At 43.6% G+C, this 57,671-nt stretch carries 49 protein-coding genes and 1 riboswitch (1 of these 50 only partly in view); of the genes, 9 read left to right on the forward strand and 40 right to left on the reverse strand.

Features of this window, described 5'->3' with window-relative positions:
- The 3 genes in view from NSB28_RS20865 to NSB28_RS20875 are tightly spaced (at most 30 nt apart) and all read right to left on the reverse strand, a layout consistent with a single transcriptional unit that may run on beyond the window.
- On the reverse strand, window positions 1-182 hold the 5' end (the start) of the coding sequence (locus NSB28_RS20865; RefSeq protein WP_109625900.1) for a family 43 glycosylhydrolase. The gene continues 1,657 nt to the left of window position 1, outside the view; only the first 182 of its 1,839 coding nucleotides appear in the window; its start codon is at window positions 180-182; its stop codon lies beyond the left edge, outside the window.
- Between the two features lie 30 nt (window positions 183-212).
- The gene (locus NSB28_RS20870; RefSeq protein ID WP_109625901.1) at window positions 213-1,535 is read right to left on the reverse strand and encodes a glycoside hydrolase family 1 protein; all 1,323 of its coding nucleotides are present in this window, start codon (window positions 1,533-1,535) and stop codon (window positions 213-215) included.
- Window positions 1,528-2,397: a sugar phosphate isomerase/epimerase family protein gene (locus tag NSB28_RS20875; protein WP_109625902.1), complete on the reverse strand. Its 870-nt coding sequence runs from the start codon at window positions 2,395-2,397 to the stop codon at window positions 1,528-1,530. Before NSB28_RS20875 ends, NSB28_RS20870 begins: the two co-directional genes overlap by 8 nt.
- Window positions 2,398-3,064: 667 nt before the next feature.
- Between NSB28_RS20875 and NSB28_RS20880 the strand changes: the two genes are divergently transcribed.
- The 3 genes from NSB28_RS20880 to NSB28_RS20890 all read left to right on the forward strand — a co-directional run bounded on the left by NSB28_RS20880 (window position 3,065) and on the right by NSB28_RS20890 (window position 8,151).
- Window positions 3,065-4,276, forward strand: coding sequence for a helix-turn-helix transcriptional regulator (locus NSB28_RS20880; protein WP_257497759.1), 1,212 nt, complete (start codon window positions 3,065-3,067; stop codon window positions 4,274-4,276).
- Between the two features lie 191 nt (window positions 4,277-4,467).
- Complete coding sequence (locus NSB28_RS20885) at window positions 4,468-5,946, forward strand: MFS transporter (protein WP_109625904.1); 1,479 nt, start codon at window positions 4,468-4,470, stop codon at window positions 5,944-5,946.
- Window positions 5,947-5,952: 6 nt separating this feature from the next.
- Complete coding sequence (locus tag NSB28_RS20890) at window positions 5,953-8,151, forward strand: glycoside hydrolase family 2 protein (protein ID WP_109625905.1); 2,199 nt, start codon at window positions 5,953-5,955, stop codon at window positions 8,149-8,151.
- A gap of 160 nt (window positions 8,152-8,311) precedes the next feature.
- Here the strand turns inward: NSB28_RS20890 and NSB28_RS20895 are convergent, their stop codons facing one another.
- The 15 genes from NSB28_RS20895 to NSB28_RS20965 form a co-directional block, all read right to left on the reverse strand.
- Window positions 8,312-9,181, reverse strand: a complete 870-nt coding sequence (locus NSB28_RS20895; RefSeq protein WP_109625906.1) for a hypothetical protein — start codon at window positions 9,179-9,181, stop codon at window positions 8,312-8,314.
- A gap of 518 nt (window positions 9,182-9,699) precedes the next feature.
- Window positions 9,700-10,686, reverse strand: coding sequence for a Gfo/Idh/MocA family protein (locus tag NSB28_RS20900; protein WP_109625907.1), 987 nt, complete (start codon window positions 10,684-10,686; stop codon window positions 9,700-9,702).
- Entirely contained in the window at window positions 10,676-11,761 is a 1,086-nt protein-coding gene (locus NSB28_RS20905; RefSeq protein ID WP_109625908.1) for a Gfo/Idh/MocA family oxidoreductase, read from the reverse strand. The genes NSB28_RS20900 and NSB28_RS20905 overlap by 11 nt, the downstream gene beginning before the upstream one ends.
- 15 nt (window positions 11,762-11,776) lie before the next feature.
- Window positions 11,777-12,712, reverse strand: a complete 936-nt coding sequence (locus tag NSB28_RS20910) for an aldo/keto reductase (protein WP_109625909.1) — start codon at window positions 12,710-12,712, stop codon at window positions 11,777-11,779.
- Between the two features lie 9 nt (window positions 12,713-12,721).
- Window positions 12,722-13,555 (reverse strand): aldo/keto reductase, encoded by an 834-nt coding sequence (locus NSB28_RS20915; RefSeq protein WP_257497760.1) that lies wholly within the window; start codon window positions 13,553-13,555, stop codon window positions 12,722-12,724.
- A 63-nt stretch (window positions 13,556-13,618) separates the two neighbouring features.
- Window positions 13,619-14,509: a carbohydrate ABC transporter permease gene (locus NSB28_RS20920; protein ID WP_109625911.1), complete on the reverse strand. Its 891-nt coding sequence runs from the start codon at window positions 14,507-14,509 to the stop codon at window positions 13,619-13,621.
- Window positions 14,510-14,523: 14 nt separating this feature from the next.
- A complete protein-coding gene (locus NSB28_RS20925; protein ID WP_109625912.1) occupies window positions 14,524-15,459 on the reverse strand; it encodes an ABC transporter permease in 936 nt (311 codons plus the stop codon).
- 75 nt (window positions 15,460-15,534) lie between these two features.
- The gene (locus tag NSB28_RS20930; protein ID WP_109625913.1) at window positions 15,535-17,031 is read right to left on the reverse strand and encodes an ABC transporter substrate-binding protein; all 1,497 of its coding nucleotides are present in this window, start codon (window positions 17,029-17,031) and stop codon (window positions 15,535-15,537) included.
- Window positions 17,032-17,187: 156 nt separating this feature from the next.
- On the reverse strand, window positions 17,188-18,810 hold the full coding sequence (locus NSB28_RS20935; protein WP_109625914.1) for a response regulator transcription factor: 1,623 nt from the start codon (window positions 18,808-18,810) through the stop codon (window positions 17,188-17,190).
- 2 nt (window positions 18,811-18,812) lie between these two features.
- Entirely contained in the window at window positions 18,813-20,519 is a 1,707-nt protein-coding gene (locus NSB28_RS20940) for a sensor histidine kinase (protein WP_257497761.1), read from the reverse strand.
- A 227-nt stretch (window positions 20,520-20,746) separates the two neighbouring features.
- A complete protein-coding gene (locus NSB28_RS20945) occupies window positions 20,747-22,405 on the reverse strand; it encodes a M56 family metallopeptidase (RefSeq protein ID WP_109625916.1) in 1,659 nt (552 codons plus the stop codon).
- Window positions 22,405-22,773: a BlaI/MecI/CopY family transcriptional regulator gene (locus NSB28_RS20950; protein WP_109625917.1), complete on the reverse strand. Its 369-nt coding sequence runs from the start codon at window positions 22,771-22,773 to the stop codon at window positions 22,405-22,407. The genes NSB28_RS20945 and NSB28_RS20950 overlap by 1 nt, the downstream gene beginning before the upstream one ends.
- Window positions 22,774-22,933: 160 nt before the next feature.
- Entirely contained in the window at window positions 22,934-23,944 is a 1,011-nt protein-coding gene (locus NSB28_RS20955) for an ABC transporter ATP-binding protein (protein ID WP_109625918.1), read from the reverse strand.
- Entirely contained in the window at window positions 23,898-24,809 is a 912-nt protein-coding gene (locus NSB28_RS20960) for an ABC-2 family transporter protein (RefSeq protein ID WP_109625919.1), read from the reverse strand. The genes NSB28_RS20955 and NSB28_RS20960 overlap by 47 nt, the downstream gene beginning before the upstream one ends.
- Complete coding sequence (locus NSB28_RS20965) at window positions 24,799-25,599, reverse strand: ABC-2 family transporter protein (RefSeq protein WP_109625920.1); 801 nt, start codon at window positions 25,597-25,599, stop codon at window positions 24,799-24,801. The genes NSB28_RS20960 and NSB28_RS20965 overlap by 11 nt, the downstream gene beginning before the upstream one ends.
- Before the next feature lie 575 nt (window positions 25,600-26,174).
- Between NSB28_RS20965 and NSB28_RS20970 the strand changes: the two genes are divergently transcribed.
- Both NSB28_RS20970 and NSB28_RS20975 read left to right on the forward strand, forming a co-directional pair.
- Window positions 26,175-27,086, forward strand: a complete 912-nt coding sequence (locus tag NSB28_RS20970) for a DHH family phosphoesterase (RefSeq protein WP_109626032.1) — start codon at window positions 26,175-26,177, stop codon at window positions 27,084-27,086.
- 424 nt (window positions 27,087-27,510) lie between these two features.
- Window positions 27,511-29,913 (forward strand): GH116 family glycosyl hydrolase, encoded by a 2,403-nt coding sequence (locus NSB28_RS20975; RefSeq protein WP_109625921.1) that lies wholly within the window; start codon window positions 27,511-27,513, stop codon window positions 29,911-29,913.
- 53 nt (window positions 29,914-29,966) lie between these two features.
- Here the strand turns inward: NSB28_RS20975 and NSB28_RS20980 are convergent, their stop codons facing one another.
- Window positions 29,967-32,057: an alpha-L-rhamnosidase-related protein gene (locus tag NSB28_RS20980; protein WP_109625922.1), complete on the reverse strand. Its 2,091-nt coding sequence runs from the start codon at window positions 32,055-32,057 to the stop codon at window positions 29,967-29,969.
- A gap of 180 nt (window positions 32,058-32,237) precedes the next feature.
- On the opposite strand from NSB28_RS20980, the gene NSB28_RS20985 reads away from it, so the two are divergent.
- Window positions 32,238-33,263 carry an AraC family transcriptional regulator gene (locus tag NSB28_RS20985; protein ID WP_109625923.1) on the forward strand — a complete coding sequence of 342 codons (1,026 nt, stop codon included), beginning with the start codon at window positions 32,238-32,240 and terminating at the stop codon, window positions 33,261-33,263.
- Window positions 33,264-33,377: 114 nt separating this feature from the next.
- On the opposite strand, the gene NSB28_RS20990 is transcribed toward NSB28_RS20985, so the two are convergent.
- The 5 genes from NSB28_RS20990 to NSB28_RS21010 form a co-directional block, all read right to left on the reverse strand.
- Entirely contained in the window at window positions 33,378-34,889 is a 1,512-nt protein-coding gene (locus tag NSB28_RS20990; RefSeq protein WP_109625924.1) for a glycoside hydrolase family 32 protein, read from the reverse strand.
- Between the two features lie 26 nt (window positions 34,890-34,915).
- Entirely contained in the window at window positions 34,916-37,090 is a 2,175-nt protein-coding gene (locus tag NSB28_RS20995; protein WP_109625925.1) for a glycoside hydrolase family 52 protein, read from the reverse strand.
- A gap of 25 nt (window positions 37,091-37,115) precedes the next feature.
- Entirely contained in the window at window positions 37,116-38,294 is a 1,179-nt protein-coding gene (locus tag NSB28_RS21000) for a carbohydrate ABC transporter permease (RefSeq protein ID WP_257497762.1), read from the reverse strand.
- Window positions 38,295-38,398: 104 nt separating this feature from the next.
- A complete protein-coding gene (locus tag NSB28_RS21005; protein ID WP_109625926.1) occupies window positions 38,399-39,430 on the reverse strand; it encodes a carbohydrate ABC transporter permease in 1,032 nt (343 codons plus the stop codon).
- A 129-nt stretch (window positions 39,431-39,559) separates the two neighbouring features.
- The gene (locus NSB28_RS21010; protein WP_109625927.1) at window positions 39,560-40,861 is read right to left on the reverse strand and encodes an ABC transporter substrate-binding protein; all 1,302 of its coding nucleotides are present in this window, start codon (window positions 40,859-40,861) and stop codon (window positions 39,560-39,562) included.
- A gap of 492 nt (window positions 40,862-41,353) precedes the next feature.
- On the opposite strand from NSB28_RS21010, the gene NSB28_RS21015 reads away from it, so the two are divergent.
- Window positions 41,354-42,319 carry a LacI family DNA-binding transcriptional regulator gene (locus NSB28_RS21015; protein ID WP_109625928.1) on the forward strand — a complete coding sequence of 322 codons (966 nt, stop codon included), beginning with the start codon at window positions 41,354-41,356 and terminating at the stop codon, window positions 42,317-42,319.
- A 146-nt stretch (window positions 42,320-42,465) separates the two neighbouring features.
- Here the strand turns inward: NSB28_RS21015 and NSB28_RS21020 are convergent, their stop codons facing one another.
- The 4 genes from NSB28_RS21020 to NSB28_RS21035 form a co-directional block, all read right to left on the reverse strand.
- Window positions 42,466-44,151, reverse strand: a complete 1,686-nt coding sequence (locus tag NSB28_RS21020) for a glycosyl hydrolase family 18 protein (RefSeq protein WP_109625929.1) — start codon at window positions 44,149-44,151, stop codon at window positions 42,466-42,468.
- Between the two features lie 214 nt (window positions 44,152-44,365).
- Window positions 44,366-44,656 (reverse strand): hypothetical protein, encoded by a 291-nt coding sequence (locus NSB28_RS21025; protein ID WP_257497763.1) that lies wholly within the window; start codon window positions 44,654-44,656, stop codon window positions 44,366-44,368.
- Between the two features lie 380 nt (window positions 44,657-45,036).
- The gene (locus NSB28_RS21030; protein ID WP_109625930.1) at window positions 45,037-45,720 is read right to left on the reverse strand and encodes a putative ABC transporter permease; all 684 of its coding nucleotides are present in this window, start codon (window positions 45,718-45,720) and stop codon (window positions 45,037-45,039) included.
- Window positions 45,717-46,634, reverse strand: coding sequence for a DUF975 family protein (locus NSB28_RS21035; RefSeq protein ID WP_109625931.1), 918 nt, complete (start codon window positions 46,632-46,634; stop codon window positions 45,717-45,719). The genes NSB28_RS21030 and NSB28_RS21035 overlap by 4 nt, the downstream gene beginning before the upstream one ends.
- A 374-nt stretch (window positions 46,635-47,008) precedes the next feature.
- Here NSB28_RS21035 and NSB28_RS21040 point away from each other — a divergent pair, with 374 nt between their 5' ends.
- On the forward strand, window positions 47,009-47,947 hold the full coding sequence (locus tag NSB28_RS21040; protein ID WP_109625932.1) for a putative ABC transporter permease: 939 nt from the start codon (window positions 47,009-47,011) through the stop codon (window positions 47,945-47,947).
- Between the two features lie 56 nt (window positions 47,948-48,003).
- Here NSB28_RS21040 and rpsR read toward each other — a convergent pair whose 3' ends face one another.
- From rpsR to rpsF, 3 genes are all read right to left on the reverse strand, one after another.
- Window positions 48,004-48,267: a 30S ribosomal protein S18 gene (gene rpsR / locus NSB28_RS21045; protein WP_022119136.1), complete on the reverse strand. Its 264-nt coding sequence runs from the start codon at window positions 48,265-48,267 to the stop codon at window positions 48,004-48,006.
- Window positions 48,268-48,329: 62 nt separating this feature from the next.
- Window positions 48,330-48,779: a single-stranded DNA-binding protein gene (locus NSB28_RS21050; protein ID WP_109625933.1), complete on the reverse strand. Its 450-nt coding sequence runs from the start codon at window positions 48,777-48,779 to the stop codon at window positions 48,330-48,332.
- Between the two features lie 19 nt (window positions 48,780-48,798).
- A complete protein-coding gene (gene rpsF, locus NSB28_RS21055) occupies window positions 48,799-49,086 on the reverse strand; it encodes a 30S ribosomal protein S6 (protein ID WP_109625934.1) in 288 nt (95 codons plus the stop codon).
- A gap of 289 nt (window positions 49,087-49,375) precedes the next feature.
- Between rpsF and NSB28_RS21060 the strand changes: the two genes are divergently transcribed.
- Window positions 49,376-49,711 (forward strand): double zinc ribbon domain-containing protein, encoded by a 336-nt coding sequence (locus tag NSB28_RS21060; RefSeq protein WP_109625935.1) that lies wholly within the window; start codon window positions 49,376-49,378, stop codon window positions 49,709-49,711.
- On the opposite strand, the gene NSB28_RS21065 is transcribed toward NSB28_RS21060, so the two are convergent.
- The 9 genes from NSB28_RS21065 to vanR all read right to left on the reverse strand — a co-directional run bounded on the left by NSB28_RS21065 (window position 49,708) and on the right by vanR (window position 57,623).
- Entirely contained in the window at window positions 49,708-50,046 is a 339-nt protein-coding gene (locus NSB28_RS21065) for a CGGC domain-containing protein (RefSeq protein WP_109625936.1), read from the reverse strand. The genes NSB28_RS21060 and NSB28_RS21065 overlap by 4 nt on opposite strands.
- Window positions 50,047-50,068: 22 nt before the next feature.
- A complete protein-coding gene (locus tag NSB28_RS21070) occupies window positions 50,069-50,842 on the reverse strand; it encodes an ABC transporter ATP-binding protein (protein ID WP_330665416.1) in 774 nt (257 codons plus the stop codon).
- Window positions 50,839-51,888: a FecCD family ABC transporter permease gene (locus NSB28_RS21075; protein WP_109625937.1), complete on the reverse strand. Its 1,050-nt coding sequence runs from the start codon at window positions 51,886-51,888 to the stop codon at window positions 50,839-50,841. The genes NSB28_RS21070 and NSB28_RS21075 overlap by 4 nt, the downstream gene beginning before the upstream one ends.
- 3 nt (window positions 51,889-51,891) lie before the next feature.
- The gene (locus NSB28_RS21080) at window positions 51,892-52,959 is read right to left on the reverse strand and encodes an ABC transporter substrate-binding protein (protein WP_109625938.1); all 1,068 of its coding nucleotides are present in this window, start codon (window positions 52,957-52,959) and stop codon (window positions 51,892-51,894) included.
- Between the two features lie 235 nt (window positions 52,960-53,194).
- Window positions 53,195-53,378: riboswitch (cobalamin riboswitch) on the reverse strand.
- Between the two features lie 115 nt (window positions 53,379-53,493).
- Complete coding sequence (locus NSB28_RS21085; protein ID WP_109625939.1) at window positions 53,494-53,688, reverse strand: DUF951 domain-containing protein; 195 nt, start codon at window positions 53,686-53,688, stop codon at window positions 53,494-53,496.
- Window positions 53,689-53,740: 52 nt separating this feature from the next.
- Window positions 53,741-54,454, reverse strand: a complete 714-nt coding sequence (locus NSB28_RS21090) for an NAD-dependent protein deacylase (RefSeq protein ID WP_109625940.1) — start codon at window positions 54,452-54,454, stop codon at window positions 53,741-53,743.
- Window positions 54,455-54,501: 47 nt separating this feature from the next.
- A complete protein-coding gene (srtB, locus tag NSB28_RS21095; protein WP_109625941.1) occupies window positions 54,502-55,749 on the reverse strand; it encodes a class B sortase in 1,248 nt (415 codons plus the stop codon).
- The gene (locus NSB28_RS21100; RefSeq protein WP_187374430.1) at window positions 55,727-56,938 is read right to left on the reverse strand and encodes a sensor histidine kinase; all 1,212 of its coding nucleotides are present in this window, start codon (window positions 56,936-56,938) and stop codon (window positions 55,727-55,729) included. The genes srtB and NSB28_RS21100 overlap by 23 nt, the downstream gene beginning before the upstream one ends.
- A complete protein-coding gene (gene vanR, locus NSB28_RS21105) occupies window positions 56,928-57,623 on the reverse strand; it encodes a VanR-ABDEGLN family response regulator transcription factor (RefSeq protein ID WP_109625942.1) in 696 nt (231 codons plus the stop codon). The genes NSB28_RS21100 and vanR overlap by 11 nt, the downstream gene beginning before the upstream one ends.
- Between the last annotated feature and the right edge of the window lie 48 nt (window positions 57,624-57,671).

Consider the following 57,671-nt stretch of genomic DNA (forward strand, 5'->3'; position numbering starts at 1 on the left):
ACCATATCTTCAGATACCCAGACACTCAGATTCATGGATGCAAATATATAATATTTTCCCTGAAACAGAATCATAGAAGGATCAGCCGCTTCCCTGTCAATCTGCAGCTTCCCGTGAGCACGCGGATCCATATTAAACTGATAGCGATAAGGGACATTGATGGGATTGCAATAATATTTCATATACATACTCCTTTTCCCGAAATTTACTTCCTATAAACATCCTAAATAGGCAAGGCTCGGCTTTGGGTTTCTTTTCTGTGTGTCCCGGTCCACTGCCGCCAGGCCGAAAGTCATAGAATAACCCTTCTGCCACTCAAAATTATCCAGCAGTGACCAGTAAAAATACCCTTTCACGGGAATCCCATCTGCGATGCATTGTGCGACTCCATCAGTGGCAGAGGCAATGAAATCAACTCGTTTCCTGTCATCTTCCACAGCAATTCCATTTTCTGTCACAATAACAGGTATCTGAAGCTCCTCATATACCCTTCGGATACATCTTTCCAGGGCCTGGGGATATATCTCGTAATCCATCTGTGTCAGCTCGGCTTCTGCGGGGGCAGCACATATTCCATCAGAGTCATATACCGAACGGGTGTAATTCTGAAGGCCAAAGAAATCATCATCCCGGATAAAAGGCGTATAATGCAGGAACTCTTCCTCCCACTCCAGGGCTGCCTTTTCTTCCCCGCCTTTTTTTGCCTGAATATCATGCAAAGATAAGGTAATTCCCACCTGAAGCTGGGGATTTACTTCTTTTATTGCTTTTTTGGCCGCCTGATGCGCTTTCATAATAAGCATATCGCCTTTTTGTGTTCTGGCACTCACAAACACCTGTGGTTCCGGGGTTTTAAACACTTCTATATTTTCCTCTCTCTGCTTATTCATGTTTTCCATCATTTTCTGCATATTCAAGCCCACCTGCACGGCTCCCTCTGCATCTTTTGCAGTCTCTTTTGCCGTCGCTTCCACTGCTTTACCTGCGCCGGTGTTCTTCATTTTCGCCATCATCTGTGCCTGATACCTGGCAGAGATGGCTGCAATCTGCAGCCCCATATTGGCTTCATTGATCGTGCAGACATAATGCATAAAGGAACCTAACTGTTCCACCACATATCTGCAGTAGCGTGCAAACAGCTCCACTGTTTCTTCCTGCTCCCAGCCGCCCTTTTCAATCAGCCATTTGGGCGATGTAAAGTGGTGCAGGGTCACAACAGGTTCTATGCCATACTTTTGGCAGCACTCTAATACTTTCCTGTAATGTTCAATTTCTCTATCATCAAATTTCCCCTGCTCCGGCTCTATCCTGGCCCATTCCACGGAAAAACGGTAGGCATTTAGCCCGGCCTCTGCCATCATTTTGATATCTTCCTCATACCGGTGATAATGGTCAACGGCATCCAGCGACGGTTCAGTAAAAGATGAATATTTCATATGCTCCATTGCCCAATAATCACTGTTTATATTGTTTCCCTCTACCTGATGAGCCGCAGTTGCTGCTCCTTTTAAAAAACCTTTTGGAAATTTACTCATGGTTCTCCTCCTGTCTTATCTGCTGATTTAGAAATTCTGCACTTACCTGCAGTGACTTTACCGGGGATGCATCCACCCAGTTTTTATGACTTTCCAATATGACCGCTTCTGTCCTTACACTGAGAGCCTGACGGATCAGCTCCTCCAGATCCATATTGCCATACCCCAGTTCCATGCTGTCTGATTTTAATATGGGTGTCATTGACGGGCCTGTTATTCTGCTTCCCCGGTCATTGATATGATATAACCTCATCCTTTCTCCCAGCTTTTTCATGAGGGCAATGGCAGAAACTCCTGCCTCCGCCGGCCAGTAGGAATCCAGTTCAAAATTCACACAGGATGGGTCCGTCTCCCCTATGATCAGGTCATATGCCGTTTTTCCAGGTTCTATTTTCCTGAATTCACAATTATGATTGTGGTATAACAGCTGGATTCCTGCCTCCTTAAGTATTCCTCCGGCGTGGTTTAAATCCTTTGTCAGTTTTTCCACAGCTTTCCTGTCCGAATAATCAAACCGGTACATCCCGGTAATGACCACTTTATCTGTTCCAAACTTCTCAGCTTCTCTGATAACAGTCTCAGGTTCCCTTTCAATAGTTCCCAGATCCTCGTGTATACTGACACATTCCAGTTTTGACCGCTGCATCAATTCTTTCCATTCAAAATTTCCCCCTTTTCCCACCGGCATGCCCGCTGCTTTTGTCAGAATACGTACCATAAAAGAGGAAGGACGAATCATAAACCCGTTCAGTTCAATTCCGTCATATCCTGCTTCTTTTATCTTTTTTAATGTTTCCAATGCCTGTTTCTCATTTTTAGTAACGGTCCCAAGCATAATCTGCTGAACTGCTTTCTTTGTCATCTGCTTTATTCCTCTTTTCCTCATCTTACATGGCAACTGTCCGTTGTCTTCGCTTCTGCATACATAAAATAATTTTTGATAGTTTTATATTAAAACTGAATAGACTTTTTTGTGTTTTTCTATTCATTTTTATGTTCATTTATTCATGTTATTTCATGCGATACTTAAATAATAAATATTATCTTTAATATTCTAACATGGTAATTATCCCCTCTGTGCTAAACTGTTACCGTTAAGCGCCTGCACAGTTATATATAAAAATACAATCCAAAGAAAGGTGATATCATTATGCATTTAAAAGAAAATTGCTGCCTTGAAAACTTTCTGATCAGAGTAAAAGAATGTCAGTCCAAGGTTACCTTTGAAACTCCAGAGGGAGATGTCCTGGCTATAAAAAGCACATTAAGCCAATACATTTTCGTATCTCTGCAATTCCAGCCTGCACTGCTAAGCAGCGGCATCATCAGATGTGAAGATATAAAAGATTATGAATTGCTGAAAGATTTTTTGTGCTGATATGTATTACAATTTTTCAAGATATGCGCTATAGTAAATATACGCAACTGCTCAGTACCTTCACAGTTACTACAGTGAATGCACCGACTTGCCCAATAGTTACGAATATACTAACATATTTGCTGGTTTTACGCGCTGGAGGATTATTAATATGAATGTATCTGAAAAATTATCTGTTTATCTTGAACTCATTAATTGTAATTATGATCTATATGTATGGGAGTACAATGACAAACTGCAGTTTCTTCATACAAACTGGACACAGAGCATTTTCTCCGGAAATTTTCTATCTTATACGGGTCTTGCTCCTCTGGTGGACGAACATATTTCTTCCGGTTTAAGAACCCCCCTTATTTTAGAAGCTCCGGCCAACCTGCTGTGGATTGCAGGTTTTTATTATGAAGGTCCCCTCCTGGTAAAATGTTATTTTATAGGACCTATCTACAGCGGCCGGGATTCCCATCTGCTGCTTCGTAAACATATGGATTCCTATGAATTATCAGTGAAACTGCGCTCTATGATCACCAAAATATTTGAACAGATTCCTACTATTCCCGGGAATATACTGAGTCAGTATGCTGTTATGCTGCATTACTGTCTGACTGGTGAAAAAATCAGCTCCAATGATCTGACTTATCAGAGTACTGTTCCCACAGCCAGGAAAACTTTTCCCCAGTCTGCATCCCTGGAACATGCCGGAATCTGGTATTCAGAACAACAGCTTTGCAAAATGCTGGCCGACGGTGACCCACGCTATAAAGAAGCACTTGCAAAATCCGCCTCCCTGAGTTCTGGTTTGCATGCGGAAACCGGCGATTCCCTGCGCCAGCACAAAAATAACTCTCTTGTACTTCTGACACTCTGCTCCAGGGCGTGTATCCAAGGCGGTCTGACCCCTTCCATATCCTATGACTTAAATGACTACTACGCAGCGCGGCTGGAGGAGTGCACTTCTCTCACAGAAGTCCAGAAATTGTCGGAAACCATGCTGGCCGACTATGTGTACCGGGTACAGCAGGCTAAAAAAGATTCCCACATATCCAGCCAGGTACAAAATACCTGTGCATATATAAAAGCCAATATAACTACCCCTCTGTCTATAAAAACTCTTGCTGAAAAATATGGATACTCGGAATATTATTTTTCACATAAATTCAAAAAAGAACTGGGTATCAGCATCAATGATTTTATATTAAACGAAAAAATCGAACAGGCCAAGCTTCTTCTGTCCGGCACCAATGACAATATCCAGACAATCAGTGATAACCTTTTATTCGGAAACAGAAGCTACTTTTATGCATGTTTCCAGAAACAAACCGGTATGTCTCCCAGTGAATACCGAGCCCAAAATACAAAATTATAAATGTTATTATTTTCATTTTTATGTTCATAAATTTTGTTTGTATTTGATTTTACATGAATTTCAAAACTCATTCACGAATTTACGCACTATATAGATACAGATTCTCCGCTATAGTATGGATAAAGACACATCTGCCTGTAGATCAAGAAAACAGAGTAAGAGAAAACGTGAAAAACGGAGGATTTCTAATTATGGGAAAAGAAAAGAAACTATCACAGAGTGAAATTGACGGCGTACAATACCGCCGTGCAAAGCTTTGGCAGATCATTTTGGTTGCATGTAATGCATTCGTGGGTATGAGTATCTATACTCTCATTGGTCTGGCCAGTTACAGTGCCAGCCTTGGCTTCGGTATCGCTACTGCAGCAGTCGGAGTCATCCTCACCTGGTCCCGGATACTTGACGGTATTACAGATCCCCTTATTGCATTTATCTATGACAAGATCAATACACGGTTTGGAAAAATCCGTATTTTAATTATCATTGGATTTGCAATTGAGGCTCTGGCCCTGATGACCATGTTCAGCTGGGGCTCCGGAAAAGGATTTGGAATAGTAGTATTTACTTTATGCTACATTGTATACATAATCGGTTACACAATCGCCAATATGACTGCCCTTACCATCAATCCATTGATCAGTAATGATCCCCGGCAGCGTCCTGCCATCAGTGTTTGGTCAACCGCTTTAAACTATATGCTTCCCATGGTACTGAGCATTGTTCTGAATGTTGTGCTGCTGCCCAGATTCGGCGGTACATATAATCTGGAATTCTTATCTGCTGCCTGCAAGCTGTGTCTGTGTATTGCGGCGCTTGGTGTGATTCTTGTCTGCATCGGTGTGTCCGAGTTTGATAAACCGGAAAACTTTAAAGGGCTGACAAAAGAAAAGACAAATTTAAAAGTCAGGGATATGGCTGAAATCGTAAAGCACAACCGTCCCCTTCAATGCTACATTATATCTGCCGCCTCCGATAAAATCGCTCAGCAGACTACTTCACAGGCTGTCATTACCACCATGCTGAATGGAATTTTAATTGGGAATATGGGACTCGCCACCACTCTCAGTGTAATAGGGATGCTTCCCTCTCTGCTCTTTGCCGTCGTTGGTGCAAAATACGCGGGCAAATACGGCAGTCAGGCCACTATCATAACCTGGACCCGCATCTGTATTGCGATCAGTGTTGTAATATGGGGATTCTTTATTATCATTGACCCGAAACAAATTGCCAAAGCCGGCGTTTGCATGGTCCTCTATGTCATTTTGATTCTGGCCAGAAATGGAGCTAACATGTGTGTTACAACCGCCAGCACGTCATTTATGTCAGATATTATTGACTACGAACAGGACCGAAGCGGCCGGTATGTTCCGGCATTGATTACCGGTATTTACAATTTTATTGATAAGATTGTATCTGCTTTCTCCGCTGTGATTGCAACGGGTTCTGTGGCGCTGATTGGTTATACTGCCACTATGCCCCAGCCTGGCGATACTGCAACTCCACAAATTTTCTGGCTGACCACGGGCATCATGTTCGGCCTTCCCATATTTGGATGGATCTGCACTTTAATAGCAATGAAATTCTGTCACCTGACTAAGTCAGACATGGTCGATGTACAAAAACGTATTGCCGCAAAAAAAGCTGCTGATAAGAAAGATATGGAGGCGTAATAAAACATGAGAAAAATCATACCTTTAAAAAATAACTGGACCTTTGTTAAATCTGCTGCTGATGCTTCCGCTGCTTTTTCCTGCACCGGCGAGTGTATAGATCTTCCCCACACATGGAATGCCAAAGACGGACAGGACGGCGGAAATGATTATCACAGAGGAACCTGCTACTATATAAAAACTCTGCAAAAGCCTGAGCTGAAAGACGGAGAACAAGTTTATCTTGAATTTACGGGCGCCGCTATGATTGCGGATGTCTACATAAATGAAGTACATACCGCACATCATGAAGGAGGATATTCCGCCTTCCGGGTAAATATAACAGATATTCTGAAAGAAGAGAATCATATTGTTGTTTCCCTAAACAATGATGATAATAATTTCTGCTATCCACAAAAAGCCGACTTTACCTTTTACGGCGGTTTATACCGGATGGTAAATCTGATCATAGTTCCCCAGTCCCATTTTTCACTGGACTACTGCGGCACACCGGGCGTTAAAATAACACCTGTTGTGGATTTAGACCGGCACAAAGCAGCCGTCACGATAGAAGCCTGGACAGTTTCGGCCAATAAGGTAACATTCACTATAAATGGTGACTCACAGACCGTTCCCTCCATTGAAGGACATGCACAGGCTGAATTTATCATTGAAAACGTTCATCTTTGGGACGGATTAGAGGACCCGTATCTGTATACTGCAGAAGCCTCTTTAGAAAGCGGTGATAACGTAAACACGCGTTTTGGATGCCGTGAATTTCATATAGATCCTCAAAAAGGCTTTTTCTTAAATGGCCGTTCCTATCCTCTGCGAGGTGTTTCCCGCCATCAGGATTATAAAGATGCCGGAAACGCACTTACACCAGAGCACCATAGAAAGGATATGGAAATCATACGAGAGCTGGGGGCGAATACCCTGCGTCTTGCCCATTATCAGCATGCTCAGGAGTTTTATGACCTGTGCGATGAAAACGGACTGATTCTTTGGGCAGAAATTCCGTATATTACCATGCACATGCCAGAAGGACGGATAAATACATTATCTCAGATGGAAGAGTTGATTGTTCAGAATTATAACCATCCTTCCATTGTGACCTGGGGACTATCAAATGAAATTACGGCGGCCAGTTCTGTCAATGAGGACCTGCTGGAGAATCACAGACTTCTGAACGATCTTTGCCACAAGCTGGATAGCACCCGTCCTACCGTCATGGCAAATGTATTTATGCTGGAAACTGAAAATCCTATTCTGGAAATTCCTGATATTAACAGTTATAATTTATATTTCGGATGGTATTTAGGAGAGTTAGAGCAGAACGATGAGTTTTTTGATGAATACCATGCAGAATATCCGGACAGAGTCATTGGTTTTTCTGAATACGGCGCGGATGCCAATCCCCAATTTCAGTCACCGGATCCTGAAAAGGGAGATTATACGGAAAGTTACCAGGCACTGTACCACGAACACATGCTGCATATGATAGAAGACCGTCCCTATTTGTGGGCAACCCATGTATGGAATTTATTTGATTTTGCCGCTGACGGAAGAGATGAAGGCGGAAAACATGGTGAAAATCAAAAAGGCCTGGTAACCATTGACCGCAAATTAAAGAAAGATACCTTTTATCTTTATAAAGCTGCCTGGAATAAAAAAGATAAGTTTGTTCATTTGTGCGGCAGCCGCTACGCAGACCGTGCAGAAGATATCACAGAAATCAAAGTTTATTCTAATCAGCCGGAGGTGACATTACTAGTAGACGGAAAAGAATTTGCCACACAATCTAACCGGATTATTTTTAAATTCCAGGTACCGGTCACGGGAGAGCATGTGGTTACTGCCAAAGCAGATTCCTGCGAAGAGAGTATTACTATACGAAAAGTTGCAGAAGAAAATCCCGCGTATACTTTTATCAGGCGTACTCCTGTAACCAACTGGTTTGATGCAGATGATCTGAAACCGGATTATTTTTCTATCAACGACTGCCTCTCTGATATCAGGGCCAATAAAAAAGCAGGAGCTATCATAGATGAAATGATGGCAAAAGGGGCTTCTGACCGCGGTGATGTGGCAGATGCAGTTAAAGATAATCCTGCCCTGCAGAGAATGATGGGACGTATGACCCTGGTCAGCCTGTTAAAACAGGGCGGTGCTGATGAAGAAAATATCAGGCAGATCAACCGTATCTTACAAAATATTAAAAAATAAAAAACAGAGAGCCGCCATACTATCACTGCTTTGATAAGCCTGCTAAATGCAGTCTTATCAAAGCAGGCTGACATCATACGCCAGAACCGCAGGGGAGGCGGAACTGACATAGCCTGCCAATCCCGGAGTCGGCTGACCCGCTGCGTCCTGCCCCCGAACACTAAATTTTGTATCTCTCCATTAACTGCTCACAATATTCCGAATCCCCTGCCGCCTTTTCCAATTCCTCATACCGCTTTTTATCCAGCAGTATTTTTGTGAGCTTACGCATACGCTCAGTGCCTTTTTCAATACCTTTTTCAATGCCCATTTCAATTCCATCATCCACGAGCATCTGACCCAGCTTTGTCATCACCATCGCCTCCTTAATCTCTTTTAGCTCCGTCTCATTTAAAAATTTTACTGCCAGAGCATATAAAACAGCCTGCATTTTATTCAGGTCTTCTTCCCCAACCCCAATATAATTCTCTCTGAGATATCCGACTCCTCTCAGTATACGCTCCTTTTGCGGCATCTCCCCTGACATAAGAGGGCTCATGAGTACAGGAAGCAGGTCCTGCTTTCTGATCTCAGCTGCTGATTTCCGAGACAGCATCTGAAACATGATATCTGCATCCTGCTTCTTAAGCATGACCACCCTTACACGGTAGGTGTTAATCCCTTCCTTCAATTCAGAGAGGGGCTCTCTCACCCCTGCAGAACACACTACGAAAGTAGTAACCGGTACGCCAAATATGCGGCTCGTAGCAGCTTCATACTCCCTAAATCTTCTTAAATCTGCTGCCAGAATCCCATCACTCTCAAATTCAAAATGATACCACTCCCCGTTTTCCATCTCATAATTAAAGTCCTCATACATCTGACGTGCTTCCAAATGTACAACTTCAGTAGGTGCAACACGCAGCGGCTTCTCGTGTATGCCCAGATACCTAAGCATCTCTTCTCCAAAAAACTGCGCTGCAGTCTTCATTGCCATATCCTCTAGATGCAGATAATCATCCGGCTTATGGCCTTCTTTCCTTTCTGGCATATTTTGCTCCTTCTAAGCCATACAGGGAACTATCTCTACTTTTATTATAATCAATTTTGATATCTCAGACAACAGCATGCTTGTATTTAGTTATATTAATAATTGAATATCCATGAAAATTTTGCCTGAAACAGGCAGAAATGATTTATGATGATTATTTGTAACTTATATCGCTCAAAATGAGACGGCCTTCTTACTGCTTTTATACGGTTACCAGATAGCCCTTACCACAATATCAGCACAGAATGCTCAGCTTATTTTATTGAATACTAGATATGCAGATTTCAAATACTGATAGTCCCTGAGAAAATCTGTTGTCTGAATAAAATTATTTTAACATGTTCATATCAGATGTACAAGATATATGTTTGAATTTAACACATATCTTGTACCGGCACCACTGCTGCTTACGTGTTACCATTCCGAGTTTTGCAGCATGAAACGGCAGTTTTTGCCGTTTCTATACAGTCTGCTGCATCATTCTTTATTATTAATATGTCTTATATACATCGAACAACTTATAATAAAATTCTTCTTCCACTCTCAAATGCACTGATCGCTGCCCAGGCAGTCTCCAGAGCTCTTAATCCCCTTTCTGCTGGTATAGGAGGCTTGTCTCCCTTTTTAAAAGCTTCCAGCATTTTATCAATATGGCGGTCAATATTTTTTCCAAAGCACCCCCCATTATCATCAAATATTCCCGGTTTCCACACATTAGCAATTTTGCTGTTCTTTTCCTGGAAAATGTATTTTCTTGTGTTATTTTTGATACTTATTGTTCCCTTAGTTCCATTAATTCTTACTTCCTGCACACAGTCATAGTTATCGGATGAATCAAAGGAACCTAGGAAAGTTCCTACACCACCAGCCTTAAATCTTAACGAAAGTGAAAATGTGGTATAGCTTCCTTTCCCTGTCATATCCGTCATATCTGCGTATACACTGCTGATAGGACCGCATAGATACTCCATCATATCCAGCCCATGGCACTGAGCTTCAATAATTGCCAAATATGGATGGCTCATAGGAAATTCTCCTGCCTGGGCAAAATGCCATTCAGCAAATATCACTTCACCCAGCCTGCCCTCTTCAATATCTCTCTTTGCCATACCAACGGCTTCACTGCAGCTGTGATTAAAATCAATGGCAAAAAACAATTTCTTTTTCTCTGCAATCCGTACTAGTTCCCTTGCTTCTTCCATATTATATGTCAGAGGCTTTTCAGTCATAACAGGGACCCCAGCCTCTAAAAGTTGTTTTAAAGGTTTAAAAGTCTGTTGACCTGGCAGACAGACATCAACCAAATCAGGTTTTCCTTCTTTCAACATATTTTGAATATTAAGAAAGTAAGGAACATTAAATTCCCGGGCACGTTTTCTTGTCTTTTCCTCTGTCCGCCCCACAATACCCACAATCTCCACATCATTTCTCTCCGAAAAGGCCCGGGCATGCTGATATCCCCATACCCCAGCGCCTATAATCCCTACTCTAATTTTATTTACCATCGTTCTCCTTTCCCCGGGCCCAGGGCATCTCTTTGCCCTCTGCAGGTTTTCCAGTCCTGATTGCTTTCTGTGCCAGCCAATCCAGGTATTGATCCTGGAGTTCATCAGCAAGAGAATACCTGCTTTCTCCCGTCTTTATAAACTGTTCCATATAGCAAAGAGATGTAGCTACTGCCACCTCTTCGTCACTCATTCCGCGTGGACCAAAAGGATTTTTATAATATAACTTTCCATTCCCTGTAATTGACACAGTGCCTGCCCGGCAAAGGCTGTTATCCAGGCCGCTACACTCCCTGCGAAGAGTAAACTTTAAAAATCCCGGATACGGTTCCGTCAGGCAGCTGACCTCATTCTGAAAAATTTCCCCCTTTTCCCCTCTGATCAGTATTCTGGATGACCTCATTGGTGAAAAATACTGTTCCTGGCTAAAATCTAAAAGTCCCCATTTATCTTTATAATGAACAGTTATTATGTCTTGTTTTTCTTGCTGAAAACTTAAGCATACCGGCCATCCCTGCCTCCCAGGTCCTTTCACGGCATTCATGGAAAATCTTCTTCCCTCTACTGTACATGCTGCATAGCCAGTCCCCAAGTACCTTCTAATGAGAGCCATACCATGATATCCATGAGCCACCGATATCTGCACCTGACGTACTTCACCAAGCATACCGCTGCTAATCAAAGACAGTCTGGCACTATGCATGGGCTGGCAGGGATATTGCTCAGATACTTGGATATTTCGTCCTCCTTTAGTTTCCTCATAGAGGGATATCATACTCTCCACAGATTCAGCTGCCCAGGTTTCTGTCAAAATAGGTACATCATACTTTAAAATTTCACACAGTATTATTGGCAGCACTGCCGGAGGAAGGCAGAGAACAAAAAAATCGGGTTTAAACTTAAGGGCTTCACCGGCATTTTTCACTGTTGGCAGCCTCCATGCGTTTTTTATCTGTTCAGCAGTTTCAGGATTATTCTCTACTACGCAGCATATCTGAAGTCTCTTCTCTATAGCACGGACAGCCCGATAATAAAATCCGGCTCTCCAGCCGGCACCTAACAATGCAAACTTCATTTAATCATCTCTCCATTAGAAATCAATGTGCTCAGGATCGTACCCCACCCTAAAATCCAAATTGACAGCATCAATCTTTGCCATATCGGCCTCTGACAGAATGAAATCAAAAATATCTTTCTCTTCTTCCATCTGTTCTCTTCCAACCGCCTTTATATTAAGCAATGCGCCATGTTGTAATATCCAGCGGTTTATAACCTGCGGAATAGATTTTCCAACGCTTTCCCCAATCTCCTTCAACATGGTGCTCTTTTCGTAGAATCCAGATGGGCGCAGCCCCGGATTTTCAAATTCGCGATACTTGGGTTTTTTTAATATTCTTGTCTCATCCTCCTCATTTAAGGCTCCAAAAATTATGCCTTTCTCACTGCAGTACTGTCTTACCTTTTTATTTGAATACAGTGGGAGAAACTGGTCCTGATTGACAGCCGGCATAATTTTAGTGTCTGGATCATTTAAAATCTTCTCTATGTGAGGAATCTGGAAATGGCACAGACCAATAGCTCTGACTCGTCCTTCTTTATAAATATCCTGAAACCTTACCCAGGCTTTTCTCTGCCACTCTTCAGGGTACCCATAAAAAACCTTTTCCTGCGGCCAGTATACTGAATATAAGTCAACGAAATCCATTTGCAGCTGTGCGAGGATTTCCTCAAATGCATAATAATACCGGAAATCACGTATATCTGCTATCTGCGGCTTACAAGACAAAAAAAACTCTTCACGTGGAATGCCGCTCTCTCTGATTGCATCACCCAGTGCTCTTTGACAGTCATCGCTTTCCACTATTTCAAATCTCCGATAACCTGCCTCTATTGCCTCTGCTATTATTTCCTTGCGGGTCTGATCATGAAAAGCCATCCGGCCCACAATCTCTGTACTGTATCCCACCAGGGGCATCTCAACCCCATTATTTAATTTAATCTTTGTGTCAAATGTCATGTTTCCCATATTACCCTCCTATTCAGTGGTATAAGGATTTCTGTTCCTTCTGTCATCACAGTTCATGCCATCGATTAGCTTCATATCATCTCTATCCAGTTCAAAATCAAAAATATCCGCATTCTGCTCCATATGGACTCTCCTGCCGCTTCTGGGTACTGGTATAACATTATGCTGGATGTCCCACCTCAAAATAATCTGAGGTACACTCTTCTTATATCTATTTGCAATTGTAACTAAAGGCTCCGTATTCAAAAAACGTCCTCCACGGCCTATCGGCGTATATGCCTCCATTTGAATACCCAGTTTTTCACAGAATTTCCGCTGCTCTATACATGTGTATGTGGGATTAAACTCCACTTGATTTGTAACTGGTATCACATCGCAGTGTACTAATAGATTCCTTATATGCCATATTTCAAAGTTAGAAACACCCAGACTTCTGATTATGCCAGAGTAATACAGCTTTTCCATTTCTTTGTAAGACTGTATGTAACGGCCTGCTATGGGCCAATGCAGAACAAACCGGTCCAGATACTCAATTCCCATTTTCCGTAAACTTTCAAATACCGATTCTGTTGTTCTGTTATATCTCTGTTGTTCAAAAATCTTCGTAGAAATAAAAAATTCTTGTCTTGGTATTCCACTTTCTTTTATTGCAATTCCCAAGGCTCTCTCAGACCTATATATCTGTGCCGTATCAAACATTCTGTAACCAGTCTCTATAGCCTCTCGCAAAATTTTTACCTGAGTAGGCAGGTCTTCTGCAATCTCTGCCACCCCAAATCCCATAACTGGTATTTTCACCTTATTATTTAATTCTCTCTTTGACTGAAATGTTAAATTTTCCATGTTTTCCTCCCTATACATTATCCTTTTTACTGCTAACAGCTGTCCGTGGTTCCTGCGGCATATCTAACCCTTGACTGCGCCGATAGCAATCCCCTGAACAAAGTAACGCTGAAAAAGAGGGTATATTATCAGCATGGGAAGTATTCCCAGTACTGCCATAGCCATCTTAATTCCCATTGTCGGAAGCATTCCTATCTGGACTCCCGAACCCGCAAGCTGGCTTGCGTTACTCATTAGGAACTGCAGATCCAGGAGCATACGGTTGAGAAGCACCTGAATACTGTAATATTTGTCATTTGTTATAAAATAAAGACCGTTTAGCCAATCATTCCAGTACCCAAGTCCTGTTAGAAGAGTCAATGTCGCAAGTATTGGTTTTGCTACCGGTACCACAATCCTAATCAGGATTTTTCCTTCCCCTGCTCCATCTACCTTTGCTGCATCTATAATCTCATCTGGAATAGAATTAGACATATATGTGCGCATCATAATCACATAAAATGCAGACATCAGCAGATTAGGGAGAATATAGGCCCAATATGTATTTTTAATATGCAGGCTTTGTGTCCACATCATATAGCGCGGAATCAGCCCGCCGTTAAAAAGCATAGTAAAAAATAAAAAGAATGACATGGCATTTTTACCCGGAAGATCCTTTCTGGATAAAGGATATGCATACAGTGTGGTTATTATCAAACTGACAAGTGTACCTGCTGTTGTTACAAGAATTGATATTCCATATCCTTTAAGAAATGCCCCTGTATCCATCAATGTATATTTATATGCATCCAGGCTAAATTCCCCTGGCCAGAAGGAATAACCGTCTCGTATAAGAGATGTCTCTGATGTAAATGATGAGACAATCATTAATACAAAAGGAATCAGACAACTAAGACACAACAGTATAAATATAAAATGTACTAAAATCTGAAATACTTTTCCTTTCTCAACCATACTCGTTTCTCCCCTCAAAACAATGCATTTTCCCGATCTACCCTGCGTACAATTAAATTCACAGACAAAACCAAAACAAAGCCCACTATTGACTGGTAAAATCCAGCCGCTGATGACATACCAAGATTCCCGGTACTCATCATTCCCCTGTAAACATATGTATCAATCGTGTTAGTCGCATTGACCAACGGTCCGCTGTTCATAGGAACCTGATAGAACAGTCCAAAATCCGAATAGAATATTTTTCCCAAAGCAAGCAAAGTCATGATAATAATTGTCGGTTTTAGGTGAGGCAGCGTAATATTTCGGATTCTCTGCCATCTTCCCGCGCCGTCTATGACAGCCGCTTCAAAATATCCTTTGTCAATTCCCATGAGTGTAGCATAATAGATAATACAGTTATATCCAAACTGTTTCCAAAGATTAACAAAAATTAAAATAAATGGCCAATATTTTGCTTCCGAATACCAGGATATACTGTCCTTACCCAGATTTTTTAATATGCTGTTGTTAACAAATCCTACATCCTGTGCTAAAAATCCATAAACAAGATAACTGGTAATAACCATAGAGATTAAAAATGGAATCAGTATAATAGTCTGGTATGCTTTTCTTGCCCGCTGGGCTTTCAGTTCATACAACAATATGGCTACCGTGACGGCAAATACTGTTCCCAGTACAATGAATGCCAGATTATATCCCAATGTATTTCTGGTTATAATCCAGGCATCTTTTGTTTTAAACAGGTATTCAAAATTGTCAAACCCTACCCATGGGCTTTTCCAAATACCGTCTCTGACATTATAGTTCTTAAAAGCTATTATAATTCCCGCCATAGGTATATAATTATTAATCAGCAAGTAAACTGCACCAGGAATAAACATCAGATACAGAAGGCCATATTTTCGTAATGTTTTTTTTACCAAAGGTTGTCCGGCATTGCACTTCATCTCCCCATCCCCTCTCTGTTCCGGACAGGGTGCAGCTGTCACCTTGTCCGGAAAATCATGTACGTTTTTCCTTTCTTAGTTACTGTTTGCTTTTTTCCATTCATCAAACTGTTTTTGCTTATCTTCTATAATCTTATCCGCACCAGCGGCTTTAAGTTCCTCGATAAACATAGGAAGTTCTGTCTCAGGATCCAGCATCCCACACTGTAAAGGTGCATCGTACTTGCTGATTACATTTGCACATGCGGCTGTTTCGTTTTGCACATTAGACGGATCATATGAAAATCCATATGCAGGTGAATATACGCATTCCTTATTAAAATCTTTAACTATTTCCCAGAAATTGTCTGGCCTGCCCAGCGGTACATAAATGTCAAATCCCTGTGGAAATCTCCCCCAGATACTCTCGTATTCTGTACTTGTCCCATCCTGTCCCGGCATATATTCAATCGTATTTTTTTCAGAATCTTTTATCTGATAATGAACTCCTTCAACTCCATAACAGAGTGTATTAGCAAATTCTGTATCTGCTGCAATGAGATTTAAGACCTGCATAGCCCGTTCCGGGTTCTGAGACGTTGATCCAATCCCAACCTGCCAGCCGGCATGATTTGTGGCGGCATACAGAGTAGGATTTAACAGTTCACTTACTACTATTTCCTTCCCTACTGCATCTGACCACTCCCCTGCCGGGTCCGGATCTGTATTCCTTATGGCGCAGGCTACCTTTCCCGCTGCCATCAAGCTTTTATTGGTGACTGTGCTATTTGCGCCATCCGGCATTACAAGTCCCTGAGAGGCCCATTTATACATTCTGGTTGTCCAGTCTTTATATTGCTCTGTCTCATAAAAATTTACTAATGGATCACCTTCTTTATATTTGTATATATCAGGTATACAGCCAATATAACCAAAAACAGGATCATATGCTACCGGCATAGGATTATATCCCCCTACATCAGGCGCAAGCGGGTACATATCCGGGTATGCTTCTTTTACTTTATTCAGAACAGCCTCCACATCATCCAGAGTTTTCACAGTTTCCATATCCACATCCAATGCATCTGCTATGTCTTTCACCATAAAAAAACCAATACCAGACCCTTTCCCCCTGTCACCTGGAATACTGTATTGTTCCGTACCTACTCTTCCTGCTTTCAGCCATTCCTCGGGCACATCTTTCAAAATATCCTGTCCATACTCTTTCAACAGGCTGTCCATTGGCAGAAGTTGATTCGCATTCTTCATAAATGCAACAGACTGGGCATTGTTGATAGCCGTCAGACAAAGATCTACCTGCTCACCGGAGGATAGCATCATATTCAACTGATCCACATAAGTTCCCTGACTTACAGTTACAATTTTAACGGTTGTATTACCAATTTTTTCTCCGGTAATTTCACTTAGTTTTTCGGATACAGCATCCATAGCATCTTGGGTCGCCCTCCCCCCTTCAACGATTACAACCTCATATGGTTCATTTTCCTCTGCCGCAGCCGCTTCACTTGTATACATACCAGCTGCCAGACAGATTGCCAGCCCCATAGGAACTACTTTTCTAAATCTTTTCATCTACTTATCCTCCTGTCATAATTTTTTTATACATCACGTGACGTTTTGATATCATCATTATAAGAAAAAGAGAGTCCTACCTTCTACCCAAAGGCTGACCCTCTTTATCAGTTTTCTTACCTCTTTTGTAATCTTTTCCCTTATCCTGTCTTAATTTCAACAATCTTTATCACTTTCTTGACAATTTTCCTTCTTCCTCTCTTCAAATGGCTGCTTTCCCATTACTTTTTTATAGCTCTGTGAAAAATGTGAGAAGTTAGTATAACCTATCCTTGCAGCAATATCCCCCACTGGCAAAGGGGTCGTGGTCAATAAAATCTTTGCAAGCTGCATCTTTTCCTCAATAATATATGTTTTTAATGGCTTTCCCACCGCTTTCGTGAATATCCGGGATAGATAGTCAGGATTCAGATGAAGCGCATCTGCAATTTCCTGACGCTTTAATTCCTTTTCAATATTGCATTGTATATACTCTATCACTTTTTCTATCTGTGTCTTGTCTTCTTCTTTCTTTCGCATACTACTTTCATAGATTTCCAGCACAGTTCCTATATAATCTTCCAGATTTTCCAGGGAGCTTTTAGACTTGTCCCCATAAGCCGCCATCTGAGGCTGCCTCAGAATATTATTGACCCAAATTCCATTTTTCTCACCACTGGCATATAATATTTCCTGAAAATCCTGATAACATTTCATAAGCATTGCCGCATCCATTACTCCAGCAGATTTCAGTTTTTCCAGATACTTTATAATCTCCCGACCGGCCGAACTAATATAGCCATTTGCTATATAATCAATATATTTTTGTTTTTGAAAAAAAGGAATCTCCCTTTTATCCCCATACTCTTTCTGTTTTCTATTATCTTCAATCCAAAAGACTCCTGTCTGTCCGGTCACGTTATCTCTTGCCATCCCAGCCATCTGAACAGCACATACACTGATATCCGCAGGATTGATTTGCTCACTGGAATAACATGCTATATGCATATCGGCAAACAGACGGCACTGCTCTATAAACTCCAAAAGCAGACGCTCTGTACCCATTCTATCTATCAACATATTTTCTGCCTGAAATACAAGAAGCATATAAGAATTATCATCCGCACTTGTAAGCATCACTTCCTGACCATAATCTGAAAACAATTCTGCCAGTATATTCAGAAGTGAATACTGTCGCAGTTCCTCATCCTCCAGCCCCCCTGTCCCAGCTACAAGGACTATCCTTACCAAATATATACTGCTTTTCTCATATAGAGGAATATTCAAACGTCTGCAGTCCTCCAGCAACCCACTGGTATCTTTAACACCTCCACTTAGTATCCTTGAAAACAAACCGTCTAAAACCTTCATCTTTTTATGGGATAACAGCTTTCCATAATCATAGTACTCTGCCGCGCGCATATTTTCCTGAATTCTGTTTACTGTCCTGTAAATGGTCTTCTCAATATCTTCATACCTGGCTGGCTGTATAATATAATCCACGCTTCCTAGCTGTAGGGCCTGCCTGGCATAGGCAAATTCTGCATGAGCCGTAAGGAAAATACACTCTGTCTGATACCCCATTTTCCGCACCCATCTTAGCAGACTGATACCATCCTCTGCCGGCATCTCTATGTCACATAATAAAATATCTACCCTGTAATTTTGAAAAATTTTCTTTGCCCCCGCGGCATGGTAAGCCTCCAAAACCCTGTCAACCCCTGCCTCTTTCCACCGGATACCGGCATGTATCCCATTAACCACGCTGGTCTGATCATCTACTATCAAAACGGTCATCATTTCTATCTCTCCCTGATTGGTATGAAAATTTCTATATGTCCTCCCCGTCTGTTATTGGAAAAGGAAATTATAGCTTCTCCATGATATAATATATCTAAACGCTGCTTTACATTACTGATTCCGATTTTTTGTCCCTGATACTCATCACCACACACAGAGCTATTCAGCCTCTTTAGGCTTTCTTCGCTAAACCCAGGTCCATTATCAGTGATTGACAGATTCAAACGCTGCTGCCCGTTTGTTATCATCATCCCTTTAATATGAACCTGTACCTGTTTTTCACTAGTTATAATATGCTTTATAGAATTTTCAACAAATGTAAGCAGCAGCATGGGCGGTACCATATAGTCCTGAATATATATTGGAATATCAATTACTGCGCAGGGAGGAAGTTCCATGGTCATTCTCATTAATTCGATATAATCCCGTACACTTTCAACTTCCCTTCTCAGAGGTATTAAATGAAGACTATCCTGCATAACATGCCTCCAGTAACTTGAAAATGCCAGAATCATCTGCTGGATCTTCTTATAACTCTGTTCTTCCGCCAATGCATACAGGTTTTTCAGACAGTTAATAAAAAAGTGCGGCCGCATCTGCACCTGATAATACTGCAGCCGGGCCTTCTGCACTGCCAGTTCATTTTCATAGCTTTCTATCTTATATTTATTTATCTGATTTAACATACCATTAAAAGATTCACTGATCTGCGTAAATTCTTCAACCGGCTGTTTGCACTCCATTCTTAACTCCATATCGCCCTGCTTTATCCGCTCTATAGTCTGTACCATAGACTTCATGGGGGAAAAAATGTTCTGGCGCATGGATCTGTATGAAAAAGGCAGAAGCAGGGCTATCAATGCTGTCATACACAACAGTAGGCTCTGTGTCATGTCCAGAAACAGATGAGACTCCTCTTTCATTAAATACAGTACATTGATATCAAGAATCCCCAGTTCTTTGCGTACACTTCTATAATTTCCATCTGATGCCACTAAAATATCTTTTTCTGAATTCTGAGTCAAAATCCGGGTCTCTTCTCTTGATAAATCTGTATAAAAGACATTCCCTGTTTCTCCTCCATAAAATACATATTTTTCTTTTCCGACCAGGCTATTTTTAGCTATATTAGAAAATGATACGACAGAAGCACAGGAAACTCCTTTGTCAGCCTTTAGACGAATCAGATAATACTGTTCACCTATTTGCTCTATATACATCCTATCCTCAGACCCACTTTGTATTTTTTTCATTAAATCTTTAAAGTAATAAATCAATTCTATCTGTGTAATTTCTCCTACATTACTTCTGAATGCAGCCCCATAACACCCTCTTCCAGGATTAAATATAAATAATCCACTTACTGTCTTATTCGTTTGCAGAATAGCTCTATACTTATCCAGAAGCTGCCTCTCGTAATCCTGTATCTCAATAGATGGAAGGTTCAACTGTAGCCGCTGATATTCTTTTCCATTTGAAGTTATACTATTTAAAAATATATCTGCTCCTTCAATATCCTGAAAGATCTCGTTACTATACAGATCCAGAGTATGTACATTTGCTTCCTTTGTCCTTTCATTAAGGATATGAGCAGTATACCAGGTATAAATCCCCAGGAGGATTATCAGCGGAACAACAAATAAGAGGAACAGTTTTGATATCTTATTAGAAAGCCTTTTATTTTTATTAATTTTTTCGTTATTTTCCATAATTTTCCTCATTATTATTTATCTTTTAATTATATTTCTATTTTTAAATTTATAACCAAACCTTTTCTCTGTCAAGTATTAAAATAATCAGTTATTAACACTTTTAAATTTTCTTATTAAAAAAGGAAACCCAGATTTCATCCAGATTTCCTTTTAAAACTCTTATTTTATATATATGCAAATAATCATAAGTCCTTTCAAAACCACACACATTCCCTGCCCCAAAACTACTTATCTGAATACTTTTCCGCTATCTTCTCTTCCACCCCATTCAGAAGATCCTGCTCATAATTATCAGCTGCCACCCTATAGTCCTGCACTTTTTCCTCTGAAATAGTTTCGATTCCGGTGATCTGTCCGGAGGAATCCCTGACTACTGATAAATTAACCGTGCCGTCCTCATCTGTCCAGAAAGCATTAAATACGCCTGCACTTTCATCAATAAATACTTTTACTCTCTGCCCTTTAAAATACATAATATTTACTTCTGAAATATAATCGATTCCGTAGGGTGAATATTGTTCAAATTTAGTTCCGCCTGACACTTCTTTGCTATTTATCTGCGCGGCTGCATTTACCTCATTCTCATTGTTTACCTGAGCTGTACTATTAACATCAGCCCCGAAGAATGCAGACCTGTACTTTTGTGCAGCTTCCTCAGATATTGTATCCACTCCTGTGATTTCCCCTAACGAATTGCGTGTTACTGCCAGATTGGCTGTCCCGGCTTCATCATAATAGAACGCTTCCCCATCAGAATGCTCATCTGCAAAAAGCCTTACATCCTGCCCATTATAAAGCAGTCTTTTACCGTCCTGTGAAATAGAAATCCCGTATGACGAATACTTTGCATATATGTCAGGATCCGGTAGGAACTTACTGGCATAAGGGCCGTCAGGTGAAGTAACGATAGCCTCTTCAATGGCAGGGAGATTTTGGGAGACACTCTCTGCGGCAGCGGAAGTTCCAAATGTACTTCCAATAACAGCTACTACAGCACAGGCTGCTGCCAGATTAAAAACTGTTGTCTTTTTAATTTTCATAATTGCCACAATCCTTTCTTCAATGGCGTTTCTGCTGAAATGGTTACACAGCGGGGTAAGCCCGCTTTTCTTTTCCTCCATGCCGATCAGTGTTAGTGCATAAGCGGATTTCACAGTCTCTCCAAATAAGCGCACTACTTTTTCATCGCAGGAAAGCTCAATATCCCGATTGGCCAATACATACATTACCCACACAAGAGGGTTAAACCAATGGATACACAGCGCCGCAGTCAGCAAAAACTTCGTCACTCCGTCAAAGCGCCGGATATGCACATACTCATGCGCAAGTACATATTTCAGTTTTTTTGTATCTGTCCAATCTGTCTGTGACGGCATTAGAATAACAGGCCTCAATATGCCATAAGTGAGCGGAGCCGTAATCTTCTCCGTCTGACGGATCGAGACAGGCCGCCTGCACTTGTGCTCTGCCAACCATTTTACAGTAAAATCATTTTCAGCGGGCCGGGATATCATAAACTGGCGGCGGCATCTGATATAAGCAATCGTAAAGTATAAAATACATAATGCCAGGCCAATGCCCCACACCCACATCCACGGTGAAATTCCTGCTGTAACTGTGACGGCAGGTGCTGCAGCATTTGTGGAAGACGGAAATATATTTAATATTGGAGTGCTTCCGGTCTGCCCGGCTTTTGGACGTACTGCCAGGGAATAGACACTTATCGGGGATGGCAGGGTAAATGGCACCAACAGCCGCAGCAGCACGATCCCCCATAAGGCAATAAATGTCTTTTTAGGTAAACGGTTGATGGCGATCGCCCGAATAACTGTTATAATAAAGATCATAACAGCAGCCGAAATACTCATTTGCAGCAGACTCATTATTCCTCACCCCCTAACTCTGAAACCATCTGTTTCAGTTTTTCTACCTGTACCTCTGACAGTTTTTTTCTGCCCAGCAGGGAAGCAAACAGCTTCTCAACAGAACCATCGAAAACCTTGTGCAATAGTTCATCTGTCTCCTGCTCCTGCACCTGTTCCTGCAAAATCAGGGCATGACAGACAAAATTGGGGTCTTTTCGCTCTACAGCTCCTTTTTTGATACACCGTTTTAATAACGTATACGTAGTATTGACATTCCAGCCGTACCGCTCCTCCATCACATCCGCAACATGCCTTGCCATTGAATCTCCCTCTTTCCAGAGAACATCCATGACCTTAATTTCGCTATCCACCAGTTTAATATCCATCTGATTCACCTCTTTTCATTCTCCTTTATAAGACAGGAGTAGTATTTCATACCTATATACTACTCCTGTCTTACGCAAATGTCAATACTACAATTGTCTTATTTTTATCTTTATTTTCTCTTACTCATGTATCATGGTAAACAAATCTGATTACCGCGCTTTATTTCCAGCTCCTGTACAGCTTCGCGATAACTTCTTCAATAGGTGCTCTTTTAAGCTCCACATCCTCTATCCCGGACAGACACGACAACGCCTTCAGGATATCCTGCATGGAGGACTTTTCATGATTATATGCATATTCATAGACATTATCCTTTACTTCCTCAAGGGTCAGCCCAGGCAGTTCCTGCATCCCGGCCCCTGCATCTTCCGACACAGTCACTCTTACGCGGCCCAGGCCTCCCTGGACGCGCCTCAGCTCTTCAAAAGACCCGTCAAAGGCCAGATGTCCATGATCCAGGAGAATGATCCTTCTTGCCATCTCTTCCAGATCGTCCATATCATGGCTTGTAACCACGATCGTGACTCCCCTCTCCTTATTTATTTTTTTCAGGAAAGTGATCATATCTCTTTTGGCCAGTACATCCAGCCCCAGCGTGGGTTCATCCAGGAACAGGACCTGGGGGGAATGCAGAAGCAGCATTCCCAGATCAGCCTTCATCCTCTGCCCCAGGCTCAGCTCCCTGGAAAATGTATGCAGAAGCTCTCCCAGATCCAGCAGCTCTGTGACCATGTCCAGATTTTCTTTATAAACGCTGTCCGGGATATTCCACACACTTTTTTTCCATTCAAAACTGGTTAGAACAGGCTGGTCCCACCAGAGCTCTGTCCTCTGCCCGAACAGGACTCCTATGCGGCGCATGAGCTCCAGGCGGCTGACAGAAGGATCCATTCCCAGGACCCGCACACTGCCCGATGTGGGTTTCAGTATACCTGATAATATTTTAATTGTAGTTGATTTTCCGGCTCCATTTGCGCCTGCGTAGGCTGCAAACTCTCCCTGCCTGACCTGAAGGCTCAGGCCTTCCAAAGCCTTGATCTCCTTTTTCTGGGGATGTATCAGATTCCTTAATATATCACGCACCTGTCCGGTACGCTGCCATTGTGAATATATTTTAGTGATATCAACGATGTCCAAAGCCAGAATATCTGGGGCAGCCATATTTTCCATAATAATTCATTCCTTTCTTAAATAACATACCGGCTGCTGCCATATAGACAGCTGCCATAACTATAGTAAGTACCGGTAAAGGGCCAAACATGCCCGGAGCCTTTTCAAGCAGGGACAGGCTTGGCAGCCAGGCTGCAAGCCCCACCGGTGCAACAGTGCAGAAACAAGTCTTCCAGAATGCCGAAAGCCCTCCCAGCGGATAGCTTTTGAGCATATCAAAGGGACTGTGTGCGGTGGGGGCTATCTCCTCCGCCGCAGCTGGCGATACAAATGCCAGGCAGGAAACGATATAGACAAAAGCCAGGATCACTGCCGTGGATGCCGCTGTGCCGGCCAGAAATGAAAATACCCACCATGGAGTCACCGCAACAGGCAGCCCGTACAGGGAATACACTGTCATGATAATTCCGCATACCAGCTTGCTTGAACCTGAAAACGGACAGAACCCGCATGTTGCCATCTGGATCCAGACAGGCACAGGCTGGATCATCCAGTGGTCCAGCTGTCCCCGCCCAATGACACGGCTGATATTGCCCATATTTTCTCCTGTAAAAAACAGATTAAAAATACCGTCTACGAAGATCCCATAGCTGAGCATAAACAATATCTCATTTCTGCTCATTCCTCCGAAACCTCCAAACTGCACGGAGAGCAGCAGGACTCCTGCCATAGCCGCCAGCGCACAGATGACATCTGTCACCATATACAGCAGGCAGTATTTTGTATCCCTGAGGAACCAGAGCAGGTCCAGCTTTGCGTATGTGCCATAAAGCCTCATCAGCGTGAAAAACCATCCCTTCTCTTTGCCGTATCTTATCTCCCCGGCAGTATTTTCTGTCTGATTATTTATACTTCTATCCTCCATAAGAAATCATCCTTTCTTCACTTTTATGGAATATCCATAATGAGATCGGCCACAGCACAGCATTCCAAAACAGCTGCAGGCCGATCAGATACAGGGGACTGCTGCCCGCGCCGCCCACATAGATGGACAGCGGAGCAGAAGCAATGGAACCTGTGGGAAGCCAGGACAGCAGCTGTCCCGCCCAGCCTGGCAGCATCGCAAACGGAATCAGCGCGCCTGTAAAGAGCTGTGTCAGCGCTTCCCTCACCATCTGTGCGGCCCAGCACCCGTTTTTCATACGGATCGCCATGGATGCATAAATAAAGTCCAGTGCAAATCCCAGCGAAGCACTGAGCGCCAGGCTGATAAGAAAAAACACCAGATTCCAGGCAGAGGCCGGCAGCGGGGATATCCCCAGCAAAGGAGAGATAAGCAGTACCGGAACAGAATAAAACAGAAATACCGGTATCCACCATCTCCCTATGGTCTCGGCGGCCAGCCCTCCAAGCACAGGACACGGCCTTAAGTATCTCCCTGTTATAGAGCCCTCCCAGAGCGCAGATGTGGCTGGTGTAATAATGTCCAGCTGCTGGCGGAATACAGATGCCATCAAGGTATAAGTGAGAAGAACCGGCAGTGACATGCCGTCAGGCAGTACACTGCTCTCCCCGAATGAGCGCCATATCTGCACAAGCAGAATAAGCTGCAGAAAACGTACCAGGTATTCGCCCGCTACACTCAGCAGACCGCCGTCAAATACTCCCTTGGCACATATCCTGGCCGTAGCCGTATATTGTTGTAATCGTTTCATAAATTATCATCCTTTCCTAAAAATGAGCGCAAAAATGCCCGGTCGGCACCCTCGCCTACCGGGCATGACTATACTTATGCTATTCTGTCAAAGCAGTCCGGATCCATCCAATCTATATTGAAGACTCCACACTCTCAAAGGCAGGAAAAGCACATGTCATCCCGTAAAAAAGGGCGCAATACGACACGGAACATGAAATTTTACCTGTCTGAGACGCTATATCTCCAATATTGTTCCACAATGTGGAATCCTTAAATGCTATATGGAACATGTGCTTCACCTCCTATCATAATCTTATTTTTAATAACAGTACATCCCATCTCTTAACATCCCTGGCTTATTTCCTTGGGACGTCTGCTCTTTGCATATTGAGATATACCACTTTACTGTATCCTATAAACATATTTTTGTCAAGAATTTTCGTTTATAGGCATAAATACTTTTTATTTTCTCAAATCGATATCCAATTTTCAAAATTCATGCTATGATAATAAGAACAGATACAGCTGCCCGTGAACCGGAAAGCTGCAGACAAATATATCCGCGCAGCGGAGATTAAAAAGGAGCTGAAATATATGCGTTTGGTTACACGTTCTGATTTTGACGGCCTTGTATGCGGAGCACTGCTCAAAGAAGCCGGCATAATTGATACATGGAAATTTGCACATCCCAAGGATATACAGGACGGCCTTGTGGAGATCACAGAAAATGACTGTCTGGCCAATGTCCCTTTTGCAGAGGGCTGCGGACTCTGGTTTGACCATCATTCCAGTGAATTTGAGCGCAACAACCTGAAAGGCCGTTACCGCGGCGAGAGCCGAATTACCCCTTCCTGTGCCAGGATCATCTATGAATATTACGGAGGGCAGGAAAAATTTCCTCAGTTTACAGAAATGCTGGAGGCCGTAGACAAGGTTGACTCCGGAAACCTGACTATTGACGAGATCCAGAATCCAAAAGGATGGATCCTCATCGGTTTTCTTATGGATCCCAGAACCGGTCTGGGACGATGGAGGAATTTTACCATCTCCAACTACCAGCTGATGGAAAAACTGATGGATGCCTGCCGGTATATGAACACTGAAGAAATACTCAACCTTTCTGATGTAAAAGAAAGAATTGAGGTTTATTTTGAACAGACTTCAAAGTTTGAAGAGATGGTAGCCGCCCATACCAGGGTTGAGAAGGATGTGATCATCTCTGATCTCAGAGGGGTAGATCCTATCTACACAGGCAACCGCTTTCTTATCTACAGCATGTATCCCCAGCAGAATATCTCCGCCTGGATCGTAAGCGGCAAGGGAGGAAAGGGCTGTTCTGTCGCTGTTGGGTACAGTATTTTGAACCGCACCTCTACCGTGGACGTAGGAAGCCTGATGCTCAAGTACGGCGGCGGGGGACACAAAGCCGTAGGAACATGCCAGTTCTCTGATGAGACAATGGATGAGATGGTTCCTAAACTGCTGGATGAACTTATAAATGGCTAATTTGTTTTAATATTTTTACGGATTATTATACACAAGCAGCTAACCGTCAGGTTTAGCTGCTTTTTATCTCTCTGAAATCCGGATCATAAACTAATGGCCTCGAATCTATGCCATCTATAAAAACATTACTCCGGAACTGTTCTTATACAAATACAGAAACCTGCATAATGCATTCTTTTATCTTGTTTAATATTTTTATTAACCATGTCTATTATTGTTAATTTCTATATTGACATATATCCATATCCAGTATAATATATGAATAAATGCTGTAATAACCCATGATTTTTATTAATTTTCGTTCACGAAATGATCAGTATTGTTTTTCCCAGCATACACATTTTGCATCGTTAACATTAAAGTAAATCAAATCGCAAACAACTATAGAACTAAATATATTTAATGAATAAAAGGAGGCGATATCATGGATCAATGGATAGATCATGAACAGATTCTTAAAAATACAAAGGTGTATACCAACAGGCATACAGCTCTGCGCGGACTGCTGGGCGGCATAGGAACAGGAAATATCTCTTTGACTTCCAGCGGCGCATTCTGCGACTTCGAGATCTTCGGTCACCCTGATAAAGGTCTGAAGCTGCCATACACCTTTTTTTCTATTTGGGCCAGGCCGGAAGGTAAAGAGGCATCTGCCAGGGTCCTGGAAGCTGTACCGGGAGATGCAGGACTTCGTCAGATGTATCATTCCGGTGAACTTATGGGATTGCCGAGATTTTCAAAAAGTACCTACACCTGCCATTACCCCTTTCACGAGTTAACACTCTTCCACGAAAACACGCCTCTGCAGATTACTGCATCTGCATTTACTCCCTTTATACCCCTGGATGCCAAAAATTCAGGCATTCCCGGTTTCCAGCTGAAGTACACGGTAAAAAATCTATGTGATACTGATGTGGATGTATCTATTGCCGGAAGCCTGCTAAATGCGGCAGGATTTATAGATTACGACGGCTTTGACCATCTCCGGCAGGAAGGTCATCATTATCAGAAAACCCTTTGCCGGGATGGTCTCACGGGAATTATATTTGGAGCGGACAGCCTGGCGGAAACGGCAGTGAATAATGGGAACCTGGCCCTTGGCGCTGCAGGAGAAGGAGTAACTGTAAAAGAGCACTGGCAGTATGGGGGCTGGTGGGACGGAGCTGAAGAATTCTGGCAGGATTTCAGCAGGGACGGAATACTTGAACCTGCTCCTGATGTTAAGGCTCCTGTAAGCTCTGAACGATATGTAGGATCTGTAGCGAAAAAGCAAAGAATCCGCCCCGGGGAAGAAAAGGACTTTGTTTTCTATATTACCTGGTACTTCCCGTATAGATATGGATGGTGGCCGGATGGGCATCTGGGGCCGGACGAAATGCCGGATGCACGTAAATGGAAAAATTATTATGCCTCCCAGTGGGATGATTCCTGGGATGTTCTCTGCTATTTTGCTGACAGTACAAATTATCTTTGGGGCAGGAGCCGCGACTTCTCAGATGCACTGTACAGTTCTTCACTGGGTGCAGATGTCATAGAAGAGCTGGTGGCCTCTGTCAATGTTCTGCGCTCCTGTACCTGCTTCAGGCTGGAGGACGGCACCTTTTTCGGGTGGGAGGGCTGCTTTGAACATGCCGGAAGCTGTGCAGGCAATTGTACCCATGTATGGAACTACGCCCAGACACTGGCCTTTCTTTTTCCTGAATTAGAGCGGGATATGAGGCGCACAGAATTTCTCACTGAAACAGACGAAAACGGCTCCATGGCTTTCCGTGCAAAGAGAAAATTGGAGGGGAAGAAGTGGGATATGTTCCCCGCCACTGACGGGCAGCTGGGATGTATACTCCGCCTATACCGTGACTGGCGTTACAGCGGAGACGATGAGTATTTAAAAGAATTATGGCCTTCTGCAGTGAGGAGCATGGACTTTGCAGTGCACAGCTGGGATGAAGATATGGATGGGGTTCTGGATTCCCGTCAACACAACACATACGACATTGAATTCTATGGAATCACTTCCATGACAAATTCTATATTCTATGCTGCTCTTCGGGCTGCCGCACAGATGGCTCTGTATCTGGGTGATAAAAAACTGGCATACGGATGGCTGGATATAGCTGAAAAGGGAAGCAGGAAGATGGATGAGCTGCTGTTTAACGGCAGCTTCTATGAGCAGAATATCAGCCCGGAACTGCTGCAGGCCCATAACTATCAGTACGGAACAGGCTGTCTCTCGGACCAGCTCTTTGGTCAGGAACTTGCCCACCTGTATGGGCTGGGATATCTTTTCCCCGAAGATCATGTGAAGAAAGCCATACATTCTGTATACAAATATAATTTTAAAGAAAAACTGGACGGACACAGCAGTGTTCAGCGGTGCTATGCTATCCCTGATGAGCCAGGACTCCTGCTGTGTACCTGGCCTGAAGGCGGACGTCCTGACCAGCCTTTCGTATACTCAGATGAGGTCTGGACCGGCATTGAGCTTCAGGCAGCCGTTCATTTGATCTATGAAGGTATGACAGATGAAGCCATGTCAATAGTCAGCGGTATCAGAAAGCGGTATGACGGCATACGGAGGAATCCGTATGATGAAATAGAATGCGGCCATCACTATGTCCGCTCCATGGCAGCCTGGGGCCTGCTTGTGGCGCTGTCGGGATATGAGTTTAATTTGCCGGAAAATAAAATATCCTTCCGCCCAAGGATAAACACAAACAGATTCACCTGCTTTTATTCCACGGGAAAGTCCTGGGGCATTTACAAAGAAATAGCAGACGAGAGCGGAAAACGCAGCAGAGAGGTCATTAAACTTTACGAACCTCACTGACAATTTCATTTCCGCTCACGCAGAAGGAGCTGACCAGCCATGCATGACTGGTATTATCGCTGGTCTGATCCCCGCTCCTCCACGATCACAAGTTCCTTATCTGCCTCCAGCTCATAAGAATCTTGTCCTGCTTTTAGCACCCCTCCGGGCCTGTCAGCCTTAACTTTTAATATTCCGTTTTCATAGCGCATCCATACAGACCCCTCTCCAACCGGAAATGTACACTCAAACCTTTCAAACTGCCCCAGCTGCGGCTTCACCTCAAAGGACGCATATGCAGGGGTAACAGGCCTGACACCCATAAAATACCTGCCTATCAAATAAATAGGGCTGGCTCCCCACGCATGGCAGAGGCTTTTTCCGTATTTATCGCCGTACATGCTGTACTGTTCCTCCTCAGGCTGGTCCGGCTTGAATTCCTCCCAGAAAGTGTCCGCTCCCCGGTCCAGCATGCCGCCCCAATAATCCTTCATGGTCTCCATGACTCTGTCAAAGTACCCAAGAGATGCCAGCACTTCCAACTCATAAAATTTAAAATACGGCGTTGTAATTGCGTCCACTTCATCATTCAACAGTACATTCTTCACAATACTCTCTGTCTCATCATCGTCCGTATACCCGAATAAAACAGCAAAAATATTGGCATGGCGTGTCACGTGACGTCTTCCGGAGACATAACTGTCAATGTACGCGCCTTTTTCCTCATCCCAGAAATACGTGCAGATATTTTTCTTCAGCTTCTGAAACCGCTCCAGATATTCCTGGCCGTCTATCCCCAATATTTCTCTGACTCTGGCTGCCGCCTGATAACTTCTGGCCAGCAGCATCTGCTCCGCGCAGAGAGTACCTTCTTTATCAAGGTCCGCCCAGTCGATGTAGACCCAGTCTCCGGGCCTTCCATAGATAAATCCGTTCTCATCCAGCTGCTCCATCAAATAATTCATCATGGATTCCATCTTAGGATATATCATCTTCAGGAAAGCGTCATCTCCTGTCATCTCAAAATAATCTTCCAGGCTGATGACCCAGTACATAGAGTAATCCAAAATGGTGTTGATGTGCTGGACCACAGGATCATTTCCCTTCAGCGCCAGTATGGTCCTTTTGCAGATCTCTTTGTCAAAGGAAACATACCTGTTGATGAAGTAGCTCTGGTATGCATCTCCTGACCAGATCCACCTGTCTCTTTTAATGCCGTCCAGGAAAAATATACCGCTGGCAAGCCTGAAGGTCTCTTCCGATACCTCCCATATCTTGTTGATCCGCTCATCCCCGCATGTGAAACTGCTTCTTCTGGGAAAGTCCACAAATTTATGATCAGCCCTTATCTGTAATCCGCTTGCTGCCTCCGTCCCGGGGACAAAGATATAGCGGAATGCGCGCAGTCTCGTGTGGTAGGTACCCTCCGTCTCAAACCTGCCAAACAGTTCTTCCATTTCCCCTCCATCGGGCCCAGGCTGCCCAGCTTTAAGCTCCTGTTTCAGATAGCAGAACTCTGTATCCAGCGCCTCCTGCCTGGATTCCCCATAGCACAGAGTCACATCTCTCACATCCTCCGGAAAAGTGATGACAGTCTCCGCAGTCACCTCTCTGCCAAAATCAAAGAGCAAACCACCGTTTACCTCCCCGACCTCTTTGGGCTGTAAAACCTGCGATGTATACTCAAACTCCATGGGATTCTGCTCCGGTCTCACGTACATCCCGTTCCAGCCGGCACTGACTTCTTCAGACGCAAAATCCCATACCAGCCAGGTGCCGTCAGAGACTATTGTATCTCCTGTCACACAGATACAGGGAAGTCCCTCCATATTCCCCACCACGGCTTCCACCATCATATCTCCCGGTTGACAGACAATATCTTTTCCTATAGGATATTTTGTCTCCGACCAGTACTCCTCATCCTGCTTCATCCATGGCGGAGGCGTCTGCCTGTATTTGACATTCACATATCCTCTTCCCTTTGCAGCCACCCGGATGACCTCCTGCCTCTCCAGGCAGAATACCGCCCGAAACCTCAGGTGATGCCTCCAGTCTGACATATGCCAGTACGCCGGCCAGAAAAACCCTCTCTCTTCCCTGTCATAATTCTGTTTCATTCCGTGATAGATCTCAAAATCTCCCGGATACCATATCCAATTAGCCATAATTCCTCCTTGTCTGCGCATTTTGTGCGTTCTTCCCCATTTTTATTCTATTCCCATCAATTGATTTGCTTGCACTTGTCATGTCCCTATTATATAATACAGGCAGAAAGTTACGATAGACTTGAAATCCCGCATCCTGACAGAATCCCAGGCCCAAAACCCAGTTAATGAGGTAACTATATGCCACAGAAAACTTATCCTGATACTGCAGCTGACAATGTGACTGCACACGTTTCCAAAACTATTTCGGGCAGAATGAAGATCGGCCGCCCTTTCACCATGTTTTACAAAATAAAATATGGCAGCCAGCTCCTCCACTATGCTGTATCTCCCGGCTCCGTGAGCAGTATGATACGGCCAAATGATGATGACCTGCATCAGCATGAACATTTTGAACTGCTCTATGTTCTGGAGGGAGAACTCATCAACAGGATTGAACAGATCAATTTTCACTATAAGAAAGGAGATGCCTGCCTGCTCAACAGAAACACCCGCCATGCAGATATTCCTGGTGATAACTGCGCTGTTGTCTTCCTGAATCTGTCAACTGAGTATATAAGCAGCCTGCTTAAAGATGATGTAGTTTTCCGGGATGGGACAGACCTGCGCCCAGACGGAAAGATCCATCAGTTTCTCTCTTCTAACCTAAAGGGTGAGGAGGGCTTTGCACGGAACTATCTGGAGTTCTCCCCCACTGCCGCAGCTTCTAAAAACGGCTGGGAAAATAACACCCAGATTTCCATAGATGCCATCCAGCAGGAATTGCTGGGTCAGAAGCCCGGCTGCTCTTATCTTATTAAGGGCCTTCTGCTGCGGCTGATACATGTTCTGGAAAACGAAAATATCTATCATTCGAATTTTATTCATCTGGACACCGGACGGCAGGATTTCCTGTTTGCCCGGATAACGAATTGCCTGAAAGAAAGCGCCGGAAATACATCCCGGGAAGAATTGTCAGATGCATTGAATTATAATGCAGAATATATGAATCAGATAGTAAAAAAACGCACTGGCTTAAGTCTTATGCAGCTGGGGAGGGCCTACCGCCTGGAGCGCGCCAGACAGCTGCTGGCGGACACAGACGAGAGCATCTCAGAGATCATAAGAGAACTGGGGTTTGTGAGTAGTTCACATTTTTATTCCTTTTTCCGCAAAGAGACGGGGATGTCCCCTCTGGAATACAGGCGACAGGAAAAAGGGCTGTGAAAAGCTGATGCTAACCTCTTCACAGACATAGACTTCTTCCTGGCTTCCGTATTCGCTTTTATATGTATTTTGGGCGGTATAAAAACAAAAGTCCCAAGATGGCTTTATCGGTAATTAATACGGCATCGTAGGCATCATCCGAAAGCTTTTTAATTCTGTAATCACACCATCTCCAAAAACCCCAAATTCCGGCAGCACTTCTTTGGGATTATAAATTCGTCTCGTTATTGCCTGCCGGTCATTGGCAAACACCTCCAGCACTGATTTATCAATATAGAGGATGAGTTCCAATTGCTCATTTTCCGCAAGTACAAGCGGAGCTTCTTCCAGAACCGGCCTGTTTAAAGACCCGCTTTGCCTTGTATCCACACGAAGCATGCCCTCTGCTCTGTTATAAATAACAAGGACCCTCTCATTATTCTCCCGATGCATGATGGAAATTCCAAACTCTTTACCCAGCTCTTTTACTGTCAGATTAATCTCACAGCCATCCGGGTTTGTCAATTCGAACATCCCTCCTGAATTTTTCTGCGGAGAAATAATATATTTCTGCTCTTCTTCACGCAGCCTCTTAAGCTCACTGGCAGGCGCTATTCCCAAGTCCCCCTCTTCCCTTAACCACAGGGTGCGCGGCAGTCCAAAAACTCCGCTCCATCCGAACTTCTGAAACTGTTCTGGCAGATCATCTCTGAGCCAGGCAAACATGATCTGACGGTTTTTATCATCAAGCGCTGCCTCAGGTGCAAAAAATGTATCATCACACCAGCTCATCCGTCCATGGATTTGCGGCCTGAATTTTTCATTTTCCAAGGAACCTATATAATACTGGCATCCTTTGTTATGAGAAATAAAAAGCTGCAGATACTTGCCGCTCAATGCTCCTCCCCCGGCGCTCTGCGGCAGGGGCAGGAAATTCGGACACATATCATCTTCTGAATCCTCCGGCCCGTCCCCCTCATACCTGTCATAAAATCTGCCCCTGTATTCCCAGTCAGTTAAATTGCTGGAGGAAAACAGTTCAGTCCAGTCGCCTTTATATATTTCCTGAGAATCTGCCTCCCTTCCGTATGCATCGAGCACTGCCTTATTTCCAGTCTGCATATAATACATTCCATCTTTTTTCCATATATTGCTGGGATCGGCACACCCTATATACTTTCCATCAGCCGTCTCTATAATTCCCCATTTGTCTGAACGAATAATGGGATATTCCATCTGTTTCCAGTTTTCATAGGGAAATACAGCTTTTGCAATCCCAATCCCCTGATGAGCATCTTCCGCTGCGGGGTTAAATATCCAGTAGGACAAATATGCTGTTCCATCATCGTCAACAAACGCTCCGCCGCTAAAGCAGCCTTCATCTTTGCTTCCTTCCACAAGTGCATCCTGATGATGCCGCCAAAAAAGCAGATCAGCACTTGAGGCATGTCCCCAGTGAAATGTTCCATTGCTCCTCCGGTAGAGATACATGAGATGATGTCTGCCGTCTGCATAAAAATATCCATTTGGATCTCCGGGTACGCCTTCACCATCCAGAACACAAAAGTGGAATCTCGGCCTGTATGGATCATTTAAAAGCTTTTCTCTGTATAATCTTGTAACCTCTGCCATTTTTTCCAGATTCATTATAGAAATCCCCTTTATTTTTCCTGTTATACAATAATTTTATATGAGCTTAATAATTCACTGTTTTCTATCATGTGCCCGATTTCTCCATTTTCTATATAAAAATGAATAACCGGCACTTTGTTATGAAGCCAATCTGCAAAATGGAACAGTGGTATACTGATCGGCGCTTTACACGGTTTTAACCAGATCGTTTTATTTATTTCATCAATACACAGCCCAGCCATAGAATAGAGGTATCCGATAGAGGCCAGTCCCCTGGGATAATAATTCAGCTTATTCCATCCATATGTATCAATAAAGCAGCCGCCCCTTCCCCCCTGGTTCTCATATTTCTCAAAGGCCCAGTATTTCTGGATATTGTCCGACATATCGACGCCAAGATACCCTGCACATAGATCCCTAAAAATATTTTGTGAAATCCAGATATGACTTTTGTCAACACTGCTGTGAGTACTCCCAAAAGATGTATCACAGGCTTTTTCAGCATTTACAATATCCTTTTTAAGCCGTTTTAGATTCCAGTCAACGTCCTCCCCGCCTAAAAAAAGATATAAAAATCCATTGGCTGTGTAAGTAGAATAGGCACTGCTTCCATGCTCTGTTGAGATACTCCCCATACTTTTGTATATGGAAGCCGGATTGATTTTCCCATTGCTGGAGATCAGGTTTACTCTGTAATGGTCATCCAGCCATCCGTTTTTTTCTATGGTGTTTTTTATTTTGCTGCATTCCTCTTCGCAAAGGATCTCTGTCTCAAGATCCGCCGCATCCCGCGACATTTGTCTCATCGCATAATAAGCTGCATACTCCTTGATTCCAAGATAAATCTGTTCTTCCGCAAATTGTACATCATCAGATGAATCATCAATAGTATTTGCCACTCCTGTATTTGCCAGCCCATTTCCAGTTAAATCACATGATTTATTAAACTCTGTGAGCTCTTTTGCGGTTTTGTAATATTTTGCTGCGATATCCTTTCTCCCTCGTGTTTTACAGAGTGCATAAAGCAACAAGATAAAATTACAGTTTTCTTCTATTTCCATATCGTGGGGATATGCTGACTCTTCAGCATTAAGGACAGCTCCAATATCATGAGAAATATATCCCTTTTTCTTGTATGCATTCCAGTTCTCAAGCTGCATCTCAAGAAGCTGGGGCCAGAGCATCAGATAAAATACACCCAGATTGTATTCCACATCAACTGTTGAATGGAACAGACAGTTTCCTTCCCATACAGAAAACCATTCCTTCTTCTGTCCCTCATCAATAGCCCACCAGGTATTGCCCGCATAGCTCCTGAAGGAGAATCCCAAAAAACTCAGGTAATCATCCGACAGGGAGGATTGTTCAAGATGGATATTGAAACTCTTTGACTTCTCAATAATCTGCCTGTAGTTTTCCTTTGCATAATCGGCGACCTCAAAAATATTTTTAAATTTCTCCGTGTAATAAAATTGATATGCTCTTCCGCCAGCCTGAAGGATATCTCCCCCTACATAGCCTGAAACAGCAAAGCAGGTTTCCAATTCCAGTGTCTGGGAGATCATTCCCTCTGACAAAATAGTTTTCCCGTTTACTGTACTGCTGTTCAGGCAGGATATGTATAGTTCTCCGCAAATACCTTTCTTTACAAACGAATTTTTATCAAGAAAAACTCTGAGTCCTTCCGTATCCTGGTAATGAATATAATCATCGTACAGATAATATCTGTCACTCTGATACAAGCCCCCGTCCACCTCATAAAAATCACTTCCCATCAGGTCGCAGTACACCGATATCTGTTTTTTATCGTCAGCGCGCACAGCTCTGTCTATGAGCCTGTTTACAGTGGCCTTTACAAATAATACCGGCAGTGTACAGAGTAATTTATCCTGGGGATAAAACGGGGCAATAAATTCAAATATACAGTCAACGCCGATCCTGAAATCCCTGCAGCGGAATTTAACCCTGTCAAACTCCTCATGCTGTTCTATAAACTGAAATTCTGTCTGGTCATTTCCAAACGTCCATACCCTGTTGTTATCAAAAAATCCAAGCCCGTATTTTACACCGTTATACAGAACTCCAAAATTAACAGGCGCCGGCTTATCCAGAAATCTGCCGGCTGGCGATAAAAATATTTCTCTCGTCCCCGGACGAAAATTCATTGATAGCCTTGATCCAAACTTCGCAATTATACTTTCATGTGCAGCATTCATTTTTCTCCTCCCGTTTTCACTTTACTTATCCCTTTACTGCCCCCAGGGACACCCCTTTAACGATATACCTTGAAAGAAATCCGTAAACAAGAAAAAGCGGAACAGAAGCCACTGTCAAAGCAAGATAAAGGGACCCATATTCTGTTTTATAATCATTTCCTGTTAACTGCTGAACCATAAGCGGGATTGTCATTTTGTCCGGATCATTCAGTATCATCAGGGGAGTAAAATAATTATTCCAGCTTCCAACAAAAGAACTGATCCCGGAAATTGCCAGTACCGGCTTCATAATTGGAAAAATAACAACATTAAAGATATGCCACTCGCTTCCGCCATCCACTCTCCCGGCCTCTGTAATCTCTTTTTGGTAATTTGCCGCAAGGTACTGTCTGAAGAAAAAAACAGTTGCAGGGGATGCCATAGACGGTATGATCAAAGGCCAGTATGTATCCATAAGCCCTATCTTAAAAATAGCCTGATAATATCCTATACTTCCTACAATTCCCGGAATCATCATGCTTCCTACAATCATAGAAAAGATCAGATTAGCTCCTCTAAAACGGTATGCAACAAATCCATATGCCGTTAATGCTGAAAAATAGAGGCAGAGCCCTGTGGAGATAACTGCAATGAAAAGGCTGTTCATAAAGCCCCGCACTGCATCAAAGCTAAACTTCTTTAATACATCCCAGTTATACTTTAAATAAATACTGGGCAGCAGTGAGATTCCCTGATTGATCTGTGCTGTAGAACGTGTTGCATTTACAATCATGATCCAGAAAGGCACTAATGACAAAAAGGCCAGCAATGTAGAAATCACATAAATAAGTGTTTTCCTGGATATACTGCTCTGAATATAAAAACTGCAATAGGCCGTCAGCACCGCAATGAGAGCCAGATAAAGAACCGGCGAAAAAGATACCGCATACTGCTGACCGTCAACAGGCAGATTTGCAAAGGATAGAACCGTATACCCCATAAAAGCAGAACCTGCAGTCAGAAGAAAGACTGACGCTATATCCATCCACTTTCTGAAATATTTTATAGATGCTATTTTTAAGACCAGCAGAATCGCAAAGCTTACAACAGCTATTTTTCCCGCATAATAAATTCTTGATGTGTCAAGAACATAGCTGACTGCTTTTAGAAGCCTGTCCGCATCATAACAGATATCCGAGGGAACCCGGGCGGAAAAAATACTCATACTCACTGTATTTTCAGGTAATATCACACGCAAAGCTGGAAAAACACATAACAGTAACAGCACTGATGTTAAAATGATATGCCAAACCCGCCTGGACACAGAAGTCATCTTTTATTCCTCCTTTTATATGTAACTTCGTCATCTTTTTCACGAAGTATAAAATAAAGAACAACGCTGATCGCCGCCATTAAAATTGTCATCAGATAAGATTCAGCAGCAGCATTGCCATACAGCCCTGAGCCTGAAAATGCCTGATTGTAAACCAGCATGGACATCGTCAAGGTTGAATTTCTCGGGCCTCCGCCGTTTATTATTCTCGGAATATCAAAAATCTGCAACCCTCCAATGGTACTGCAGATTATATTGTACAGCAGAATCGGCTTGATCAACGGGATAACAATCCTGAAAAAGGACTGTCTGCCCGTACATCCGTCTATACGGGCGGATTCCAGCAGTTCCGGATTAATTCCCAAAATTGCCCCTATAAACATGATCATCATAGGACCATAACCCACCCAGCACTGAACAAATGCAATAATTCCTCTGGTCAGATCCATGTTCTTCATAAAGTTAACCGGCTCGCTGATGACAGACAGACTCTGCAATAGCGTATTAATGGGGCCTCTGGGGTATTCAAAAAATAAGCCAAACAGCATCCCTATACTGACCGGTGTTATAATACACGGGAGATAGATACTGAATTTAAAAAAAGACTGACCCCGCACTTTAAATGAAATAGTTGTAAACCAATATGCCAGCAAAAGAGAAATAATGATCTGCGGAATAAAAAAGATTATAAACAGCAAAAATGTATTTCTCATAGCTGTCCAGAAAAACGGAAGCTTTAAAGTATCAATATAATTCCCAAATCCTACATATGAAAAACCCTTGCTGAAATTTTTCAGGTCAGTAAAGCTGATTTGCAAAGAGTATAAAATGGGATACAAACTGAAAACAAGAAAAACTATAATAAAGGGCAGAATAAAATACCATCCGTATTTATCATAATTTACTTTTTTCATCCTTCCTTTTTTTCGCGATGCAAATACATGAGTTCGTAAGCCGGACATAAACATCCTCCTGTAACCATCTTCTTCGTTTATTGCTATCCTGTTTTCATTTTCCAAAATTTTCATATAAAGCTTCCCAAACCCGAATGGCCGGTCCATTCTCACTTATGAGAGAAAATATGTTTAAGCCTAAGTATTTTCCAGCCCGGGTATGGGAAACTCCTGTCTACAAATTTTTCTTACTTTTTTGTTACTTTAATCCACCATGATGTCTGACCCGTAATACAGGCTCACTTCATCCTTGAAAGCATCTATTGCCTCATCTTTTTCTAATTCTCCCTGCATATAAGGTGTTAACGCAGCGTTCTGCAGGAATCCCTGAATGGTTCCATCATATTCAGACTGTATCTCCGGATTCACAGAAGCCGCAACTGCCGCAAACACCTCATAGTGGTTCTGTCCATTAAGAAATTCTGAAGAACATGTTTCTGAAACCTTTTGCTGCGCTGTAATGTTGCTCACAAAATCTCCCGTATCCTGCGCATATGCAACCTGAAATTCCTCGCTGATGATATAGCGCATGATTTTTGCTATATTTTCGCTCTTTGTATCATCTTTGCTGGTATTTAACAGCCAGGTTCCTCCCCACGTATAAGGTACAGGAGGCTGTACAATCCCCCAGTCCCCGTAGGATGTGGTACCGTCTGCAGCCGTACAGTTTGGCTCAAGCTGATAGTTTAACCCCCATGTAGGCAGCAGGTAGCAAAGTGTCTTATCCTCTACCAGGGTCTGATACCAACCGGTTGACCAGTGGGCTGTCTCCTGTGTATAGCCATTGTCATAAAATTCTTTTGTCATATTCATTAATTCATCAACTGCGTCATCAATCACCAGCTGGTCATCTACCACCCAGCTCTGTGCACGGCTCCCATTCAGAAAAGGATTTAAAAAGTCATCACATGTTGCGATCATTTTCACTTCATTCCCCGATAACTCTTTTAATTTCTGTGCTGTTTCTGTAAAAGTATCCCAATCACATACAAGTTTCTGGAACTCCTCCGGAGTTTTTACTCCGAAGTATTTCTCGGCAATACTCCGGCGGTAAAAGAGCCCTCCCGGTGTTACCTGCCAGGAAACTCCCATCGGTTCGCCATTCTCATCACGCATAAAATCAATTACCGCAGGTGTCAGAACACTCAGTTCCTCCTCATCAATACCAATATTATAAAGGCTCGTTGTTGCATTCACTGTGCTTATGTAACGCTTACCATAAGAAACCTCCGCCGAGATAATATCCGGATGTTCGGCTGAATCGGAAGCCAGTACAGCGTCCAGCTTCTGCATATAGTCATTACCGGAATACAACTGGATCTCATAAGGTACATCCGGATATTCTTTTGCAAAATAATTATCCATAATGTCCTTTACATCCGTTGTTGCAGCCCAGATAATAATTTTTTCGCCGGAATCTGCAGATCCTTCAGAAGCTTCTGCCACTGTTGGAATTACTGCGGTTGAAAGGGCCAGCGCAACACATAACAATTTTTTCATGTTCATTACAGTTCCTCCCTGTTTTTAATTTATTTGTAACTGTTTACTATCTTTACAGCTACATGTATTTTTCGTGTTTTATATTTATTTCATCTCTTCTCTCGTTTCGTTCGGCCGCAACTTACGATAAAGAAGCAAAATAAATCCAGTTTGTGTGCAAACGTTTGCGCGATCAGGTAAAAAATTTTGGGTCTGTACCCAATTCCATATATTGACAATGTTATATAATCACTATATAATACATATATCAATCGTGTGTGCAAACGTTTGCTTTTTCTTCATTATATATTTAACTATAAAATCTGTCAACTGGATATTGTAACATTGTTTCTATTTATCAAAAATCACTGCTCTGTTTTAGCTAAAGTGCACAATTTTCCTGTTGGTATTTTATTATCATTTTGTAACTGTCCAGTTTCGCTGTATATGGCGGAACTGGGGGCGCTGTCCGTCTGAATCCAGGCCGGACAGCACATTAAAATCGTCAGTCAGAAAGGTGTGTTCATTATAGTCACTCTAAAAGATATTGCTCAAGCGTGTAACGTATCCATCTCTACCGTTTCGCGGGCATTCGATAAAACAAGCAGGATCAGCCAGCCTGTCCGCCAGCGTATTTTAGCATGTGCAGCAGATATGGGATATACCCCCAATCTGATTGCACGCAGCTTAAAAAATAATCATTCTATGACTGTGGCAATCATTGTCCCGTCTATTGAGAATCATTTTTATATAGATGTTCTGCAGTATCTGGAAATTAAACTGCATCAATATGGATATCGTCTTTTAGTTACTTTTGTGCAGGAGGGTATTACCACAGAGCGGGATTGTCTCGAAGTAGCCGCATCTGCCCAGGCAGATGCTCTCATTTTCTTCCCTGAAGACTGCCAGAACCTGTCTTATATAGAAAAATCACTAAACCAGTTCAGTATCATCCAGCTTTTTCAGTCTCCCTATATGCAGATAGACAGTATCACCATCGATGATGCAGGCGGAACAGAGATCGGCACAAATTATTTACTGGACAAAGGACATCGGCGGATTCTATACGTTGGTGACAATCAAAGGATCTCCGGACTATGGAAGGCAATCGATTCGGCAAATGTTGTGCACGACAGTATACGGACTCTCACCAGTTCCGTAACTGTGAATGAGTTATGTGATATAATACAGGATTTTCATCCAACCGCTGTTTTCTCCATCGCCACTGCCAGCGAGACTGTCTGGCTGGCTATCAGGCAGCTTGGACTTTCTATCCCTGATGATATCAGTATTATTACTTACGATAACAGCAAGTGGGTCAGTCTGGTCGGGCTGACTGCAATCGCACATGATTTGGAAAAAATTACTTCTCTCCTTGTGGCACAGCTGCTGCTGCGACTGAAAGGGGATACCTCCACGCCACCTCAGCATATAGTAATAAGCCCCTTCCTGATCGAAAGGAGCTCCGTATTAAAAATTAATTAAACTTTATATTTCCTCCGCCCCAAAGTACCAGCATTTTTTAAAGGAAGGGACTGCCCCGCACACAATATGCAGAGCAGTCCCTTCCTTTTTGGAGATAATATTGACTATTTAATCTGTAATCCGCCGTATTCCCCGGCAGAATTATTTTAGCTGGCGTACTTCAACAGGATATCCCACACGTCTGAACGCTCAAATCCCAGCTTCCAGGCCGCGATTCCTCCTAAGTTAAATTCCTTTACAAGCTTTGCCTTTTCTTCAATGGACTTCTCATTTTCCAGCCAGATCTTGCATGTATTGCCGTCTGCATCCTGATACTCACCGTAATCCTGTGAGGTATCTGTGCTCCAGTTTGCTTCTGCAGCATTGTCTGCAAGTGCCTGGTCTGCAGTATCCATGCCGACTGCCTGGCTGCTGACCTCGCCCTCCGGTGTTATAGTCCAGATCCTTGTGTAGAACGGAACAGCATTGATGGTCTTTTCTGACGGCACATCCTTTAATGCCGCCTCCACGCCTGCACGTACAAATGGCAGGGATGCTACTGAGCCCGGGTCACTGCCGTTGTAGTGTTCATCATATCCCATAATGATCACATAGTCCACAATAGTCCCCAGCTCTTTCATGCTGTAGAAATTATTGTACGGCTGCGGAACAGGCACATCCACTGAAAGAACAAGTCCATTCTTGCGGCATTTGACAGATAACTCTCTGATAAACTGGATATATCCCTCTTCCGAATCTTCTGTCAGAGCTTCAAAATCCACATTAATGCCGTCCAGATTATACTGGATGGCCGATGCGATCAGCTGGTTTGACAGTTTCTCACGTGATGCCGTGGAGCCCAGCACTGTCGCTGTACTTACTTCTTCATTGAAATTATCCACCAGCGCCCATACCTCAAGATTCTGGGCATGCGCTGTGTCAACATAGCTGCTGTTTACAAATGATGCCACGTCCCCATCGTTGCTGGCAATGGAGAACCATGTTGGTGATATTGTATTCAGGCCTTTTGTATCCTGCAGATCATAGAGCAGATTGTAATTGGATTCATCATTTGTGATCTGATGCCATACCATATTTATCTTATAGTCCTTCTTTGCACTTGTATAGACAGGCTCCTCAAATGCTCTGCTGGTGGTCTCAGTCCTGGCCTCACCCAGTTTCTTATTCCTGACATAACCTATGTACCCGTCAGAGGTCAGTACCTTTGTCCAGTCCTCCATAGTTTCCAGAACAGTGACCGTATCGCCCTTTGCCACTGAAGTCAGGATAGGACTCTTGATGCCGCCCTGGTAACGCACGCTGTCTGCTTTTTTCATATCCGCCCTGGTCACATCTCCCCACTGGTACGTAATGAGCACATGATTCGGGTCAGGTATCAGCTCATACTCCATATTAGTATATTTCTGCACAAAATCAGCCGCGATATAGACATCCGTGCCGCTGACCTTTATAATCTCATATGTCTCGGTGTTTGAATTTCCTGAGACTGTGTAATTCTTGCCTCCCGCCGGGATATTGATGATATCCGTAGGCGTTGTATAAACCATAAGATTAGCCCCTGAATCCCAATAAAAACGCCGGTTCAGATAATTCTTCACCACATTATATCCTAAGTAAACGACTCCGTCTTTTATAAGACCTTTATCTTCAACCAACTGGTTCTGTAAAATGAGCGCTGCCTGCTCATCTGACGCAACTCCGAAGTAATCGTTAGGCGCCATCTTCTCGTCTGTTGGCGTATACTTTTCAACAATACTTGTAATAATACCAATTGCTGCCACAATCACGATCAATATGACTGCCGCTAATATTGGTACCAGTTTTTTCTTCATCCACTGCACCTCCGCCTGTTATAATTATTTAAACTCCCGCTGTTTTAGCCCTTTTAGGGGCGTCTACTTTTCGATTATAACATATTTTTATGGTTCGTCATACATAATTCGACATCTTTAGAAAAATCTAAGAATTAACATGTTACTGGTCACGGAGTGAACAGTGACATTAATACATGGATGCATAAGGGGAACGGCGTCCACAGGTATTATTCTAAACATTCTTGATCATATCGAATCCTATGCCTTTAATACCATCTTCTTCATCCCTGATATAATCCCGCATATACCTGTCTTCTTCTCCGATAGTACAGGCCTTTGCGATTTCTCTGGGTGTGCTGGGCATACCATTGAGCCAAAGGGCTATTCCGGCTTTTTCATATTCCTGCAGCTCCCGGTACAAATTTTCCCTTCTCGTCTTTTTCTTCTTGATCGTTCTCCCCCCTTCCTGTCCATACGCGGCGTTATTCCCTGTGGTGCTGTGACTTTGCGGTGCAGTGTCCATTATGGACCTTCGTGATATATTTAAGTGCGCGTATGGTTTATCCAGCTCCGGTTCATCCCCTCCGCTGTCAGAGAAGCCAGAAAAACATAATACAAAACAGTATGCCTGTATAATCTGACGCTGGAGTTCTTATAAAAATAACAGGTGGAAATAGTGCAATGAATATTGCTCGATTTTTTGAATTGGTGCGATGAAATTCGCTATAGATATTATTTCTTTGTTTTTCTGTCTTCTCTTATCATTTATTATATATAATATGTTGTTAAAAAGCAAGCTCTTTTTTCATTTTTTATTCTAAAACAGGCTGCCACAAAACAAACTTCGTTTTGCAGCAGCCCTCACCTTAACGGCCGCTTCCCCATAACAGGAAACTTGGGTTCCTAATTTTTCAGCCTCTTCTCCACCGCCATCTGCCCTTCAGGCGTTTTCTCCCAGTCAGCATCTGTAATCCCGGCGCCCACATGTGGGTTGACATTTGTATATGCCAGATCCCCCATAAAAGAGCCTATGAGCAGGACACAGATGATTAATTTTATGTATGCCGGTATCTTTGTATAATATCTGGCCAGAAACGGAGCTGCAAAATAAATAACTGCACAGCCTCCCAGACCAAACATGACCGATCCTTCCAGACAGATACGCCCATTAATATTCAGGGGATAATTGCTGTAGTCCCAGAATCTCACACCATTCGTATATTCAATTAGCCAGCTTGTAAAATACTCAATAACAGACGCCCCGATAGTAACAAGGAAAAATGTCAGTACAGGCTTGTCGAAAAATTTCCTAAAGAAAATAAGAGCAATCACGCCTCCCACTCCATATATGGGAAGCCAGGGTCCCCACAGAGTTCCCCTATTCACAAACTCACCATACTGTACAATATGCAGCCCAACTTCCCACACCCAGCCGAAAATAGCAAATGTGAAGAAGAATAATATCAGCGTACTGACTTTATATTTCTGTTTATAATCCAGCCGGGCGGTCTGTTCCAGCTTTTCTTTTACAAATTTCTTTTCCTTTTCAAGCTGTTCAGCCACCCACTTCTCCGTCTTTTCTGTCATTCGTATACCTTCTCTTTCCCACCTGCCGCTTCCTTTAATCCCAGATACATCTGAGTCTCCGCAGCAGACATATACGGAACTGCGTAGAAAATGCCGGCAAGCCCCAACGTTGCCACTTCTAACAGCTCCCAGCCTATAAACGACAGATCCATCAAAAACAACTGCCATTTATATCCTCTCATCATCTCCTTCGACAACCTGAATATCTCTTTTCTGTCCAATTCCGGATACTCTGCAGCCAAAAACGGGATCGGACGATATTCATAAAATTTAATGATACCCCCAATAATTGTCAGGCTCCACAGCCCCACGAAAAGATCCCTGAAAAACATGATCTTTACAGTATTCCAGTATCTGCCCCCCATAAAACTGTAAAATATCCGTCTGATACCTGGCTTTGATTCTTCATCAGTGATCCTGCTGCTCTCCAGAAAAAACTCACGCTTTCCCACAATAAGGGGATTTGCTGCCAGGAAGCTGTATGCCAGGCTCAGCAGCGCAGCCAGTACAAATATCATGCCTGTGGCTGCCCTGTGTTCAATAACAAATTCACGTAACGCACGGAGCACCTGAAAGATATACGACCTGTCTTCCGTCCTGGAATCAAAAATACTTGTCCTTATGTCATTAAATTCTTTCATTAAGCCTGTCTGTCCGCCCTGTTCCTCTTCTTTATTCAGGATCTTCCGGACAATATCTTCAGCAACCTCATAATTCGACAGCTTCTTCGACTGCACGACTACCAGATCTTCTGCGGTGGTAATATTTGAATCATACTGGTGGATAGATGCTGTAGACGAGGTGTACTCACATCCAAAAAAAGCCAAAATAAAGCAGACTGCCACCATGGGCCAGTAATTTCCCCTGACAGCCTTTCTTGCCCTTCTCTTATATTCCTTCCTGTTCCATACCATTCTTCTACCTCACTAAAGGCTGACAAGCATATAATGCCGCCTGATATTAACTTTACTATATTAAGTACGATTATAAACAATACATGACAGGCTGTCAACGCATAACTGTCCTGTATGTCCGCACCTCTCTGTTACAATGTTACTGTTCACTCCGTGACCAGTAACACGCTCCGCGATGCACAGAAACGGCAAAATTCGCCGTTTCGCGCTGCAGCCCTCGGGATTTTCGTGCAAAATACGCACGAAAACACCTCGCGGGACGGTGACGTGTGAACAGTAATGTTACAATACCTCAAAACTGTCTATTTTCATTTTTACTGACTGGTTGTATAGTAGTATATATGCTTTAGACAATCATTTAAAGGAGACAAAAAATGACTTACCAATACACGCTTGTTGACTGGCTGCTTTTCTTCTATATCTATTGTTTTATTGGCTGGTGCATCGAATCCACATTTGTATCTGTTAAAAAGAAAAAGTTTGTAAACCGCGGTTTCATGAGAGGCCCTTTTCTCCCATTGTATGGAAGCGGCGCCGTTATTATGCTTTTTGCCACGATTCCATTCAGGAATAATATTCTGCTGATCTTCCTGGCTGGGGGACTGGCGGCCACTGTGCTGGAATACATTACAGGCGTCTGCATGGAGGCGCTGTTCAAAGTCAGATACTGGGATTACAGCAAACAGCCTTTTAATTTCCAGGGACACATCTGTCTGGGGACGTCCATCGCATGGGGAATGCTCTCTATTGCTCTTGTAAAAATCATCCATTCCCCTGTGGAGGGCCTTGTCCTGTCGCTTAATCATACTTTTGCTCTCGCGGCGGCCATTGTTTTATCAGTATTTATAGCATGTGATTTCATACTATCCTTCAAGGCTGCTCTGGATATAAGAAATATGCTGGAGAAGATGACACGTGCGAAGGAAGAGCTGGAGAAGATGAGAACCCGACTGGATGCTATTGCCGCATTCTCAGGTCCGGGATTTGCTCCGGACAAAACCCAGAAATCTGCCATAAACTCTTCATCTCTGGGCGAGCTCCTGGAGAATGTGCGTGAACGCCTGGAAGGACTTGCCCAGAACGAATCTGTAAAGAAAAACACGTCCCAATTCCGTGAGGAACTGGAACGTTTAAAAGACCAGTATAATGAGCAGAGGGAAAAACGTTCTGACTTAAACAGACACCTGGGCTTCTTCCGCCGTGATCTGCTGAAAGGCCAGCCCACCGCCACATCCAGGAAGTTTAAGGAAGCTTATGAAGAACTGAAAGCCGCAGCTGAAGAAAAGCGAAAAAAAGAAAAGCATGATAAATAAAAAAAGGCACTGCGCAGCCGATACATCAGCTGTTCTGCAGTGCCTCATCTTTTTAATTAGTCCTGAACGTATGGCATCAGCGCTATATGGCGTGCTCTCTTGATTGCTACTGTAAGAGCTCTCTGATGCTTTGCACAGTTTCCTGTGATTCTGCGGGGAAGGATTTTTCCTCTCTCAGATACATATCTTTTTAATTTATTTACATCTTTGTAATCGATCTCGTTATTCTCTTTACCACAGAATACACAGACTTTTTTTCTCCTGCGTCCGCCTCTTCTCTTCATTGGAGAATCCGGTCTCTCAGATTTATTGTAAGCCATTTATATTACCTCCTTTTTAGTTTAAACTTTTAAATTATTCATAAGCCATTCCGGCCCCCGGCCTAATTGAACGGCAATTCTTCATCTATTCCGTCAGGAATATTCATGAAGCCATCTGCGCTTGAAGCTGCGCTGGGTGTCGGCCTCGCTGGTGCTGACGGCTGAAATCCCCCATCATTGTTCGCTGATGCTGCCTTGCTCTCTGCGAATTCCTGATCTTCAACCACAACATCTGTTGTATAGACTTTCTGACCTTCCTTATTGGTGTAACTTCCGGTCTGAATACGTCCGGTAATGACAACCTTAAGGCCCTGATGGAAATATTTCTCTGCAAATTCCGCGCTTTTTCCAAATGCCACACAGCCTATAAAGTCTGCTGTAGCATCGTTGTCCCGCTTGAACCTTCTGTCAACCGCCAGTGTATATCTGGCAACTGCCATAGAATTATCTCCCGCAGAGTAACGGATCTCAGGATCACGGGTCAAACGCCCCATTAAAATGACTTTGTTCATACTTTCTCCTCTTTTCTATTTACGCGTCCTGTCTTACGCATAAATATCTGATTACATTTTCCATGATACGGACACGTCTTTCAAGCTCTGCCGGGCATGTAGAATCAGATTCGAACTGAATGAAGTAATAAAATCCTTCTCTCATTTTCTGAATTTCGTAAGCTAATTTTCTCTTACCCCATTCATCAACGTTTGTAATAGTTCCACCGAAACGAGCGATGTATTCCTTTACTTTCTCGATGGTCGCTAATCTTGCGTCGTCTTCGATTTTTGCGTTGACAATAACTGCTAATTCGTACTTGTTCATGCTATTCGCACCTCCTTATGGTCTCTGGCTTCCTGTCCATGCAGGAAACAAGGAATAAATTAAAATATATCACGAAGCATTATGATAGCACACTTGTCCAGATTTTTCAAGCATTTATCTGCTTTTTTTCCATTTATACCTTTCTTCCTTTTTCTGCAGTCCCTGTTTACATAAATAATAATTCTGTTATAATTAATATAGAAGTTTCGTAACTGTCCGGTACCTTTACAGTTAATCTCAGCAAAAGGTCCCGCTCACTGTATATTTCATTTTTCAGGGAGGAATGAGTATGAAAAAATGTAAGACATGTTCTAAAGAAAATTTTGACGGCGCCGCCTATTGCCAGTATTGCGGCAGTAAACTGCCTAAAAGGCCCAGTATTTCTCTGGGTAAGAAAAATGCGGCCTCCTCGCTGGCTGGAACCGGTATGAGGGGCAGCTCTCTTGCCCCCCTTGGTATGATGTCCATAGAAAATTCTGCTAAAGAATTAGGAGAGGTCACTGTTGTTAAAAATCTCATTAAAATACAGCCCCTGCCAGACGGCAGCTGGTACTGCCCTGACTGCGGCGAGCTGAACCAGTCCTTTACTTTTACATGCAAAGGCTGCGGACGGGACTTTATCTAGTGCGTCCCTCTGATAACCTCTATCCCTCTGCTTTCAATATCAGAGAGGATATCTGTGATCACCGGGCATTCCTCACCCTGGCGGTCCTTCGTGCAGATACCGGCATGTACCGCCTGCACGCCCTCTTTTACAAGTCTGTCTAATTTTTCCTGCAGGCCCTTATCCTCACCAGGATGGGCATCGCAGCCATTGCAGCGCATAAATGCTGCAACCACTGTCTCTTCTTCCCGGTACCTCTCAAAGGACCGGGATTTTTCATTAAATGCCTTCATACAGGCTGCCCCTGTACATACCTCATTTGCCTTCAGGCAGTTAAGCATCGCAATTTTCTTCATCTGCTTGCCTTTCTTTTATTTACTAAGCATAGCGTCCGGGACTGTACAATATATGCAGCAGCCCGTTTTTATCTGTCAGCAGTTCTGCATCAACTTCATATATTTCTTTGATAAATTCTTTCGTCAGTACATCTGCGGGGGACCCGAATGCCACAATGTTCCCGTCCTTTACCACAAATATCTTATCACAGTACATAGTGGCTATATTCAGATCATGTACAGCCGATATGACAGTCAGATTCAGCTCTTTCACAATATCCATGAGCTGCAGCTGGTATTTAATATCAAGATGGTTGGTCGGCTCATCCAAGATCAGGCAGTTTGTCTTCTGGGCCAGCGCACGGGCAAGAATGACCCTCTGCTGTTCTCCCCCTGACAATGTAGAAAAACTCCTGTCCTTAAATGGTAACATTCCAACCTTTTCTAACGCTTCATCCACAATCTTAAAATCTTCTGCATTGTCACGTTCCATAGCTCTTTTATGGGGAGAACGCCCCATCAGCACCACATCCCGGACCGAAAATTCGAAATTATAATAATTGTGCTGTGCCACAACTGCCATCTCTCTGGCAGATTCCTTAAATGAATACGTATGAAGAGGTTTGCCGTTCAGGCTTACCTCGCCTTTTGTGGGATTCAGGACTCTGTAAATACATTTAAGCAGTGTACTCTTACCGCTTCCGTTCGGTCCTATTACGCCGATAAAACCTCCGTCACCGGCACCTATGCTCACACCCTTTAGTATTTCTGTCCCGCCTATGTTCATTTTTAAATCTTCAGCTCTTATCTGCATCATTCATTCCCTCCAAACCCGTACCGTCTGCGGACCATCAGATAAATAAAGCATGGTGCTCCGATAATGGAGGTCAGTATACCGATCGGCAGCTCCGCTCCATGTATGACAACGCGGCAGAGCACGTCTGCCCATATGAGAAAAATAGATCCTACCAGCGCGCTGAGAGGAATCAGCTTCTTATGATCTGTTCCTGATATCATACGCACCACATGGGGAATGATCAGTCCCACAAAACCTATCATTCCTGAGCTGTATACAATAAATCCCACCATGGCAGAGGAAACAAGAAGATACAGCTGCCTCCATCTGTGAAGGTCTGTTCCCAGCGTGACTGCCGACTCATCACCCAGAAGCATGAGATTCAAAGTCCTGTGCTGGGTCCAGAAAAACAGAGTCCCCAGCAGTATGACAGGGGCTATGACCGCCATATTTTCCCATTTCGCACCTGCCAGGCTCCCCATCATCCAGTAAGTAACTGTCTGAATCTTATCCTTGTCATTTACAAGATACACAATAAAATTTGAAAAAGCTGAACATACTGCGCTCAGTGCCATACCTGCAAGGAGCAGCTTGACTGAATTGGCCCTGCCCCCTACATTTGCCAGTCCCACCACAGCCACAGAAATACCAAAGGCTCCCAGAAAAGCCATGCCGCCTACTGCATTGGCCCCCAGCGCCACCCCCACTCCAAGCATAATAGAGAGGGTAGCCCCAAGCGATGCACCTGAAGAGATACCCAGCACATATGGGTCTGCCAGAGGATTCTTAACTATTGCCTGCATGATGACACCGCAGACAGAAAGTCCCATGCCCACCAGCAGCGCCAGGATCAGCCTGGGCATTCTGATATACCATACCACATCGTGTACCGGCCCTGCCCCCAGGGCCGTGCCGTCTCCAATGCCGAACAGCTTATAGAGGATGATCTCATAGACCTGCTCTATAGTCAGGCTGGAGGATCCTATAGTGACTGCTGCCAGCAGCGATACCCCAAGCGCTGCAAGCAGTACGATACATATGGTAATATAAGATGCTTTCTTCTTCATTTTTTACTCCTGGTATAATTCCGGATATAATGCTTCACCGATGGCATTCAGTCCGTCAATGGTGCGGATGCCGCTTGTGTACACATCACTTAAATTCAGAGGAAATACCTGATTATCTTTTACAGCCTTCAGGCTTGAGAAAGCAGGATCCTCTGTGATATTCTTCAGTGCCTCAGAACCTGCGCCTTCTCCGTACCCTTCCATATGTATCACGAAGATAGCATCAGGATCGAGTGCAACAAGATCTTCTTTTCCGATCTGTCCGTCAGCGTCCGCCAGCTCTCCGCCCATCTTTGTCACCATGTCGCCTGCAAGCATTGTATCACCGTATACATTGATGGAATCACCGAGGAATTCTACCACAAGCACTTTCTTCTTTTCCTTGCCTTTAGCTGCCTCTGTCACTTTGTCAACAGCGGCTTCCATCTCATCAACGATGGCCTGGGCTTTATCCTCCACGTTAAAGATCTTTCCAATTGTCAGGATATCCTGGTATTCATTCTCCACTGTCCTCTTTTCGCTGATATCATTTGAATTCAGCGCCATGTATGTATTAACGCCATTCTTATGCCAGTAATCCACGTCTCCCAGTGATTTTTCAGAGAAGGTGGACTTCCATGCCAGAATAAAATCCGGCTCCAGCATGATTGCCGCTTCTTTGCTCATAGCTGCATTGCTGTCTGTGAAATCATTAAATTCTTTATCTTCGATTTTAGCATAAGCATCCTGTAAGGAAGGTGTGATATCATCCTTAGTGACACCGATGATAGAGATAATATTATCCTCAAGCTCCAGAGCCAGCATAGTCTCCACAGAATTCTGCCATGCAGTAATAACCTTTTTAGGCGCCTCAGTAAAGGTTTCCTCTACAGGTTCTTTCTCATAATTAAACGTACTGATCGTGAGAGGATAATTAGAGGCGTTTTCATCCTCCGCTTCTGTCTCCTGCACTTCTGTGACAGTTTCCGTTGTCCCTTCAGCCGCTTCCGCCACTGTTCCATTTCCTGCACCCCAGGCTGTCAGGCCGCAGATCATTCCCGTCATTACAATTGCTACTGCTTTTTTCTTCATTTTTTCATTTCTCCTTTGAATGATTTTTATATACCACCGCAGCTGCACATCCTCCCTGAAGGTCTTATTTCACAAGAACAAAGTTTCCCTGAATAAAAAAATGCCTGCACGATCCGCAGACATTTCATTTATTCCAGCTGGCAGCACAGTATATGCAGCGTGTAAATACACGCCTTCTGCCCCCTGTGCCGGCTGTCATATATTCTTTATTGGGTGTGGATACTTTCTGCGGAAGATACCAACCTTATATTAAGCAGGTTTCCTGGCTCATGGCTCATGCGCAGCAGCATGCCTTCTCACACTTTCATGCAATGACATTTTATGCCTCTGCTCACCATTTACAGTGACCGGATCGCTTAGGATTTACACCTAATTCCCTATTACCCCACCTTGTGGGCACTTAATATCCTTTTATCAATTACTGCCAATATACTACACCATATATCTGCAAAAAGTCAACCCTCGTTTTGACTCATATGCAGATCGGACGTTATAAAGTTACTGGTCACGGAGAAACAATAACTTATTAATATACTAATCCTCCGGCTTCCTCAGCCCTCTGGTGTTCTTTTCCACCAGCTTCCTGGCTATCATGATCTGATGTCCGCATCCCAGGCACTGAAGCCTGAAATCAGCGCCGACCCTCATGATTTTCCACTCGCTGCTTCCGCAGGGATGCTGCTTTTTCAGCTTCACTATATCTCCGACTTCATAATTAAGCTTTTCCATTCCCAGCCCAGCTCCTTTACTGAAAAATATGATCTTTCGTAACTATCTTTCCCTATATCTGCCCCAATATTTCCCCGATGCTTCCCTGAACTACAAGATTGGCATACTTATCCTGGGGAGTCACAGTCTTATTAATAACTGTCAGCTTGTCCCCCTGATAATAATCCACAAGTCCTGCTGCCGGGTATACCACAAGTGAGGTGCCTCCGATAATAAGCATATCAGCCTCAGATATGTAACGTACAGCCTTGGAAAGTGTCGTATTGTCCAGCCCCTCTTCATAGAGAACCACATCAGGCTTTATTGTTCCCCCGCATTCACACTTTGGCACACCGTGTGATTCCAGCATATACTCTGCATCATAAAATTTATGGCATTTCATGCAATAATTCCTGTGGACGCTCCCATGAAGCTCCAGAACCTCCCTGCTGCCCGCCTTCTGGTGAAGGCCGTCAATATTCTGGGTAATGACAGCCTTCAGCTTGCCCTCTGCTTCCAGCTGCGCAAGCTTTTGATGGGCTGCATTTGGCTGTGCGTTCAGAACAAGCATCTTATTCCTGTAAAACCTGTAAAACTCTTCTGTGTTCCTCATAAAAAAGGTATGGCTTAAGATAGTTTCAGGCGGATAATCATACTGCTGGTGATACAGCCCGTCAGTGCTCCTAAAGTCAGGTATCCCGCTTTCCGTGGAAACTCCCGCCCCACCGAAGAATACAATATTGCTGCTGCCTTCAATCATTTCTCTCAGACGTGATACACTGTCCATAACAATATCCTCCTTTGCCTTTCCCCATCAGCCTTTATCATCAGACTTTATTTAGAATCGTAGGTTTCAATCAATTTTCCCTGCACTATAAATCTGGTGGCATCATTTCCGGTACAGGTCGACAGGGTAACTACCTTGTCCTTACTAGTCACTGCCGTCTTACTCTTAACTACAGAGCGCTCCACCGCGTCATTCAGATATTTCTGAAAATCCTCGTCAGACTCAAAATTCATCTGGTACGTCTTACTGTCAGCATATACCTCAGAGCATGAAAAGATCTCATATTTATATATCTTGTCAGGTGTATATATCCAGAAATAGGGACTCTTCTCATACACACCTTCTTCATAAAAGTTCTTCAGTTTCCCAAACATAGATCCGTTTTTCATATTATGTCCATAGATCAGTGTGTTCGGGTCCGTCATATCACTATTATTCAGGTAGTCCATAAAAATGCAGCCTGCGAAGTTATATGTTTTCTGGAACGTATTGTGCAGATAATATTCATTGTCCTCCGCCTGCGCGATAGGATAGCTGATATCAAGGGCTGTCACCTTGATCCATCCTATGATCTCATCATTGATCTTTCTGAGGCTGTCAAAATCCACAGGGCTGGCCGCAATGACTTCCCCGTCTTCATTTACTCCTTCTGTCTCTAAAGCATCCGGATCTGCCTGTTTTGGCTCCGACTTCGCCTCATCACCCAGGTATTCCTCCAGAGCGCTGTACTCATCCGTGCCTTTCTTGTATTCCAGCCATATAGTTGCCAGCTTAAAGGCGGCAAAACAAAATATCCCGATAGCCACCACAAGAAGAATGATCTGGATCACATCCCCCGCTGTCTTTTTCTTCTTCGGCTTTTTCCCATTCGGGCCGCTCCCTCCGGGATACTGCCCCTGCGGCCGGGTTCCATATGGCCCTGCATTTTGTCCTCTGTACTGGCCCTGCCTTGGACCGGCATCCGGCCCCTGGTACTGGCCCCCATATGGACTGGCATTCTGGCCCTGGTACTGCCCCTCATACGGACCTGCATTGGGATCCCTGTACTGGCCCCCATACGAACCTGTATTCTGGCCCCGGTACTGACCCTCATACGGGCCGGCTTCCGGCTTCCTGTACTGGCCTTGGTATGGGCCGGCTTCCGGCTCCCTGTACCGGCCTTCGTATGGGCCGGCATTCTGCCCCCTGTACTGGCCTTCATATGGACCTGTATTGGGGCGCTGGTACTGGCCCTGGCCGGGACCGGCATATCCATTACTGTTTCTGCCCGTGTTATTCCGTTTTTCCCTTGTCATTATTTTTCACTCCGTTCTTAGCGGCTGACTTTGCTGCAGCCTTTCCCTTCTTTTTCAGATCCAGCTTCTGATACAGCGGCAGCTGTACCGTGAAACAGATTCCCCCTCTGTCGCTCTCTGCCCTGATAATTCCTCCATGCAGCTCTACGATCTCTTTTGCTATAGAAAGTCCCAGTCCGGCTCCCCCGGTCTGGCTGGAACGCGCATTGTCCACCCGGTAAAACTTTTCAAAAATAGAAGACAGTTTCTGGGGCGGTATAGGATCTCCCTGATTTGTGAATGTGATTATAATGCTTCCATTATGGCCGTGGGCCTGAATGTCTATATTCGTCCCCCTGTAGCAGTAGGCTATGGCATTTCTGAGCAGATTATCAAAGACCCTTGCCAGTTTATCAGGATCGCCGTTCACAAGAAGGCCTTCATCCGTCTGTATGGAACATGTGAGATCCTTCTCACTTAACACAGCGTAACTCTCATCAGCCAGCTGCTCCAGCATCATGGATACATCCAGGACATCTCTCTCCAGAACAATATCCTGCAGATTGAACCTTGTTATTTCAAAGAACTCACTTATAAGTTCCCCCAGCCTTATGGCCTTTTCCAGAGAAATATGGATATATTTTGCCTTTTCCTCCGCTCCCATATCCGGCTGCTCGTCCAGCATAGTCAGATATGCGATCACGGACGTCAGTGGAGTCTTCAGGTCATGGGCCAGATACACCACCAGGTCATTTTTCCTCTGCTCGCTCTCAATCGCCGCATTTTCACGCCTCTTAAGTGTCATCTTCAGCGTAGTCAGCCTCTCGGCCAGCGGCCTTAGCTCCGGAACGAGAGTTACCGGGGCATCAGAATCGCTCAGTATATTCTCAATCTCTTTTCCTATGTCATCCAGGTATCTTGTCATCTTGCTGATCGCAATGTAAAAGAACAACAGGAACAGCAATACAAACCCAATACCTAAAAACAGGCCCTTGTTGTCCATGAACACTCTTCCGTACAGCTGGTTGGCTGCCTCATGTTCCATACCGAACTTCATGAGCAGCTTAATAACCAAAGCCGGAAAGCTCTTCTGAAAGATACCGTCAATAACGATTTTCAGCAGAGCATATCCCACTCCCATAGCCAGAAGTGAGATCAGCAGTGTCCTGACCAGCAGGCCCGTCTTTAATTTCCTGTAATTATTTTTCAACTTTGTATCCCACTCCCCAGACTGTCTTGATAAAGTCTGTCTTACCCGTCGGACCGCTCATTTTTTCACGCAGATGCCGGATGTGTACCATGACAGTGTTATTGCTGTTCTTATAATACTTCTCCTTCCACACCTGTTCAAAAAGCTGTTCTGAACTGATAACCTGTCCCCTGTTCTCACAGAGTATCCAGAGAATATCAAATTCTATCGGTGTCAGGGTCAGCTCCTTCTCGTTATATGTGCACTCATGCGTGCTCCTGTTCAGCACAAGGCCAGCAAAGTCAATCACATCCTCCTGAGGCTTGCTGCCCTCATTATACTTAGTGAACCTGCGCAGCTGGGCCTTAACTCTTGCGATCAGCTCCAGCGGATTAAAAGGCTTTGCGATATAGTCATCCGCTCCCAGGGTAAGTCCGTTGATCTTATCCATGTATTCTGTCTTTGCTGTGAGCATAATAACAGGAAATGTATATGTCTCCCTTATTTTCTGCAATATGGTGAAGCCGTCAATATCTGGCAGCATCACATCCAGAAGCGCCATGTCCGGAGTATTCTCCTCCACGCATTTCAGTGCATCCGTACCGTTATAGCACTTGATGACTTCATAATTTTCATTTTTAAGATAAAGCTCTACTACATCTGCGATTTCTTTTTCATCGTCTACTATTAATATCCTGCTCCCCATTATGAGTGTTCCTCCTATTAATTATTATCACTGTCCTGTTTCCGTGCG

The sequence above is a fragment of the Murimonas intestini genome (assembly GCF_024622195.1).
GTDB classification, from domain to species: Bacteria; Bacillota; Clostridia; order Lachnospirales; family Lachnospiraceae; genus Murimonas; species Murimonas intestini.

Bases quoted from the DNA above. Each gene is read 5' to 3' on its own strand.
- NSB28_RS20870 (WP_109625901.1), bottom strand. From the start codon at position 1,535: ATGAGTAAATTTCCAAAAGGTTTTTTAAAAGGAGCAGCAACTGCGGCT.
- NSB28_RS20875 (WP_109625902.1), bottom strand. From the start codon at position 2,397: ATGACAAAGAAAGCAGTTCAGCAGATTATGCTTGGGACCGTTACTAAA.
- NSB28_RS20880 (WP_257497759.1), top strand. From the start codon at position 3,065: ATGAATGTATCTGAAAAATTATCTGTTTATCTTGAACTCATTAATTGT.
- NSB28_RS20885 (WP_109625904.1), top strand. From the start codon at position 4,468: ATGGGAAAAGAAAAGAAACTATCACAGAGTGAAATTGACGGCGTACAA.
- NSB28_RS20890 (WP_109625905.1), top strand. From the start codon at position 5,953: ATGAGAAAAATCATACCTTTAAAAAATAACTGGACCTTTGTTAAATCT.
- NSB28_RS20895 (WP_109625906.1), bottom strand. From the start codon at position 9,181: ATGCCAGAAAGGAAAGAAGGCCATAAGCCGGATGATTATCTGCATCTA.
- NSB28_RS20900 (WP_109625907.1), bottom strand. From the start codon at position 10,686: ATGGTAAATAAAATTAGAGTAGGGATTATAGGCGCTGGGGTATGGGGA.
- NSB28_RS20905 (WP_109625908.1), bottom strand. From the start codon at position 11,761: ATGAAGTTTGCATTGTTAGGTGCCGGCTGGAGAGCCGGATTTTATTAT.
- NSB28_RS20910 (WP_109625909.1), bottom strand. From the start codon at position 12,712: ATGGGAAACATGACATTTGACACAAAGATTAAATTAAATAATGGGGTT.
- NSB28_RS20915 (WP_257497760.1), bottom strand. From the start codon at position 13,555: ATGGAAAATTTAACATTTCAGTCAAAGAGAGAATTAAATAATAAGGTG.
- NSB28_RS20920 (WP_109625911.1), bottom strand. From the start codon at position 14,509: ATGGTTGAGAAAGGAAAAGTATTTCAGATTTTAGTACATTTTATATTT.
- NSB28_RS20925 (WP_109625912.1), bottom strand. From the start codon at position 15,459: ATGAAGTGCAATGCCGGACAACCTTTGGTAAAAAAAACATTACGAAAA.
- NSB28_RS20930 (WP_109625913.1), bottom strand. From the start codon at position 17,031: ATGAAAAGATTTAGAAAAGTAGTTCCTATGGGGCTGGCAATCTGTCTG.
- NSB28_RS20935 (WP_109625914.1), bottom strand. From the start codon at position 18,810: ATGATGACCGTTTTGATAGTAGATGATCAGACCAGCGTGGTTAATGGG.
- NSB28_RS20940 (WP_257497761.1), bottom strand. From the start codon at position 20,519: ATGGAAAATAACGAAAAAATTAATAAAAATAAAAGGCTTTCTAATAAG.
- NSB28_RS20945 (WP_109625916.1), bottom strand. From the start codon at position 22,405: ATGAGTCTGCTGCAAATGAGTATTTCGGCTGCTGTTATGATCTTTATT.
- NSB28_RS20950 (WP_109625917.1), bottom strand. From the start codon at position 22,773: ATGGATATTAAACTGGTGGATAGCGAAATTAAGGTCATGGATGTTCTC.
- NSB28_RS20955 (WP_109625918.1), bottom strand. From the start codon at position 23,944: ATGGAAAATATGGCTGCCCCAGATATTCTGGCTTTGGACATCGTTGAT.
- NSB28_RS20960 (WP_109625919.1), bottom strand. From the start codon at position 24,809: ATGGAGGATAGAAGTATAAATAATCAGACAGAAAATACTGCCGGGGAG.
- NSB28_RS20965 (WP_109625920.1), bottom strand. From the start codon at position 25,599: ATGAAACGATTACAACAATATACGGCTACGGCCAGGATATGTGCCAAG.
- NSB28_RS20970 (WP_109626032.1), top strand. From the start codon at position 26,175: ATGCGTTTGGTTACACGTTCTGATTTTGACGGCCTTGTATGCGGAGCA.
- NSB28_RS20975 (WP_109625921.1), top strand. From the start codon at position 27,511: ATGGATCAATGGATAGATCATGAACAGATTCTTAAAAATACAAAGGTG.
- NSB28_RS20980 (WP_109625922.1), bottom strand. From the start codon at position 32,057: ATGGCTAATTGGATATGGTATCCGGGAGATTTTGAGATCTATCACGGA.
- NSB28_RS20985 (WP_109625923.1), top strand. From the start codon at position 32,238: ATGCCACAGAAAACTTATCCTGATACTGCAGCTGACAATGTGACTGCA.
- NSB28_RS20990 (WP_109625924.1), bottom strand. From the start codon at position 34,889: ATGAATCTGGAAAAAATGGCAGAGGTTACAAGATTATACAGAGAAAAG.
- NSB28_RS20995 (WP_109625925.1), bottom strand. From the start codon at position 37,090: ATGAATGCTGCACATGAAAGTATAATTGCGAAGTTTGGATCAAGGCTA.
- NSB28_RS21000 (WP_257497762.1), bottom strand. From the start codon at position 38,294: ATGAGTATTTTTTCCGCCCGGGTTCCCTCGGATATCTGTTATGATGCG.
- NSB28_RS21005 (WP_109625926.1), bottom strand. From the start codon at position 39,430: ATGAAAATTTTGGAAAATGAAAACAGGATAGCAATAAACGAAGAAGAT.
- NSB28_RS21010 (WP_109625927.1), bottom strand. From the start codon at position 40,861: ATGAACATGAAAAAATTGTTATGTGTTGCGCTGGCCCTTTCAACCGCA.
- NSB28_RS21020 (WP_109625929.1), bottom strand. From the start codon at position 44,151: ATGAAGAAAAAACTGGTACCAATATTAGCGGCAGTCATATTGATCGTG.
- NSB28_RS21025 (WP_257497763.1), bottom strand. From the start codon at position 44,656: ATGGACACTGCACCGCAAAGTCACAGCACCACAGGGAATAACGCCGCG.
- NSB28_RS21030 (WP_109625930.1), bottom strand. From the start codon at position 45,720: ATGACAGAAAAGACGGAGAAGTGGGTGGCTGAACAGCTTGAAAAGGAA.
- NSB28_RS21035 (WP_109625931.1), bottom strand. From the start codon at position 46,634: ATGGTATGGAACAGGAAGGAATATAAGAGAAGGGCAAGAAAGGCTGTC.
- NSB28_RS21040 (WP_109625932.1), top strand. From the start codon at position 47,009: ATGACTTACCAATACACGCTTGTTGACTGGCTGCTTTTCTTCTATATC.
- rpsR (WP_022119136.1), bottom strand. From the start codon at position 48,267: ATGGCTTACAATAAATCTGAGAGACCGGATTCTCCAATGAAGAGAAGA.
- NSB28_RS21050 (WP_109625933.1), bottom strand. From the start codon at position 48,779: ATGAACAAAGTCATTTTAATGGGGCGTTTGACCCGTGATCCTGAGATC.
- rpsF (WP_109625934.1), bottom strand. From the start codon at position 49,086: ATGAACAAGTACGAATTAGCAGTTATTGTCAACGCAAAAATCGAAGAC.
- NSB28_RS21060 (WP_109625935.1), top strand. From the start codon at position 49,376: ATGAAAAAATGTAAGACATGTTCTAAAGAAAATTTTGACGGCGCCGCC.
- NSB28_RS21065 (WP_109625936.1), bottom strand. From the start codon at position 50,046: ATGAAGAAAATTGCGATGCTTAACTGCCTGAAGGCAAATGAGGTATGT.
- NSB28_RS21070 (WP_330665416.1), bottom strand. From the start codon at position 50,842: ATGATGCAGATAAGAGCTGAAGATTTAAAAATGAACATAGGCGGGACA.
- NSB28_RS21075 (WP_109625937.1), bottom strand. From the start codon at position 51,888: ATGAAGAAGAAAGCATCTTATATTACCATATGTATCGTACTGCTTGCA.
- NSB28_RS21080 (WP_109625938.1), bottom strand. From the start codon at position 52,959: ATGAAGAAAAAAGCAGTAGCAATTGTAATGACGGGAATGATCTGCGGC.
- NSB28_RS21085 (WP_109625939.1), bottom strand. From the start codon at position 53,688: ATGGAAAAGCTTAATTATGAAGTCGGAGATATAGTGAAGCTGAAAAAG.
- NSB28_RS21090 (WP_109625940.1), bottom strand. From the start codon at position 54,454: ATGGACAGTGTATCACGTCTGAGAGAAATGATTGAAGGCAGCAGCAAT.
- srtB (WP_109625941.1), bottom strand. From the start codon at position 55,749: ATGACAAGGGAAAAACGGAATAACACGGGCAGAAACAGTAATGGATAT.
- vanR (WP_109625942.1), bottom strand. From the start codon at position 57,623: ATGGGGAGCAGGATATTAATAGTAGACGATGAAAAAGAAATCGCAGAT.